Annotated in this window: 49 protein-coding genes and 2 tRNA genes (1 of these 51 running past the window's edge); 30 read left to right on the top strand and 21 right to left on the bottom strand. The window is 49.7% G+C overall.

Annotated features, from left to right (window positions below; translation table 11 throughout):
* The 7 genes in view from fliI to ACVA53_RS12155 are tightly spaced (at most 17 nt apart) and all read right to left on the bottom strand, a layout consistent with a single transcriptional unit that may run on beyond the window.
* Window positions 1-221 carry the 5' end (the start) of a flagellar protein export ATPase FliI gene (gene fliI / locus ACVA53_RS12185; RefSeq protein WP_446505243.1) on the bottom strand. The gene continues 1,120 nt to the left of window position 1, outside the view, so the window shows 221 of its 1,341 coding nt (coding positions 1-221); it begins with the start codon at window positions 219-221; the stop codon falls past the left edge of the window.
* Window positions 218-1,198, bottom strand: a complete 981-nt coding sequence (fliH, locus tag ACVA53_RS12180; RefSeq protein WP_446505242.1) for a flagellar assembly protein FliH — start codon at window positions 1,196-1,198, stop codon at window positions 218-220. Before fliH ends, fliI begins: the two co-directional genes overlap by 4 nt.
* A 2-nt stretch (window positions 1,199-1,200) precedes the next feature.
* Window positions 1,201-2,232 carry a FliG C-terminal domain-containing protein gene (locus ACVA53_RS12175; protein ID WP_446505241.1) on the bottom strand — a complete coding sequence of 344 codons (1,032 nt, stop codon included), beginning with the start codon at window positions 2,230-2,232 and terminating at the stop codon, window positions 1,201-1,203.
* Window positions 2,219-3,973, bottom strand: a complete 1,755-nt coding sequence (gene fliF, locus ACVA53_RS12170; protein ID WP_446505240.1) for a flagellar basal-body MS-ring/collar protein FliF — start codon at window positions 3,971-3,973, stop codon at window positions 2,219-2,221. Before fliF ends, ACVA53_RS12175 begins: the two co-directional genes overlap by 14 nt.
* A 10-nt stretch (window positions 3,974-3,983) precedes the next feature.
* Window positions 3,984-4,316, bottom strand: a complete 333-nt coding sequence (gene fliE / locus ACVA53_RS12165) for a flagellar hook-basal body complex protein FliE (protein WP_255041017.1) — start codon at window positions 4,314-4,316, stop codon at window positions 3,984-3,986.
* Window positions 4,317-4,333: 17 nt separating this feature from the next.
* Entirely contained in the window at window positions 4,334-5,701 is a 1,368-nt protein-coding gene (locus ACVA53_RS12160; protein WP_446505239.1) for a sigma-54-dependent transcriptional regulator, read from the bottom strand.
* Complete coding sequence (locus ACVA53_RS12155) at window positions 5,698-6,564, bottom strand: OmpA family protein (protein WP_446505238.1); 867 nt, start codon at window positions 6,562-6,564, stop codon at window positions 5,698-5,700. Before ACVA53_RS12155 ends, ACVA53_RS12160 begins: the two co-directional genes overlap by 4 nt.
* A 591-nt stretch (window positions 6,565-7,155) precedes the next feature.
* Here ACVA53_RS12155 and ACVA53_RS12150 point away from each other — a divergent pair.
* The 8 genes from ACVA53_RS12150 (at window position 7,156) to ACVA53_RS12115 (ending at window position 15,731) form a co-directional block, all read left to right on the top strand.
* A complete protein-coding gene (locus ACVA53_RS12150) occupies window positions 7,156-8,109 on the top strand; it encodes a FliM/FliN family flagellar motor switch protein (RefSeq protein WP_446505237.1) in 954 nt (317 codons plus the stop codon).
* A 2-nt stretch (window positions 8,110-8,111) separates the two neighbouring features.
* Window positions 8,112-8,495 carry a flagellar motor switch protein FliN gene (fliN, locus tag ACVA53_RS12145; protein ID WP_255041013.1) on the top strand — a complete coding sequence of 128 codons (384 nt, stop codon included), beginning with the start codon at window positions 8,112-8,114 and terminating at the stop codon, window positions 8,493-8,495.
* Window positions 8,496-8,541: 46 nt separating this feature from the next.
* Window positions 8,542-9,252: a flagellar type III secretion system pore protein FliP gene (fliP, locus tag ACVA53_RS12140; protein WP_446505279.1), complete on the top strand. Its 711-nt coding sequence runs from the start codon at window positions 8,542-8,544 to the stop codon at window positions 9,250-9,252.
* The gene (gene fliQ, locus ACVA53_RS12135) at window positions 9,252-9,521 is read left to right on the top strand and encodes a flagellar biosynthesis protein FliQ (protein WP_255041012.1); all 270 of its coding nucleotides are present in this window, start codon (window positions 9,252-9,254) and stop codon (window positions 9,519-9,521) included. The genes fliP and fliQ overlap by 1 nt, the downstream gene beginning before the upstream one ends.
* The gene (fliR, locus tag ACVA53_RS12130; protein ID WP_255041011.1) at window positions 9,508-10,299 is read left to right on the top strand and encodes a flagellar biosynthetic protein FliR; all 792 of its coding nucleotides are present in this window, start codon (window positions 9,508-9,510) and stop codon (window positions 10,297-10,299) included. The genes fliQ and fliR overlap by 14 nt, the downstream gene beginning before the upstream one ends.
* A 1-nt stretch (window position 10,300) precedes the next feature.
* Window positions 10,301-11,437 (top strand): flagellar biosynthesis protein FlhB, encoded by a 1,137-nt coding sequence (gene flhB, locus ACVA53_RS12125; RefSeq protein ID WP_446505236.1) that lies wholly within the window; start codon window positions 10,301-10,303, stop codon window positions 11,435-11,437.
* An 83-nt stretch (window positions 11,438-11,520) separates the two neighbouring features.
* The gene (gene flhA, locus ACVA53_RS12120) at window positions 11,521-13,617 is read left to right on the top strand and encodes a flagellar biosynthesis protein FlhA (RefSeq protein WP_446505235.1); all 2,097 of its coding nucleotides are present in this window, start codon (window positions 11,521-11,523) and stop codon (window positions 13,615-13,617) included.
* A gap of 359 nt (window positions 13,618-13,976) precedes the next feature.
* On the top strand, window positions 13,977-15,731 hold the full coding sequence (locus ACVA53_RS12115; RefSeq protein WP_446505234.1) for a formate--tetrahydrofolate ligase: 1,755 nt from the start codon (window positions 13,977-13,979) through the stop codon (window positions 15,729-15,731).
* A gap of 47 nt (window positions 15,732-15,778) precedes the next feature.
* On the opposite strand, the gene ACVA53_RS12110 is transcribed toward ACVA53_RS12115, so the two are convergent.
* Window positions 15,779-16,432, bottom strand: coding sequence for a hypothetical protein (locus tag ACVA53_RS12110; RefSeq protein ID WP_255041007.1), 654 nt, complete (start codon window positions 16,430-16,432; stop codon window positions 15,779-15,781).
* A gap of 308 nt (window positions 16,433-16,740) precedes the next feature.
* Between ACVA53_RS12110 and ACVA53_RS12105 the strand changes: the two genes are divergently transcribed.
* The 4 genes from ACVA53_RS12105 to ACVA53_RS12090 all read left to right on the top strand — a co-directional run bounded on the left by ACVA53_RS12105 (window position 16,741) and on the right by ACVA53_RS12090 (window position 22,385).
* Entirely contained in the window at window positions 16,741-17,241 is a 501-nt protein-coding gene (locus ACVA53_RS12105; RefSeq protein ID WP_255041006.1) for a YfbU family protein, read from the top strand.
* A 257-nt stretch (window positions 17,242-17,498) separates the two neighbouring features.
* Window positions 17,499-18,767, top strand: coding sequence for an ABC transporter substrate-binding protein (locus ACVA53_RS12100; RefSeq protein ID WP_446505233.1), 1,269 nt, complete (start codon window positions 17,499-17,501; stop codon window positions 18,765-18,767).
* Entirely contained in the window at window positions 18,764-21,127 is a 2,364-nt protein-coding gene (locus ACVA53_RS12095; protein ID WP_446505232.1) for an ATP-binding protein, read from the top strand. The genes ACVA53_RS12100 and ACVA53_RS12095 overlap by 4 nt, the downstream gene beginning before the upstream one ends.
* Window positions 21,114-22,385 carry a sigma-54-dependent transcriptional regulator gene (locus ACVA53_RS12090; protein WP_446505231.1) on the top strand — a complete coding sequence of 424 codons (1,272 nt, stop codon included), beginning with the start codon at window positions 21,114-21,116 and terminating at the stop codon, window positions 22,383-22,385. Before ACVA53_RS12095 ends, ACVA53_RS12090 begins: the two co-directional genes overlap by 14 nt.
* A gap of 140 nt (window positions 22,386-22,525) precedes the next feature.
* Here ACVA53_RS12090 and ACVA53_RS12085 read toward each other — a convergent pair whose 3' ends face one another.
* Window positions 22,526-23,542 carry a porin gene (locus ACVA53_RS12085; RefSeq protein ID WP_446505230.1) on the bottom strand — a complete coding sequence of 339 codons (1,017 nt, stop codon included), beginning with the start codon at window positions 23,540-23,542 and terminating at the stop codon, window positions 22,526-22,528.
* A 323-nt stretch (window positions 23,543-23,865) separates the two neighbouring features.
* On the opposite strand from ACVA53_RS12085, the gene rlmA reads away from it, so the two are divergent.
* From rlmA to ACVA53_RS12040, 9 genes are all read left to right on the top strand, one after another.
* Window positions 23,866-24,684 carry a 23S rRNA (guanine(745)-N(1))-methyltransferase gene (gene rlmA / locus ACVA53_RS12080; RefSeq protein WP_446505229.1) on the top strand — a complete coding sequence of 273 codons (819 nt, stop codon included), beginning with the start codon at window positions 23,866-23,868 and terminating at the stop codon, window positions 24,682-24,684.
* A gap of 165 nt (window positions 24,685-24,849) precedes the next feature.
* Complete coding sequence (locus tag ACVA53_RS12075; RefSeq protein ID WP_255040999.1) at window positions 24,850-25,812, top strand: ChaN family lipoprotein; 963 nt, start codon at window positions 24,850-24,852, stop codon at window positions 25,810-25,812.
* Between the two features lie 453 nt (window positions 25,813-26,265).
* On the top strand, window positions 26,266-27,234 hold the full coding sequence (locus ACVA53_RS12070; RefSeq protein ID WP_255041070.1) for an ABC transporter substrate-binding protein: 969 nt from the start codon (window positions 26,266-26,268) through the stop codon (window positions 27,232-27,234).
* A gap of 49 nt (window positions 27,235-27,283) precedes the next feature.
* Window positions 27,284-28,213, top strand: coding sequence for an ABC transporter permease (locus ACVA53_RS12065; protein WP_255040998.1), 930 nt, complete (start codon window positions 27,284-27,286; stop codon window positions 28,211-28,213).
* Between the two features lie 15 nt (window positions 28,214-28,228).
* Complete coding sequence (locus tag ACVA53_RS12060; protein WP_255040997.1) at window positions 28,229-29,023, top strand: ABC transporter ATP-binding protein; 795 nt, start codon at window positions 28,229-28,231, stop codon at window positions 29,021-29,023.
* Between the two features lie 94 nt (window positions 29,024-29,117).
* Window positions 29,118-29,420: a DUF6172 family protein gene (locus ACVA53_RS12055; RefSeq protein WP_255040996.1), complete on the top strand. Its 303-nt coding sequence runs from the start codon at window positions 29,118-29,120 to the stop codon at window positions 29,418-29,420.
* Between the two features lie 233 nt (window positions 29,421-29,653).
* Window positions 29,654-30,955: an efflux RND transporter periplasmic adaptor subunit gene (locus ACVA53_RS12050; RefSeq protein WP_255040995.1), complete on the top strand. Its 1,302-nt coding sequence runs from the start codon at window positions 29,654-29,656 to the stop codon at window positions 30,953-30,955.
* A complete protein-coding gene (locus tag ACVA53_RS12045) occupies window positions 30,952-34,107 on the top strand; it encodes an efflux RND transporter permease subunit (RefSeq protein WP_446505228.1) in 3,156 nt (1,051 codons plus the stop codon). Before ACVA53_RS12050 ends, ACVA53_RS12045 begins: the two co-directional genes overlap by 4 nt.
* A gap of 47 nt (window positions 34,108-34,154) precedes the next feature.
* Window positions 34,155-34,760 (top strand): TetR family transcriptional regulator, encoded by a 606-nt coding sequence (locus ACVA53_RS12040; protein WP_255040993.1) that lies wholly within the window; start codon window positions 34,155-34,157, stop codon window positions 34,758-34,760.
* A gap of 41 nt (window positions 34,761-34,801) precedes the next feature.
* Here ACVA53_RS12040 and yfbV read toward each other — a convergent pair whose 3' ends face one another.
* The gene (yfbV, locus tag ACVA53_RS12035; protein WP_255040992.1) at window positions 34,802-35,254 is read right to left on the bottom strand and encodes a terminus macrodomain insulation protein YfbV; all 453 of its coding nucleotides are present in this window, start codon (window positions 35,252-35,254) and stop codon (window positions 34,802-34,804) included.
* 333 nt (window positions 35,255-35,587) lie between these two features.
* Here yfbV and ACVA53_RS12030 point away from each other — a divergent pair, with 333 nt between their 5' ends.
* The 3 genes from ACVA53_RS12030 (at window position 35,588) to ACVA53_RS12020 (ending at window position 40,731) form a co-directional block, all read left to right on the top strand.
* Window positions 35,588-36,784 (top strand): acetate kinase, encoded by a 1,197-nt coding sequence (locus ACVA53_RS12030; RefSeq protein ID WP_255040991.1) that lies wholly within the window; start codon window positions 35,588-35,590, stop codon window positions 36,782-36,784.
* Between the two features lie 168 nt (window positions 36,785-36,952).
* Window positions 36,953-39,091: a phosphate acetyltransferase gene (gene pta, locus ACVA53_RS12025; RefSeq protein ID WP_255041069.1), complete on the top strand. Its 2,139-nt coding sequence runs from the start codon at window positions 36,953-36,955 to the stop codon at window positions 39,089-39,091.
* Between the two features lie 317 nt (window positions 39,092-39,408).
* Window positions 39,409-40,731 (top strand): anaerobic C4-dicarboxylate transporter, encoded by a 1,323-nt coding sequence (locus tag ACVA53_RS12020; protein ID WP_255040990.1) that lies wholly within the window; start codon window positions 39,409-39,411, stop codon window positions 40,729-40,731.
* Window positions 40,732-40,904: 173 nt separating this feature from the next.
* On the opposite strand, the gene focA is transcribed toward ACVA53_RS12020, so the two are convergent.
* From focA to ACVA53_RS11990, 6 genes are all read right to left on the bottom strand, one after another.
* Window positions 40,905-41,750, bottom strand: a complete 846-nt coding sequence (focA, locus tag ACVA53_RS12015; RefSeq protein WP_446505227.1) for a formate transporter FocA — start codon at window positions 41,748-41,750, stop codon at window positions 40,905-40,907.
* Window positions 41,751-42,161: 411 nt separating this feature from the next.
* On the bottom strand, window positions 42,162-42,710 hold the full coding sequence (yfcE, locus tag ACVA53_RS12010; protein WP_255040988.1) for a phosphodiesterase: 549 nt from the start codon (window positions 42,708-42,710) through the stop codon (window positions 42,162-42,164).
* A 78-nt stretch (window positions 42,711-42,788) separates the two neighbouring features.
* On the bottom strand, window positions 42,789-43,193 hold the full coding sequence (locus ACVA53_RS12005) for a CBS domain-containing protein (RefSeq protein WP_255040987.1): 405 nt from the start codon (window positions 43,191-43,193) through the stop codon (window positions 42,789-42,791).
* Window positions 43,190-43,540 carry a P-II family nitrogen regulator gene (locus tag ACVA53_RS12000; RefSeq protein ID WP_255040986.1) on the bottom strand — a complete coding sequence of 117 codons (351 nt, stop codon included), beginning with the start codon at window positions 43,538-43,540 and terminating at the stop codon, window positions 43,190-43,192. Before ACVA53_RS12000 ends, ACVA53_RS12005 begins: the two co-directional genes overlap by 4 nt.
* Window positions 43,530-44,324 (bottom strand): DUF1538 domain-containing protein, encoded by a 795-nt coding sequence (locus tag ACVA53_RS11995; protein ID WP_255040985.1) that lies wholly within the window; start codon window positions 44,322-44,324, stop codon window positions 43,530-43,532. Before ACVA53_RS11995 ends, ACVA53_RS12000 begins: the two co-directional genes overlap by 11 nt.
* Before the next feature lie 9 nt (window positions 44,325-44,333).
* Window positions 44,334-45,068 carry a DUF1538 family protein gene (locus ACVA53_RS11990; protein WP_446505226.1) on the bottom strand — a complete coding sequence of 245 codons (735 nt, stop codon included), beginning with the start codon at window positions 45,066-45,068 and terminating at the stop codon, window positions 44,334-44,336.
* A 214-nt stretch (window positions 45,069-45,282) separates the two neighbouring features.
* On the opposite strand from ACVA53_RS11990, the gene ACVA53_RS11985 reads away from it, so the two are divergent.
* Window positions 45,283-46,191: a TIGR01777 family oxidoreductase gene (locus tag ACVA53_RS11985; protein WP_446505225.1), complete on the top strand. Its 909-nt coding sequence runs from the start codon at window positions 45,283-45,285 to the stop codon at window positions 46,189-46,191.
* A 78-nt stretch (window positions 46,192-46,269) separates the two neighbouring features.
* Here ACVA53_RS11985 and ACVA53_RS11980 read toward each other — a convergent pair whose 3' ends face one another.
* Together ACVA53_RS11980 and ACVA53_RS11975 are read right to left on the bottom strand one after the other, a co-directional pair.
* Entirely contained in the window at window positions 46,270-48,726 is a 2,457-nt protein-coding gene (locus tag ACVA53_RS11980) for an ABC transporter permease (RefSeq protein WP_446505224.1), read from the bottom strand.
* Entirely contained in the window at window positions 48,723-49,397 is a 675-nt protein-coding gene (locus ACVA53_RS11975) for an ABC transporter ATP-binding protein (protein ID WP_255040981.1), read from the bottom strand. The genes ACVA53_RS11980 and ACVA53_RS11975 overlap by 4 nt, the downstream gene beginning before the upstream one ends.
* Here ACVA53_RS11975 and tesA point away from each other — a divergent pair.
* The 3 genes from tesA to ACVA53_RS11960 all read left to right on the top strand — a co-directional run bounded on the left by tesA (window position 49,396) and on the right by ACVA53_RS11960 (window position 52,327).
* On the top strand, window positions 49,396-49,995 hold the full coding sequence (gene tesA, locus ACVA53_RS11970; protein WP_446505223.1) for a multifunctional acyl-CoA thioesterase I/protease I/lysophospholipase L1: 600 nt from the start codon (window positions 49,396-49,398) through the stop codon (window positions 49,993-49,995). The genes ACVA53_RS11975 and tesA overlap by 2 nt on opposite strands.
* Before the next feature lie 47 nt (window positions 49,996-50,042).
* A complete protein-coding gene (locus tag ACVA53_RS11965; protein WP_446505222.1) occupies window positions 50,043-50,879 on the top strand; it encodes an SDR family oxidoreductase in 837 nt (278 codons plus the stop codon).
* 593 nt (window positions 50,880-51,472) lie between these two features.
* Window positions 51,473-52,327 carry a co-chaperone YbbN gene (locus ACVA53_RS11960; protein ID WP_255040978.1) on the top strand — a complete coding sequence of 285 codons (855 nt, stop codon included), beginning with the start codon at window positions 51,473-51,475 and terminating at the stop codon, window positions 52,325-52,327.
* 78 nt (window positions 52,328-52,405) lie between these two features.
* Here the strand turns inward: ACVA53_RS11960 and cueR are convergent, their stop codons facing one another.
* Window positions 52,406-52,798, bottom strand: coding sequence for a Cu(I)-responsive transcriptional regulator (gene cueR, locus ACVA53_RS11955; RefSeq protein ID WP_446505221.1), 393 nt, complete (start codon window positions 52,796-52,798; stop codon window positions 52,406-52,408).
* A gap of 175 nt (window positions 52,799-52,973) precedes the next feature.
* On the opposite strand from cueR, the gene ACVA53_RS11950 reads away from it, so the two are divergent.
* A complete protein-coding gene (locus tag ACVA53_RS11950) occupies window positions 52,974-55,958 on the top strand; it encodes a heavy metal translocating P-type ATPase (RefSeq protein WP_446505220.1) in 2,985 nt (994 codons plus the stop codon).
* A gap of 139 nt (window positions 55,959-56,097) precedes the next feature.
* The gene (locus ACVA53_RS11945; protein WP_255040975.1) at window positions 56,098-56,961 is read left to right on the top strand and encodes a TraB/GumN family protein; all 864 of its coding nucleotides are present in this window, start codon (window positions 56,098-56,100) and stop codon (window positions 56,959-56,961) included.
* 90 nt (window positions 56,962-57,051) lie between these two features.
* Here the strand turns inward: ACVA53_RS11945 and ACVA53_RS11940 are convergent.
* Together ACVA53_RS11940 and ACVA53_RS11935 are read right to left on the bottom strand one after the other, a co-directional pair.
* A tRNA-OTHER gene (locus ACVA53_RS11940) sits at window positions 57,052-57,156 on the bottom strand.
* Window positions 57,157-57,350: 194 nt separating this feature from the next.
* Window positions 57,351-57,455: transfer RNA gene (locus ACVA53_RS11935), tRNA-OTHER, on the bottom strand.
* Between the last annotated feature and the right edge of the window lie 216 nt (window positions 57,456-57,671).

Here is a 57,671-nt window from a genome sequence, read left to right as displayed (position 1 = left end):
ATCAAATAAGCAACCTCACGATTAAAGCCCACGGTCTGTGCTTCAATCTTGGTGCCATTCCCCGTTTCAACCAGACATCGCTGTCCAGTAAGCAGCCTGCAACCGACAGCTTCTAACATCAATCCAGTGACTTTCACCAACCGCCCGGTGACTTTCGCCACCGGGACTGAGTCGAGAGAGGCCAATGCTTGCTCTAGCCGGTAATCAATTACGTTATTCATGATGCCTGCTTGATCGCCCCATCATGCTCTTCAGCATTAACTTCTAGTACGACTTGCTCATCAAGCAGGTGACCTTTCACCGCAGACATACAAGTATCAAGGCGCTGTTCGCAGCCAGCATCCGCTTCGGCATTTTTAGTTACAACCCGACATTCGCCTTGACGCAGGGTGTCGTCACAAACAATGTTCCATTCATCAATTTTATCGCTGGCCACTTTCTCGAGGTGAGTAAATTCCTCACTGGCCATTTTGACTTTTAGGCCAACAGGCTCACCGGGCAGGTTATCAAGTGTTTCTTCAACCAAAGCCAGGATTTGCTGAGGCTGGAGAGCCAGCTCACAACGGATCACCTGCTGAGCGACTTTCTGCACCAGTTCGCACACCTGCTCTCGCTGGCGACGCTCGTGTTCAGAAAACAACTCAGCCATCTGCTGGTGCATTTGGGCAAAGGGCTGGGTTGCTTTAACAAACTGTGCCTTGCCCTCTTCGATCCCCTGTGCGATCCCTTGATCCCGGCCTTGCTGCACACCTTGATCGAAGCCTTGCTGCTGGCCCTGTTCAATCCCCTGCTGCAATCCTTCCTCGTGGCCACGGGTCATACCCTGTTGAAAGCCTTGGTTAAACTGAGCTTGAACGTCTTCTTGCTGAGCTGATTCGGCAGAGGCATCGAGTATTGCATCTCCTTCAATACCGGTCATCAGGCGGGCATCCTCATTCAGCTCATCGAGCCCGAAGTCATCCAGCGCCAAATTATCGAAACCGAATTCATCCCCTCCAAGCTCATCACCCATCAAAAGTCCGTCATCCAGACTGTTGTCGAACCCATCACCAAACGCCGTGCCTGCATGGTTACGGGCTGATGCTGCAGAGTGCGCTTTCGTCGACGGGGCTAAGCTTGATGGGTCAACCAACGGCGGAAAACGATGGCTGCGAAACTGGCTTGCTTGCAAGCGCATGATTTTATTTCGTCTAAACATCTCTATTCCACCGTGGTCTCTTGATATAGCTGCAGGCTAATCACTTTGGATTCATTCAGATCACGAACATAGTCCATGATTTCCGAGCGAGCTTCTTGTACCTGACGTAATGACACTTTACCCAACTGGGATATTTCACTTTCCATCGATTGCTGCATACGGCGTGGCAAGACAGTTAGCAATGCCTTGCGCATTGCCGGTTCGGCCCCTTTCAATGCCATTGCCAGCAAATCGGTTGGGATTTCTTCCAGAATACGCAAACGCACCGCTTCTGGCTGACGAGTAAGGATAGAAAACTCGTACATCTTGTTCTTAAGGCGCTCGGCCAGTTCTGTATCGTGCTCTTCAAGGGCGGTCATCAGGCTCAATTGATCACCGTTGAAACGGTTGATGATGTCAGCAACCTGCTTCTCACCTTCAATCACCGCTCCCGAATTTTCAGCCAGGAATTCAATACAACGGTCAACCAAATCTTGCAGTTCCAGCGCTACGTCACGGCTGACTTCTGTTAACACCGCAATTCGGCGCAAAACATCTTTCTGCTCATCCTGCGATAGCTCGGCCAACACCTGAGAGGCAATATCCGGCGGTAGAAAAGCAATAAAGACGGCCTGCATCTGAATGTGTTCATTCATCAAGAATTTGGCAAGTTGCTTGGGCTCAATCCACTGCAGCCGCTGCATCGTGGTGCGGATCTCATCACCATAGATTGTATCCAGCAGGTTACGGGCCAAGCGTCCCCCCAATGCTTTATCCAAAGTACGCTGCAAAAACGGGCGCGATGCCCCGCTGATCCCCGATTGGGCACGGAACTCTTCAAAGAACCCTTGCAATACAAAACGCGCTTCAATACTGCGGATCGCCGGTTGCTGGGCCATCGCGTGGCTGACTTTAAGCAGTTCATCCCGCGACATATGCCGCATCACCTGTGAGGCAGATTCTTCGCCCATGCTGAGCAGCAAAATCGCGGTTTGCTCCATCGGTTCCAGCAGCACTTCACCGTCTGCCAAATGGCTAAAATTATTTAGACTCATTGCTATTCACCCACTTCTTGATTACTTCTGCGACGCGTTCTGGCTCAACTTCGGTGAGCTTTTGCAAGTGCTTCACCTGTACCTCCAACTCCGATCCCGGTGGTGGCAGTGTCGATAAATCAAATTCGCTCTCTCCAGCAGACTGCGGAGCACTGTCCTCATCCACCATACCGCCTTGGGCAATGGAGTCGAGTAATGCATCGGCTAGGTCCTGCTCACTACCGATAGGGGTATTCGTGCTTGCAGACTTGAATTCACGGGCTGAATCGACAGCAGGCATCTCATCGCTAGGCATCATTGCAGCCCCGGCAGGTGCGGTTGCCAATGCCGTCGTCACTGGTGCAGGACGCTGCAACGCCTTAACCAATGGGCGTAAAACAAAGATAATGAATGACAAACCCAGCAGGGTGTAAACACCGTATTTTGCCAGCAACAACAGTTGCTGATCGTGCCACCACGGGGTATCAACCGGCGCAGCGTCTATCGCACGGGCAAAATTAAATGCATGCAGGCTGAACTGATCTCCTCGCTCAGCGACATATCCAACAGAATCTTTAACCATTTGAGCTACTTGCTCCAATTGTGCTTGTTGCCAACCTTGTTCATGAACATCATCGTTAAGCAACACTGAGACAGATAACATTTCGATCCCACCTTGGGCGTGGCGGGTATGGCGAACCTTACGACCCACATCATATTGGCGGCTAAGCTCAGCGCGCTCATTGCGGGTTTCATTGTTGGTGGTCCCTTCTTCCCCAGTCGGCTGGTTGCTCAGTGCACCCGGGATCCCCATCGCCAACTGACCTTGGGTGTTATCCTGCTTAGTAAACTCAGTACGCAACACAGGATCACTGTCGACAGATTCATGGGTCTCTTCGATTTGGTCGAAGTTCAGCGTCGCCGCGACTTGAACCCGGAAGTTTCCAACCCCCAACAATGGTGCCAGCATATCGCCAGCACGGCGTACGATGTCACGTTCCACCCGCTGTTGCAGCTCATGGAAACGCACATTGACCTGAGATTGCTGCCCCATGGCCAAGTCAGCGCTAAGCAGATTACCGTACTGATCGACCACCGATATCGCATCGACCGCCATACCGGTAATACTGCCACTGACCAAATTAACAATGGCTTCCACCTGAGACTGGTCGAGCTGCATGCCCGGCTCCAACTCCAGCATCACAGCTGCCGATGGTTTTTCTTCGTTAATACCAACAAACAAAGTACGGTTAGGAATAGCCAGGTGAACCCGAGCATGGTTCACCGAACGGATAGCCAGAATGGTTCGAGCCAACTCCCCTTCCAGCCCCTGACGGTAACGGGCATTTTCAATAAACTGGCTGGTGCCAAGGCCCGTACTACGGTCAAGGATTTCTAGCCCTTCAGGCAGTTTCGCCTTCACTCCACGGGCAGCAAGGACGATCCTTGCATCCGCCAAACGGTTGGCGGGAACGAGGATCTGACCTGACTGGCTATCGAGCTGAAACTGGATTTTTTCCTGCTCTAATACCGATAAAATCTCACTGTTATCGTAACGTTCCTGGGTACCATAAAGAGGCTTGTACGGGCTCGTCTGGGTCCACATCACCACCACGATAAATAGCGACACCAGCAGAGCAAGCGCCGTTATCAGTGCTACGTTCTTATACTTGCCATCTAATCGCGTTTGGATTTTGTTTTTGTATGACAGCCATTTGCTTGATGCTGTCTGTTCTGGGTTTTCAGCTACTGTTGTACTCATTTTCTTCTCACTACAGAGGCATCTTCAGTACATCGTCATAGGCGGCCAAGAGCTTGTTCCTTACCTGTGTCAATGCTGAAAAAGAAATACTGGCTTTCTGGCTGGCGACCATCGCGCCAACCAAATCATCGGAACGACCGGCATCCACATCAGCCGTCAGTTGGTGGGCTGTGTGCTGCTGGTTATCAATCCGACGCACGGCTTGTTGCATGGCAGTCTGAAAGTTACCGGTTGAGGGATGCGAGAGGTTAACCGCGACTTGAGTGCCACTCTGCGCCTGTTCGCGCATCACGGCCATACGCTGTAACATCTCGTTTTGCATCATTGAGGTTTGATTCGACATAACGTCCGTCCTTTTCCTTATGCCGCAGTGCCAGATTGGTGAATATAAGAGTCGATGTTGATCCCCTGCTCACGCATGGCGGCAATCTTGTAGCGCAATGCGCGAGTCGACATCCCCAAGGCTTCTGCTGTGTGATTACGTTTGCCATTGAAGCGAGCTAACGTGTCGAGAATAAATTGGTGCTCGGCATTCTTACGGCTTTGCTTAAGGGCTTGCTTGGCATCTTCAACCACCTCGGTGATTGCCCCTTCCACCATGGTACTCAACATATCGTTGAGCATGAGATCCTGGACCGTGATCCAATGGCCATGGCGCATCACTAACGCCCGCTGGATTGTGTTTTCCAACTCACGGATATTACCCGGCCAGCTGTAGTGCAGCAGCACCTGTTGCGCTTCTTCCGATAGGCTGCAAGAGTCAGTGCAACCGGCATTGAGTTTGCGAATAAAGTGATTTGCAAGAGGCAAAATGTCTTCTTTGCGATCACGCAGCGGTGGCCACTGTAGTGGCAAAACATCCAAGCGGTAATAAAGATCTTGGCGGAAACGCCGTTCCGCAACAGCCTGCTGCAAATCAACATTGGTCGCAGCAATAATACGAATATCCAAGGCAATCGAACGATGACTACCTAGGCGTTCAACCTGACGCTCCTGCAACACGCGCAACAATTTAGCCTGCAGAGCCGGCGGCATCTCACCAATTTCATCGAGCAACAGGGTGCCACCGTTAGCTTCTTCGAACTTACCGGCTTGACTTTGGGTTGCGCCGGTAAATGCCCCTTTGTTGTGACCAAACAACACAGCTTCTAACATGCTTTCAGGGATCGCGGCACAGTTAATCGCGACAAATGGCCCTTCACTGCGTGGCGAGTTATCGTGAACATATCGCGCTAGAACTTCCTTGCCAGTACCAGACTCACCAGTGATCAGTACGGTTGCATCCGTCTGAGCAGCACGGTGGGCCATTTGCAGCACTTGCAGGCTACGACGGCTGGAAGCCACGACTTCACGTTTTGGCGATTGTACGGTCTGGTTACGCTGCATTAGCGCAGTAATTTGTTCTGGCTGATAGGGCTGTAATAAATAGTCATCAGCGCCAGCTTGCATGGCATCGCTGGCCAGTTTGCTTTGCTGATAATCAACAATTGCGACCACCGTCCCCTTTATGGCTATCTGCTTGGCCCGACGAATAGTCGACAGCATGTCCATATCTGTCAGGTTGTCAGCCACAAACAATAAGCTATCCGGCTGCTGACGCAATTTCATCAAGGCATCTGCAGCGGTGGAGGCATTACGAACCGTGTATCCCTCTGCACTCAAGGTTTTGATAGCTGCCGCTGCTTGGATAAGGCAACGGTGAGCAAAAATCACATCGCTGGATGTCATGCTCCCTCCCTGACCAAACGTAGCTGTACCCGGCGGTTTTGCTGGTTGGCATCTATGCTCGTACCCTGGTGGATGGGATAACGCTGACCATGAGCGCGAAGTTGAATGAGATCACGACGAATGCCCAAAGCGACCAGTTCATCAGCAACGGCTTGAGCACGCTGGCGCGAAAGCCATAGATTATCTAACGATGTCCCGGTGAGATCGGTATGACCATCAATGAGTAGTGCACTGATCCCTTGGTCGTAGCGGATATAACGGGCAATATCACTGAGCATTTGGCTTTGTTCAGCGCTCATCCGGCTATCACTGCTGGCAAACAGGAAGGTATTGTCTTTCGCTTGCTCATACCCGACTGGCAGCATTTGCGCCAAACATGATTTGAACGCCTGATAAGACGGAGCAAAACTAACCGCAGGAATATCCCAGCTTTTTATTTCTTGATGCTGGTTATAGCTGACCGAGATTTGTCCCCATGCCCCTTTTTCCATTTCATTAAGTAGATAATGGAGCGATTCCGTTCCTTCAAAAATCAGCCCATGTTGACCATTCCCTCGGCCTTGCAACAGTTTGCGCATGGGCTTATCTTGCTCCCACGGCGAATAATTGACGCTCAACGATATATTATCGACAAAATATGGTCGTTGGCTGCTAGTAAAGGAAAACAAATATGGCTGAGCCGAGTTTGCAATAAACGCAACACTGCCATCGAACTTAAGATCCTTTGTTAATTTACAAGAAAAGCGATCTCCTGAGAATTGCCAATCTACTTTATCTAAAGGCGCTAAGATAGGTTTTGCTTGTGCGCTCGTTGATAAAAAAACTAACAAAGAAAGCACTGCGGTTGATTTGATTGCTTTCATATTAAACAAATTGCCTAACTGGTAATAATTATTTTCACTCTCGTACAAATAAACAACGAGAATAACAACATCTGCAAGCACATCTTTGTTAGCGATAAATATTTTTATATGCAACAAGACACAACTATTATTATATTTGTCAATAAAGCAAGACATTGCGGCTGGATATTAGGCAGCATTTAATTGATTTACTAGACAGTAATTTACGACATTTAATTTAATTGGCTTAAGATCACATTTTTATATTTAGTTACAAACAGGCGGAATTAACACAAATAAAACACCCCAAGCAAGCCCACCCCCAAATAGAAACAAAAACAACACAAATCAGTAGAAAAAACATGCACTCACGCACACTTTCAAGACAAGGGGAAATTCGCTCGCATTAACTTCTTGAATGATTTTGTGATCTTGATTCACCAAATAACTGGATTTTCATTTAAAAAATTTAATTTGCAGAAATATGACATCTATTTATATGCATTTGAACTATTCGACTAATACTGTTAGAAATAGTCGCCGTAAAGATACAAGCAAATAATTGAGCTTATTCAGCAATTCAGTTTAACTTTTATATCTTCGGGATTAATAATGAAACCGAGCATTAGCAAAAATAAAATCAAACCGAGGAATATACATAGTTCAAAAAATGTATTTCCTATCGACATTCGTTCATTAGGAAGACCATTGAATGCTGCTCAGCAGTCTTTATCCTCCTATATTTATCAAGCGGTGAAAGCACTAGAAAAAATGCTGAACAATATGACTCGCCGCGCAGATTGCCATGTGAAACTGCTCAGTTATGGCTTAGAAGTCAGTTACCAAGAAATTAAAGATAGAGAGCCTATTTGCTTTACCCACAATCAATATGATGGTCAATGCCTAGTGAGTATTTCACAACCATTAACCCACCTTATTGCCGAAGCTTTCTATGGCGGTACACCGAACTTTTCTCACCAGAACGCAGCCGTGCCAGCAAACATTACAGGTGTTGTTACTGGAGAAGAGAGCCCGGATAAGGCGACCGATGCTACCTCTGCCCCAGAAAATAAGATTCCGCTGATGAACGCCAGTGAAAAGCGCGTTCAAGCCAGACTTGCCGCTACCTTGCTGAATCAAATCAGCCACCAATGGCAAGTTTCAACCGAACACCCAGCATTTAACAATGGCGTACTGCATGCCAAATTCGCGATCCAAATCGAAGATAGCCATGGCGAAATCCACCTCCATCTCGATGATGACCTGTTGCTACAGCTGACCGCGCAGGACGTTGTCACCCAGATTGATCCTGCGAAAGTCGATAGCTTGAGGGATATGCACCTCAAACAGGTTCCACTTAGCCTCAATGCGGTGTTGAGCCGCCAAACCCTGACCTTAGACCAAGTTATCAACTTAAACGTTGGTGACATCATTTCTACCGAAATCCAAGAAGTTGTCGATGTAAATGCAGGCACGCTACCGCTGTATCAGGCCCATGTTGTAGAGCGTAACGGTCACCTTGTATTGCAAGTTATCGATAACATTACTCCTCAGGAGCGACACTGATTATGAACGAACAAAACATCCAACACCTTCTTGATGGCGATCTGAATATCGACGCCGATGTCGCAGATATTTTCGATACCCCTACGGCATCGGACACATTGGACAACGCGACAAACACAGCACAAAAATCACGAGACCTTGGCTTTTTCCGCCAAATTCCAGTGACCGTTACCTTAGAAGTAGCCAGCACGGATATTGCTTTGGGTGAGCTGTTAACTATTGGCCCTAATTCAGTGATTGAACTGGACAAGCTCAATGGCGAACCGCTGGATGTAAAAGTCAACGGTCGCCTGCTTGGCCATGCTGAAGTCGTGGTAATCAACGACAAGTATGGTCTGCGCCTTACTGACATTGCCGAAGATGCATTGCATGACGTTACCGCATAAAAAAACGATGCCTAGCTGGCTGAAGTTCCTTCCTCTCGTGGCATTAATGCTTGGCTTTTCCGGCCAAGCATTAGCGGATCAGGGGATCGCATTTATGTCGGTCTTTGACGGTGATAGTAACCAGGAATATTCGGTTAAAGTTCAGATTTTGCTGCTGATGACGGCGCTGAGCTTTTTACCGTCGATGCTGTTGATGATGACCAGCTTCACCCGGATCATCGTGGTGCTGGCAATTCTCCGTCAAGCTATGGGCTTACAGCAAAGTCCACCTAACCGGATTCTGATCGGTATTGGCCTTACCTTGACCATGCTACTAATGAAGCCGGTCTGGGATCCTATCTATACCGATGCCTACGTGCCTTATGAGACAGGGGAGATCACTCTACAGCAGGCAGTCGCCACTGCGGAGAAACCAATACGAGCCTTCATGCTGACGCAAACCTATGAAAACTCCCTCGAGCAGATGTTGCGCATTGCTGGCGATCCGCTCGATCTCGAACCCGAAGAAATAAGCTTTGCTGTGCTGATGCCTGCATTTGTCCTCAGTGAGCTCAGGACCGCTTTTCAAATCGGCTTCATGCTATTCATTCCGTTTCTGATCATCGATATCGTGGTCGCCAGTGTATTGATGGCCATGGGTATGATGATGCTGTCACCGCTGATCATCTCGTTACCGTTTAAGCTGATGGTCTTTGTGATGGTCGATGGCTGGACCATGACGGTCGGTAGCCTAACCGCCAGCTTTGGAGGCTTGTGATGGGCATTGAAGCGACGGCGAGTCTTTATGCTGATGCGATCTATATGATTATCTCCATGGTCGTCATCTTGATTGGTCCAAGTCTGCTGGTCGGCCTGTTGGTAGCGATATTCCAGGCCACCACCCAAATCAATGAACAAACGATGAGTTTTCTACCCCGACTACTCACAACTCTGTTGATGTTGATTTTTGCCGGTCCTTGGTTGCTGCGTAACATTAGCGATTTTTTCACCACACTGTTCCATACGATTGCCAATGTCGTTAGCTGATAGCCTGGTCAACCTCACCTTTGCCGAGATCACGGCGATGGCCGGCCAGTTATGGTGGCCATTTTTTCGTATCTCGGCAGCCTTCATGACCATGCCCTTTTTGGGCAACGCGCATATCAACAATCGCACCCGGCTGCTGTTAGCATTATCCATCTCACTGGTTTGCGCCCCGTTACTGCCGCCAATGCCAGCGGTTGATCCCGTCTCTCTCAAAGCGTTGGTACTGGCCGGAGAGCAAATCATTATCGGTGCCCTGCTCGGTATGTGTTTGCAGTTCCTGTTCGCGGCCATGGCCATGGTCGGCCAAATCATGTCGATGCAAATGGGTTTGGGGATGGCGATGATGAACGATCCCGCCAACGGGGTAACCGTTGCCCTGCTGGGTAACTACTTTCTGATGTTCACCACCTTGCTGTTCCTTGCCTTGGATGGTCACCTTGTGGCTGTCGATATTGTGATCCAGAGCTTTGGTCGCTACCCCGTCGGCGGTGGCTTCGACGAAGTCTCTTTTGCCCGCTTGATTGACTTGTTTAGCTGGATGATGACCGCAGCAGTCACTATCGCTCTGCCAACCATTGCCGCTATGCTCACCGTCAACCTGACTTTCGGGGTAATGAACCGTGCAGCTCCTTCATTGAACGTGTTTGCCTTGGGCTTTCCGATGTCGATGATGCTCGGGCTATGTGCCGTCTTATTATCAACCTCTGGCTTGCCAGGGATCTATGCCGAGCTTTGCCACCAAATTTTGACCGAGATGCGACTGATGGGAGGATACTGACATGTCTCAGCAGCAAAGCAGCCAAGATAAAAGCGAAAAGCCCAGTCCCCAGAAACTGCGCAAAGCCAAACGTGAAGGCCAAGTCGCCCGCTCCAAGGAATTCGTGGTCGGCGTACTGTTTATCACTATTGCAATGTTCCTTTGGGCCTATGGCCACTTCCTCGGCGAGCAAGCCGAGAAGCTGTTTACCATAAACTACCAGCTCAGTGCCGCCGAGCTCAAAGAGCCCGATATCATGGCCCGCAAGCTCGCTGAGAGTGTACGCTTGCTGGCCGGCATTTTTGTCCCGATGGCCATGGTGTTGATCATCATGACCATCCTAGCTTCAATGGTTCCAGGCGGTTGGGTTATGTCGCTCAAACCTATCCAGCCAAAACTCAGTAAAATCAGCCCGCTCGCTGGCCTAAAACGGCTTTTTTCCATCAAGTCACTGGTTGAACTGCTCAAGTCCATCCTTAAGATAGCTCTGCTTTCATCCGTATTGTATGTACTGCTCGATAATAATCTCACCACCTTGATTGCCGCCCAGCGAGCACCTTTCGAGCAAGGTATGGGGATCACCCTTAGCCATATCATCAAAGCGCTGATCTATTTCGGTGTCGTTGTCCTGCTGATCGGTTTGATTGATATGCCCTACCAGCTATGGAACCACACCAAAGAGCTGAAGATGACCAAGCAGGAAGTGAAGGACGAGCACAAGAACAGCGAAGGTCGTCCAGAGGTCAAGCAGCGGGTCAGGCAAATTCAGCAACAGATGTCTCGCCGCCGAATTGATAATTCAGTTCCGACCGCTGATGTCATTCTGACCAACCCGACTCACTATGCTGTCGCGCTCAAGTATGATCTGAGCCGAGCCGGCGCTCCTTTCGTCGTTGCTAAAGGGGAAGACGAAATGGCTTTCCACATCAAGGCGATTGCCAAAAAACACAACATTGAGGTGATGAACCTGCCGCCACTGGCGCGTGCGATTTATTTCAATACCCGTGTCGATCAGGAAATACCGGGACCGCTGTTTGTCGCCGTGGCCCACGTATTAACATACGTAATGCAGCTCAAGGCCTATAAAGAGGGCAATAAAGAGAAACCTCAGCCTTTGCCAAGCTTTGCGATCCCCAAGCATTTATTAACTAAAAAATAGCTAACCGATACCAGCAACACCACTGATTACTCTCAACCAACAATGATTACAACAAGCACCGTCAACTTTGAGCTAGAAGTCCTATGAAAGCGAAACTGCAACAACTGTTTCCGAACCTGACCACCAGCTATTTTGGGATTCCCATTATGCTGTTGGCAATCCTTGCCATGGTCATCTTACCCTTGCCGCCGTGGCTGCTCGATGGCCTGTTCATTTTCAATATCGTACTGGCCGTCATTGTGCTGCTGGTTGCGGTATCGAGCAAACGACCACTAGATTTTTCGGTCTTTCCAACTATCTTGCTAGTCGCTACCTTGATGCGACTGACCCTCAATGTCGCCTCTACCCGGGTGGTATTGCTCAATGGTCACCTCGGTGGTGACTCTGCCGGTAAGGTAATCCAGGCCTTTGGTGATGTGGTTGTCGGTGGTAACTACTTCGTCGGTATTGTCGTTTTCGTCATTCTGATGATCATCAACTTTGTGGTGATCACCAAAGGTGGCGAACGTATCTCGGAAGTATCGGCTCGTTTTACCCTTGATGCCCTGCCTGGTAAACAGATGGCAATTGATGCCGACTTGAATGCCGGCCTGATAGACCAAAACCAAGCCCGAACCCGCCGTGATGACGTAGCCCGAGAAGCGGATTTCTACGGCTCGATGGACGGTGCCTCAAAATTCGTCCGGGGTGATGCCATTGCCGGTTTGATGATCTTGGTCATCAATATCTTGGGCGGTATTACCATTGGTATGGTGCAACATGACTTAGCCGCCAGCGAGGCATTCCAGCGCTTCGCCCTGCTCACCATTGGTGATGGCTTGGTTGCCCAGATCCCATCCTTGCTACTGGCAACCGCTGCCGCCATTATTGTTACCCGGGTCAACGACAGCGGCGATATCTCTGTTGATGTCCACCGCCAGATGCTGGCTTCCACGACAACCTTGTTTACCGCCTCGGCCATCATGTTGATCATTGGCTTGGTGCCGGGTATGCCGCACCTTGCGTTCTTCATCTTTGCCGCCGTCTTAGCCTATGCCGGCTGGAAACAAAGACGGATTGAAAACGATCCCGAACCGCTCGAACAGGCTGAAGCTGTTGCCGAAGCGATTGCCCAAGACAACGCCCCAACCCTTGGCTGGAATGACGTTCCGGTGGTTAACCCTATTGCCCTCGAGCTGGGTTATCGATTAGTGAACTTGGTCGATAAAAACCAAGGGGAACCACTCGCGCAGCGGATCCGCGGGGTAAGGAAAACGATAACCGAACAGGTGGGCTTTTTGATCCCAGAAATCGCTATTCGCGATAATCTCAAGCTCAAACCAACTCAATATTCATTACTGCTCCATGGTGAGGTTATCTCACAAGGCGATATTGACCCTGAGCGCCTAATGGCCCTTGCCGTCGGTGAAGTGTATGGCCAACTCGATGGCGTACTCGGTAAAGATCCGGCCTACAACCTCGATGCGGTATGGATTGAACCAGCCAATAAACCCCAAGCACTTAATCAGGGCTACTCCGTGGTTGATGGCGCGACGGTGGTGGCGACTCATCTGAGCAAAATCATCAAGGAGCATCTCGCTGAGCTCTTCTGCCACGATGATGTCGAACGTTTGATGGAACGCTTAGGCGACTCGGCTCCAAAACTCATGGAAGCCCTCACCAACCAGCTAAACCACCAGCAGCAAATGCGCGTTTTCCGCCAACTTCTTATCGATCAGATGCCTATCAAAGACATCGCAAATATCGCTTCCATCATGGTTGAAAGTAGCGAAATCACCAAAGACCCGATCCTGATCGCTGCCGATGTGCGCTGTGGACTCAAGCGTTCGCTGACCAATAGCCTGGTTGGTTCAAGCAAAGATTTCAATATCTATACCCTGAGTGATAACCTCGAGAAAATGCTACTGACATCGTTGAGCAAAGCCCAACAAAGTGGCGGCCAAACAGCACTTGATAGCTTCCCTGTCGAGCCAACTCTGCTAGCCCAGCTGCAACAGAATATGCCCGCAGTCAAAGAGCAATTGAAGCAAAATGGCTTCAAACCCATCTTGCTGGTCACGCCGCAGCTAAGACCACTTCTGGCCCGTTACGCCCGCACCTTCGCCAAAGGACTGTTCGTGCTTTCGTACAACGAGATCCCTGAAGATAAAAATATCAATGTGCTTGGTCACTTGGGCTAAAAACTGCCATGCTCTCTGGACCGGATACATTGTGTATCCGGTCTTTCATTCGCTCCCCCCAAAGCGTAATTACGCAAGCTGACACTAAATTAAGTCAATAAAAATCCGACGAAACCACGATCTTGACACAAAAAGATAACACCGACTTTTTTCTTATCCATCAAACACTTCAACATAACAACACATTCTGTGTGCAACATCCCTATAAAGAACAACCATTCTCATGACATAACTATCCGCATTTATCACTTTACCCATGATAAAATTATGGTATAAATCCAACGCAAACGATTGCGCAACTCATATAAACTGATTGTGCGATATATATAAAGTTACCGAATGCGAGGTTATGGTCGCCCATGAAAAGTGATATTGAAATTTGCCGTGATACAACGCTTACGCCGATTGATCACATCGCTCAGCGGGCTGGCCTGCTACCTGAAGATCTGACTCCGCAGGGCTCATTGAAAGCCAAAGTAAAGCCTTCAATCCTAAAACGTCTGGCCGATCACGAAGAAGGTAAACTGGTTGTGGTCACCGCTATCACGCCAACCCCATTGGGTGAAGGTAAGACCGTTACCACAATCGGTCTAGCCCAAGGTCTGGCTAAAATCAACCAGTCGGTAATGGCATGTATCCGCCAGCCTTCCATGGGCCCAGTGTTTGGTGTTAAAGGTGGCGCTGCCGGCGGTGGTTTCAGCCAAGTCGCCCCGATGGAAAAACTGAACCTTCACCTGACCGGTGATATCCACGCCGTAACAGCAGCCCATAACCTTGCTGCCGCTGCTATTGATGCCCGCGTCTATCACGAAGAGCGCCACGGTTACGAAGGCTTTAGCGAAAAAACCGGAATGCCAGCCCTTCGCATTGATAGGGAACGCATCGTCTGGAGGCGGGTGATGGATCACAATGACCGTGCTCTTCGCATGATCACTGTAGGTAAGAACCAACCGGGTAAAACCATCAACGGTATTGAACGTGAAGATGGCTTTGATATCTCGGCGGCTTCTGAACTTATGGCTATCCTTGCCCTGTCAAAAGATTTGGCTGACATGCGTCAGCGTATCGGCCGTGTCGTATTGGCTTATGATCTTGATGGCAAGCCTGTAACGGCAGAAGATCTTCAGGTTGCCGGGGCCATGGCAGTGACCATGATTGAAGCCATTGAGCCAACCATGATGCAAACCCTAGAAGGGGTACCGACACTGATCCACGCCGGTCCTTTTGCCAACATCGCTCACGGCAACTCGTCTATCATTGCTGACCGTATCGCGCTTAAACTTGCTGATTACACCATTACCGAAGGCGGTTTCGGCTCGGACATGGGCTTTGAGAAAGCCTGTAACATCAAGGCACAACAAGCAGGCCGTGGGCCAGACTGTGCTGTGGTAGTGGCGACCCTGCGCGGTCTTAAAGCTAACTCAGGCCTATATGACCTACGTCCGGGCCAAGCCCTGCCGCAAGCCATCTTCGAACAAGACGAAAAAGCACTGATTGCCGGGTTCGACAACCTGAAATGGCACATCAACAATGCAGCCAAGTACGGTGTACCTGTCGTGGTAGCCATCAACCGCTTCCCGCAAGACACGGATGCTGAATTGGCACAACTAAAAGAAATGGTTGAAGCCGAGCAATTTACAACCCACGTTGATGTCGCGATCAGCGAAGCCTTTGGCAAAGGGGGGGAAGGTGCGGTTGAACTGGCTAACGCCGTGACCCGTGCCTGTGAAACACCCGCTAACTTCAAGCCGCTCTACGACTTATCACAGTCTTTGGAAGAGAAGCTGATGACGGTTGCTGAAGTCGGCTACGGCTGCCGCGGTGTCGAACTGTCTGATTTGGCCAAAGAGCAACTTGCCCAGTTCAAAGCCCAGGGTTACGACAACCTTGCACTATGCATGGCGAAAACACCACTGTCTATCAGCCATGACCCAAGCCTGAAAGGCGCACCAAGCGACTTTTTGGTACCGATCCGTGAGCTAAAATTATGCGCTGGTGCCGGTTTCGTTTATGCCCTGTGTGGTAACGTAATGACCATGCCAGGCCTATCAGAGAAGCCAGCCTACCTGGGACTGGATATTGATAATGACGGCAATATCGTCGGCTTGAGCTAACGCTCGTTACCTACTAAGAACGCCAGCTTTCGCTGGCGTTCTTGTTTTTACCTGCCTAGGTAATCATTGTCGTGGAACGTTCTGACCCATTGCGGTTGGTAAACCACCAGCAAAGTGATCGCCATTCCGTTAAGCAATGCCTCGGGAAACAATAACAGTGGCGTCAGCACCAGATAATTATCGACAATGTAGTACCAACTATAGAGACCACTGAGCCACATCACCGTACCATTAAGCAATTGATGGGCCGCAATGGTTAACGCACCGTTAAGAAAAGCAGCAACAAAAATATAAACAAATAAGTGCCGTGCCAGATAACAATACGCCAAACGAAACAGGTAAAAACTCAGCCAAGCAGGGAAAATGACTGAAACCAGCAAGTAATTCCCTATTTCGACTATCGGCAACAAGCCAAATAGCGCCAACAACAGAGTCGGAATAACCCCTATCAGCACAGCGATCCTCCAGCCATGGCACAATGCCACTGTGGTCATCGCCAAAAAATGTACTTGTAGCCCATCGGACAGCCCGGCCTTGAGGCTCCAAAGTAAAAAAAGCACCACCATACTGGCCAAGACCCAGTGCTGGTAGTCTTTCTCTGCACGAAACTTAGGCCAGAAATCCCTTGGAAAGCCCAGCACGAGTATTACGGCCGTCGCTACAAAACCCGCTAATTGGAACCCACTCAACGCACCTGACATCCTTTCCCCCACTCTTTGCCTATCCTTTACATCTGACCTTTAAGTAGACTGACCCACTCCACCACCAGAATAAAACACAAACAACGTGCTTCAGAACAATCATCTCAATCCAACAAACCCTAAAATCCATGTAATAATTAAGGACATAGTTTAATTTTATCGCCTAATCATAGTGGCTTTGGATAGACTTTATGCGATTAGTAATTTTTAACAAAAAAAAGTTAGCAAGACGTAACTAGATCAATTTATTTTCGTTTTATCCTGTTAACCTCAATGCCAGCTCAATAAAAAAATTAAGGCCTATCATTATGGAAATGACCAACGCGCAACGCCTGATCCTATCTAACCAGTATTACTTGATGTCTAAACTCACGCCTGAGAACGAAACTAAGTACCGCCGTCTGCAGACTATCGTAGAACGCGGTTACGGCCTACAAATGCGTGAGCTGGATAAAGAGTTCGGTGACCTGCCTGAAGATAACTGCCGTGAAATCATCGATTTTATGGAAATGCACCACGCAATGCAGGAATCTTACAAAATGCTGTCTGACGACAACCAGAGCCAGGTTGATCAGCGCCGCCTTCAATTCCTAGGCTTTGATGCCGCCTCAGAAGCACAGCATGTCCACTATGTGCGCTTCCTAACAGAGGAAGAGGGTCTGTACCCACAATTCGACAAGGCAGAGCACATGTTCAACAGTCAGGTGCCGATGTTGGAAAAATACCAACGTATGCTTCGCACCTGGCGCAACTGCCCGCGTCAGTACCACTTGTCTACCGCTGAAATCCAGCAGATTCTAAACGCCTAACCTGACGACGCTATCCCCCAAGCCGGAGCCTTTGCTCCGGCTTGTTACTTCTGCCACTTGACATCCTCTCCCCCTTAGTAAAAATGTGAGCCCAGCCATTAAATACTCGCAACTTGTGTCAACTTTGACCCTTAGCCAGTATTAAACGTGGTAAAAGCGATAAACCACAAATAATTCAAATTATTAGCCCGTGATTGCACTACTCTTGGTGCCGTTTTCCCTGTATACAAAGAAACATTCTGGTTGGTTGATCTCCGATGATGAAACTTATCTATGCCGTCATACTCCTTTTTTCGTTCTCAAGTTGGGCCAAGCCAACTGATCAACTGATCATCCTAACCACGTTTACTGTTGAGTCGCTACACCCCATATTGAAGCAGTTTCAACAACAATACCCCGAAGTCCACTTCACTATACTCCACCGACGGGAAACTTCTGGCCTACGTCTGCTCAGCCACGAAGACCATGACATCGACATCGTAATTTCCTCTTCGCGGTCACTGTTTACACCGTTGGTCGACGAGGATCGCTTATTGCCGCTCAACGCTTTGAATTTCGATTCGACGTTTCAGCAACAACGTTTTATGCAAGACTCCATCGCCAATGTCGCTATCTTCGGCTATTCCGGTTACGGGCTAATGTGGAACAAGGACTACATCAAAAAACATCAACTCCCTGTACCTAACAAGTGGGAAAGCCTTGCCGACCCGCGCTACTCCCGTCATCTGGTTATGAGCAGTCCGGCTCGTTCCGGTACAACGCATATCATGGTCGAAAACATCCTCCAGCAGTATGGTTGGAAGAACGGGTGGCAGTTGTTGTTGCAAATCGGTGGCAACCTATCATCGATTTCGGCCCGTAGCTATGGCACCAAGAACAGTATTGCCCGCGGATTGGCCGGTATAGGGCCGATCATTGACAGTTATGCCCATGAAAGCCAAAAGCTGTTCCCCTTTATCAATTTTTCCTACCAGCCTAAAAGCCCGCTGTTACCCAGCTATGTTGCAGCGGTGAAAAATATCAACCAAGCAAAGCGAAGCATTGAATTTATTGAATTCTTACTCTCGGACGAGATCCAGCAAACCTTGTCGACCAGCTCACTCAACAAATATGCCCTACATCAAACCATGGCCCAGCCATTTGAAGTCGCCTCGATTGACCACCAACTAATGGAAGAGCGCTCACTCCTGGTCAAGCAGCTGTTTGAGCAAAGCATCAACCACCAGCTTATTCGGCTTAACCAGGCTTGGCAGCTGATCCACAAGGTCAAGCAACTGACCCCGCTGACAGCGGAAGAGCAGCGTCAGTACAACTTGGCGATCAAGTTGGCCTCTACACCACCGATATCCGAAGCCCAGTCACGAAATCCTCAGTTACGAAAAGCGGTTACCATGTCGAAAACCGACATGCACACGACGCACCTCATCAAGGAATGGCGTACTTTGATGACCAATCAGCTCAATCAGGCCATTAGTATCTGCGAGCAGTTGCTCGATAACCACAAGCAGAAAGGTGCCGGCGAATGAGGTTCGGCAACACCATTGGCAACCGCCTTATTGCGTCGATTGCCGTAATGGCTTTACTCACCATCAGTGTCAGCCTGATCGCCATCTATAACTGGGAAAGCCTGGACGATCAAATCCAGACCATGGTCGATAAGAATATGCCGACCCTGCGAGCTAGCTACCAACTGGAGCGCAATACTGCCGGCCTGCAAGCCGCTCTGAACTTGCTCAGCAACAATACCGATCCAATCCTTCATGCGGATCTGAAGCAAAATATCAACAACAAGCTGACCAAGATCAACGAGGCAATCGTGCAGACCGCCAGCCTAAAATACCACTCAGCCATCAAGAGTGAACACGACACCCTGTTCAATGACATCAACGCCTATGCTGATCTGCTGTACCAGCGCAATACCCATCTTTATGTGCTGGCACAAACCGAAAGCAACATCAAATGGCTTCACCATGACATGGTTGACGAGCTTACCCCCATCCGCCAAGAGGTAGAATGGCAGCTGACACGGATGCTGCCCAATGCCTTGGTATCGAGCACCATCAATGAAGTCATGACCGAGTTCTCTCTGCTGCAGGCCATCACCGTCAAGGAAAATGAACTGCACCAGCTGGTGCAAGAAATCATTTTGCAGCGGCAGGAAAGGGATATTGTCAACGCCTTCTATTTCATTGGTTACAAAACCAAAGAAATCAGCCAAATGAGCCAAAGCTTGAGCCACTACACCTCGACTGTCTCATACCGTCAGCTGCTCAACGAACTAATTGCCTTGGTCGAGCCCGGCGGGATCCTAGAAAAGCAACTACTGCAGGACTACAAAATCTATCAGCAGATCACAAGCTACCAAGACAAGATCCAAGCCCAACTGGCTTATCAGGAAGCGCTTATCCTGACGATGGTGGAACAAGAAGATGCCTCGCTCAACGTACTGAATGAGAAAACCCGTCAGGCGATTTCCATCAGTAGTCTGATCTTGTTCGGCACCATGGTGGTCACCTTGTTCCTATCGGTAATGTTGTCGATTTACTTGGTCGGTCAGGGCATAGTCAAACGTTTGAACCTCCTATCCCAGGATCTCATGGCGGTTGCCAACAACCAACTCGACGCACAAATTCAAGTGTCCGGTAATGACGAAATCGGCCAATTAGGCGATAACCTGCGCCACTTCTGCCGCCAAATGCAGGAAATGCAGCAGAGCAATGCCCTGAACCTGATCAACAACACTCAAGCCAGTATCATTACCTGCAACCTTGACGGTATTATCGAGTCGGTCAACCCCAGTGCCCTGAACCTTTTCGACAATATTGAAATGCCAAAGAACCGGTCAATTTGGGAGCTTTTCAGTCCGACCATGTATGCCCGGTTGCAGTCATTATTTACCGAAACCAGTCCGCTATTTAGTTTAGGTGGATGCAACCTGACCTTGAAGCAAAAGAAGCTCGACCAAGAAAACCTCTATTTGCGTTTGGACTTCCGCCTGTTTCAGCAAGGCCAGAATGAAAAGGTGATCATCACTATGACTGATATCACCGAGCAGGAAAAAGCCGCCCGCTGGCTGGAAAAAATGGTGAGGGAAAAAACCCACTCGCTCACCAGTCGCAACCGCCAGTTAAAGCTGGAAATCGAAGATCGCAAACGGGTGGAAGATGACTTGCGCGCAACCCAGGACGAATTGATCCAAGCGGCGAAAATGGCAGTGGTAGGCCAGACTATGACCTCGCTGGCCCATGAGCTGAACCAACCACTCTCGGCTATTTCAACCCATATATTCACGGCCAAGCTGGCATTGGACAAACAACGGCTGGAGCAGCTATCGGCTTCGCTGGAGAAAGTGGAAAGCCTTGCCGCCCGGATGGGGCGGATCATCGCGAGTCTGAAGAGTTTCTCCAAGAAACAATCATCTGACAATCCAATGAAGCCGGTAGAGCTCAACGCTTCGATCAAACAAGCGATGATGATTGTAGAAAGCCGGGCCAAGGTACAACAAACGGAAATCCGTAACCAGCTTACCACTTCATGCTACTGCTACGCCGATCAGATCCAGCTCGAGCAGGTCTTGGTCAACCTACTGGTGAATAGCTGTGATGCCGTCGCTGGTTGCGAACAGCGCATCATTACCCTCGAATCCCTTGGTTGCCAGGCAGGTCGATGTTGCCTGGCAGTCAGCGATAGCGGCAATGGATTTTCCGTCGAAATAATCGAAAAACTCTTTATACCATTTACAACAACAAAAGAGGTGGGACTGGGCCTTGGCTTAAGTATCTGCCGTTCAATCATGAACCGCCTTGATGGTGATATTTTCCTCGCCTCGAACCTACAAGGTGGTGCCATGGTCGTGTTGGAGCTTAAAAATTATGATAATGAATAATGATATCGAAGTACTAATCATTGATGATGACCAAGACGTGTTGGATTCATACCAGCAACTTCTTGAAATGTCAGGTTTTAAAGTCAAAGCCATTACAGACCCAACACTGGCGACTACCTTGTTGCACAAAAACTGGCCCGGTGTTGTAGTGACCGACATGTATATGCCAGGGCTCAGCGGGATGGATTTACTGGAATATATCAAAGACCTTGATCCCGAACTGCCGGTCATTATGATCACGGGACACGGTGACATCCCAATGGCCGTCGATGCCGTCAAGCGCGGCGCACTCGACTTCCTGCAAAAACCGCTACAGCCCGCCGAATTATTAGAGTTACTCGGCAAGCACCTTCCGACCAGAAAGGCCGTGATTGAACAGCGTGAGGCCATCGGTCAGTCCACCCACGATGTGTTACTGGGTGAAAGCCCACTGATAGTTAAAATCCGTGAAAAAGTCACCCAGATAGCCCTGACGTCGAAGGATGTCCTGGTTGAAGGTGAAAACGGTACCGGTCGCCATACCGTGACCAAACTGCTGCACCAACACAGCCAGATGAACAAAGGGCCGTTCGTTGCCACCCTGGGCAGTAACATTACCTGCACCGCCGATCTGCAACGAGCGATGATTTCCGCCCGCAGCGGTAGCATCAGCCTCAACGAACCACAAAACATGCCATTAGAAGCCCAACAATGGCTGTGCCGATTCTTGCTCGAACAAGAACGCCAAAATAAGAAAGAGGTCCGGGTATTGGCAATCACAGGAGCCAACCCTGAGGCTTTGGTTGAGCAGGAAGTCTTGCTGCCCGAGCTGTTTTATTTCCTGAGCCAAGTTCGCTTCCAGCTGCCACCTCTTCGTCAACGAGTCAGCGATATCGCCCCGCTGTTCAAGTACTTCCTAAAGCAAAGCTGCCAGAAGCTCCACAAGGCCGTTCCTGGGATCGACAAAGCCTATATCAACACGCTAAACCGCCACGAGTGGAGTGGGAATGTCCTTGAGCTGAAAAACGTAGCCGAGCTGTACGCGATAGGCATCGTTAAACTGGCCGGACAGGACCGTACCAAACCGCTGGAGCATATGAGCAGCCCGCTGGATGATCTGGTCGACAGCTACGAGAAGCAAGTGATTGAAGATGCGCTGTATCTGTTTGCTGGCCGGATCAACGATGTCTCCAACTACCTCCAGATCCCGCGCAAGAAGTTGTACCTTCGGATGAAAAAACACAATTTGGATAAAGCCGAGTACAAAGCGAGAAGCTAAATAATACCAATTGGGATAAGTCGTTGATCAAGTATTTATGTAGGTTGGTATAACGGCATAACATAGCAAAAAGCTCAGGAGCGAGCTCCTGAGCTTAAGATCTAAAAGAGTGTAATAAGGCACTCGCTTAGAGATAGGGCTTAAAAAGCGTAACGCATACCTAACATTAATTCGTCTTCGTCGTTATCGCCGACACCCCCTTCGCCTTCATCGAGCAGGTTGAACTTATAGCTGCCAAATAAAGTGACACCGCCAATATAGCGAGCATATTCAACACCAATAAAATTGATGTCCAAATCCGCTATATCATCGGCCGAAAAGTAACTGTATGTCAGGTTAACGTTGTTATCATCAAAGGAGTAACCCAAATAGACATCAGCAGAACTGTAGTCAGAACCTTTAATGCCGAGGGATGAAATACTGCCTCCTTGATATAAAGCGGCTAGCCATAAGCCGATATCATTGGTGTATTTTGCCGCAGCGAAAAACGCATCGGAGGTATCGGTGTCAGAGCCATTGCCATAAGTCTCATCACTCGCAGCGTAACCGATCCCGAGATCTAACCCCATCGGGATACTGTAGGCCAATGCGGCACCGTAACCATCACTTTTCGCACTTTCGCTGTCTGAATTGAAGTTGCCATCAACTTGAAACGTCAACCCATAGTCGGTGGTGAATTCGTAGCGTAGGACATTTTTGGCCCTATCCGCTGTTGCTACCGTGTATTCATTAATATAGCCACTAAATGTTTCGGCCATATCAGTCCAATCGGTCAAATAAGTAACGGCATTCGTTTGGTGGCCGTAATAGAGGTTACCGTGACTTGTCTCAATCCCTGCATATAAGTAGCGGGTATTCATTTTGACATCATCACTCGAGCCATCTTCCGCCTCTGTGATCTCAAACTCATACTTACCGAAAAATGACACGTTGCTTGATACCACCTGCGTACCATCAACACTCAATCGCACCCTAGATCGATCAGCGTAACTACTGCTGTTTCCGGGTTCTTTGTTGGCGTCAGAAAAGTTAGCCCTGACTTCCGCTCGTCCACCTATGTTAAAGGTGGTGTCATCATCCTGATAAACCGTTGCGGCAGAAACGAATGTGGTTGAAAATGCGCTTGCCACTGCTATGGCGAGAATTTTTTTATTCATTTATTAGATATCCTATCTTCGTTAATCAGATAAAAATCTGTTATTGAATTAACTCCTACTAGCAATAAAAACTTGCCATTATTAACTTAGGTGACAGGAAAAAAATTACAAAATAATAACTTTTTATTCATCCTGACTTCTACTTTCTGCATTCACCCTGCCCCCTTTATCCTCAGTAATGACAAGATAATCATAATAAGAGGGCGGCTTTGGCCTAGTAGAAGGCTATTTCATCAGCAAAAGAGGGGCACTTATACAGTTTGCTTGCAGCTTGCCTAAACAGACGTTTACAATGCTCGCAACTCCACTGACCGGTGATCCCTATGCCATACCAATGCCCTCTCTGCCACCAGCCGCTGACCCAACAAGATAAAACGTGGAAATGCGCCAGTAACCACCAGTTTGATCAGGCCAAAGAAGGGTATGTCAACTTGATGCCGGCACACCACAAAGGGTCAAAAAACCCTGGTGATAACAAAGAGATGATGCAGGCCAGACGTCTATTTCTCGACGCCGGCCACTATGATCCAATGCGCCAGATGGTCATTGATAAGCTAGAAAAACATCTTCCGGAAGAGGCTGAACAGTTGTTAGATATCGGATGTGGCGAGGGATATTACACATCCGGTTTTGCCGCAGCACTGCCAGCTCACCCAGCGTTGGAAGTGCATGGTTTAGACATTTCGAAAGTGGCGATTCGCTACGCGGCCAAACGCTACCCGACCAGCCATTTTTGTGTCGCTTCTAGCCACCGTCTGCCTTTTTCCGATCATTCTCTCGATGGCATGGTACGCATTTATGCACCATGCAAAGACAAAGAGCTAAAGCGTACGATTAAAACGGGCGGTATTATTGTTACCGTGACGCCGGCAGCCCGCCATTTATACCAGCTAAAAGAGCTTATTTACGACGGTGTGCGGTTGCATGATATGGCAGCCGAAAGTATCGAAGGCTTTGAGCTTATCGACCAGACCCAACTCCACTACGACATGACACTTAACGGCGAAGAGGCAACAGCGCTGATGCAGATGACGCCGTTTGCGTGGAAAACCAGTGATAATGTCTGGCAGCAACTGGCAGCAAGCAAACAATTCCGTTGCGAAGCCGATTTCGCGATTAGGGTTTATCAGCGACAAGCTTAACGGCCAGCAACAGCAATCACATCGCAATCATCAAATAATAGTAGTTATCAATTGCATTTGATAACTACTATCAACTCATTTATCATCACAGCTTCTATACTTAATGATTTGTTTGTCGTGTATTTTTTACTCGACGTTCCCCCAACTCACTGTGATTTGATGCCCATGAAGAAATGGCTTTCCCTCGGCCTTGCTAGCTTAATGTTCGGCTGCACCTCCCATATTGACGTTACTGATATGAACGACAGCATGCCCCAACCGCTGCCAACCATGTACGACTCGACAATCCTTTCACCACAAGGGCAATCTATGACCCTTACCCAGCTCGCCGATGCACTTAAAGATGCTGATATTGTGCTGGTTGGTGAATGGCACGGCCACCCGGGAGCGCATCTGATGCAGGCCCGCCTTTTTGCTGCCCTTTACCAACAGAGCCCTAATATGGCCCTATCAATGGAGCAGTTCACCCGGGATAAGCAGCATGTCGTTAATCAATATTTAAATGGTGAAATCGGCGAGAAAACGCTGATCAAGGATGGAAATGCTTGGCCTAACTACAGTAGCGACTACCGCCCCCTGGTTGAATTCGCCAAAATAAACCAGCTGGATGTTATTGCTGCCAATGCCCCGAAACCCATTGTTCGCTGCATTGGCCAGCAAGGCGAAAGCTACTTGGATCGGCTACCAACCACTGAGCGCAAATGGGTAGCCAAACAACTCACATTGGGCGACGATGCCTACCATGAAAAATTCAACGCGTCGATGCACCATGGCGACGAAGAAAAAACCAAACGCCAGTTTGCCGCCCAAACGACTTGGGATGACACAATGGCTGAAAGTATGGTGGATTACCTTGCTCTTCACCCCGGCAAACAAATTATTCATGTTGCTGGACGCTTCCATGTAGCCGAAGGTTTAGGTACCGCTTCACGGATCACGGCACGCAACCCGGCTCTAAACGTCATGATGGTGACCCCAGTTACCGAAAAGGCCAATGTGGCAGAAGGATCACCTGATTTTACTTTTCAGGTCATGCAACTACCGACAGCCTATGTCGATAAAGACAAAATGCATGCTGCGATGAAAGAAATATACGGCAGGAATAAAACGTTGAAGTGCTATGAGTAACTGCGAGAAAAACCAATAGCCAAGAAAAGAACAGACCCCATCGGCGGCCAAGCTTATGGGGTCATTGGGAGAGATACAGCTAATATCTCATAGCAATTATTATCTCTTACCAGACCTGACCCTTCACTGAACACCGGCCTCTCTGCAGTTTGATCTGTGGCACAGATTTTCATCGCGTCCTTACCGTAAATAAGAAAATATTTCTCTAAAACCATAAATATATCAATAAAGCACAATTATCCTCATACTGACCCAAATACCAGTCAGCGATATAAATTCATCTCAACAAGCAATCACTCTCACTATTCAATGATTGTGTTGCAGCATTATTGACCACCACCGCGTTGCGTAAATGTTAAATGCGTTATGTCATTTTACGCCCTGATACGATAAAACATTATGCTAAGCAACAATTTGAACAGCGTGAAACCAACAAGGAGTGTGAGAATGGATATGAGAAACAATAAACTGCTAACAGCCATCTGGGTCGCCGCCTCATTGAGTATGGCATCTACAGCCGCTGTGGCTGATGTGGCAAAAGTGGCGGTCTCACAAATCGTTGAGCACCCGGCATTGGATGCTGCGCGCAATGGCTTGCTCGATGGCTTGAAACAAAAAGGATATGTAGAGGGCGAGAATCTAGAGTTCAGCTACCAAACTGCACAAGGTAACCCGGCGATTGCAGTGCAAATTGCCAAACAGTTCGTGGGCGAACGTCCCGATGTTCTGGTGGGCATTGCCACCCCTACCGCCCAAGCACTGGCGGCTTCCACCCGATCTATCCCGGTTGTTTTCACGGCTGTGACCGATCCAGTCGGTGCCAAACTGGTCAAAGATATGCAAAAGCCAACGCGCAATGTTACAGGTCTATCTGATCTCTCACCGGTTGCCCAGCACGTTGCACTGATGCAGGAATTATTGCCTGAGATGAAGACCATCGGGGTGGTCTTCAACCCGGGTGAAGCCAACGCCGTTGCCCTTGTTCAGCTACTCCGTGCTGCTGCCGAAGACAAAGGCCTGACAGTGGTAGAAGGCACAGCGTTGAAAAGTGCCGATGTCCAATCTGCCGCCCAGATTGTCGCTTCCAAAGCTGACGTTATTTACGCCCCAACCGATAACACCGTGGCGAGTGCGATTGACGGCCTGGTCAATGCTGGCAACCAAGCCAACACCCCAATTGTCGGCGCCTCAACAACCTATATTGAGAACGGTGCCCTAGCGGCCCTTGGGTTCGACTATTACCAAGTCGGTGTCCAGACGGCTGAGTATGTCGATGCTTTGCTTAAAGGGAAAAAAATCTCTGAGCTTCCTGTCAAAGTGGCGAAAGGTTCCGATCTGGCCCTTAACCAAAAAGCCGCCGATAAACTGGGCTTCACCTTCCCTGCCGCGGTACTTGAGCGAGCATCGTCGATAGAGAAGTAAGAGAGCAGGATGCTCGGTAACAACACTCATAAAGACAAGGAGAATAAGGATGTCTTTCTTTGCCTTTCTCGGAACACTCGAGATCGGACTGGTCTACGGGCTAGTTGCCCTAGGGGTCTACCTGACCTTCCGTATTTTAGACTTTCCCGATCTTTCAGTTGATGGCAGCTTTCCTATGGGTGCCGCAGTTGCGGCAACCGCGATTATTGCGGGGTTCAACCCTTGGGTCGCCACCTCACTGGCTATTGCCGCTGGCGGGTTATGTGGATTGGTAACCGCCTTCTTGGCGGTTCGCTGCGGGATACTCCACCTCCTAGCCAGTATCCTGACCATGATTGCCGCCTTCTCGATTAATATCCGGATCATGGGCAGTCCTAATCTCTCCCTGTTGGGTGAAGATACCTTGTTCACCCCATTTGAAATGCTCGCTTTTGATTACGGATTGGACGAAGGCATTATCCGCCTGGTGATAGTGCTTGCTCTGGTGGTCGCCAGCGCTTGGTTTATCACACGATTGCTCGCCAGCGACTTCGGCCTTGGCCTGCGTGCAACTGGGGTGAACAGCCGGATGGTCAATGCCCAAGGGGGCAATACCGCCCTGTATACCTACTTCGGTTTGGCCTTATCCAACGGGCTGGTCGGCTTTTCCGGTGCCCTTTTTGCCCAAACCAATAGTTTTGCCGATGTCACCTCGGGCGTCGGCACTATAGTGGTTGGTCTTGCTGCGGTGATCCTCGGCCAAACCTTGCTTCCCGGCCGGAAAATCTGGGTCGCTGTCGTTGCGGTGATCCTCGGCTCCATTCTTTATCGCTTGGCTGTCGCCTTTGCCCTCAGCAGCGGGATGTTTGGCCTGCAAGCCTCAGATCTCAACCTGATCACTGCCCTGTTGGTTGCCGTTGCCTTGATCGCCCCGCGCATGAAAGGGAAATGGATTCGTAACAAGAAAAAGCCATCCGCAGCCACCAAAAAGTTAGCCTAGAACGTTGAGGTAAGCATGATTGAACTAAACGATATCCGTGTAACCTTCAACGAAGGCACCATTTTGGAAAACCAAGCGCTCAAGAGTGTTTCTCTCACAGTGCCGGAAAAACAGTTTGTCACTGTGATTGGCTCTAACGGGGCCGGTAAGTCCACGCTATTAGGTGCGGTTAGCGGCGAGACTCCAATGGTCGGGGGGCAAGTGTTGATTGACAATATCGATGTCACCCAAAAAAGTGTCCATCAGCGTGCCGAATATGCGGCAAGGGTGTTCCAAGACCCGCTGGCTGGCACCTGTGGCTCGCTCACCATCGAGGAGAACATGGCGCTGGCCTACAAACGCGGCAGTCAGCGTAGTTGGAAGCTGGCTCTGTCGTCCAAGCGCCGCAAACTGTTTCAGGAGCGGATCAGTATCTTAGGTCTCGGCCTTGAGGATCGCTTGGGTGATAGCATCGGACTGTTGTCCGGCGGGCAGCGCCAGGCAGTCAGCCTAGTGATGGCCACACTGGCAAACAGCAAGCTACTACTGCTCGATGAGCATACCGCCGCCTTGGATCCACGAATGGCCGCCTTTGTGTTGGCACTGACCAATAAAGTGGTTGAGGAATTTGACCTCACGGTAATGATGGTCACCCACTCGATGAAGGATGCGCTGGCCTACGGCGAGCGCACCGTAATGCTGCATCAGGGAGAAGTGGTTCTTGATGTGGCTGGAGAGACTCGCAGTCAGATGGGCGTGAAAGATCTGCTAGAGATGTTCAGCAAGGTCCGAGGGGAGGAATTGGCAGATGATAGTCTGCTATTAAACTAGCAATAAAATTGCTATTCGCGACCAGCGCCAAATTAAAGTAAAATACACATCGTGCCCAGCATGTTCTGGGCCCTTTTTGATTTTTAGGAAAACGATGAAAAAAACATTTGCCTTAACTCACCCAAAAAAAGCGGTTCCACGCGTTGTAGAAGCCATCAAGTACGAAGTAAAAAAGTACCTCAAGCGTGAACGTAACAAATCCCTTCCAGCTGGTGCTGATTACTGGGATTTCGACTGTAAGTTTGGTCATACCGAGCAGGAAGCAAAGGTTATCCACGTTAAAGAAATCAATAAGTGCATTGACGAAGCTGAAACACTAGCGCTAGAGTCATTCTACTTGGAAATCCTGGCTAAGCCGGGTGTTCGCACCAAGCGAGAAGTTGAAGACGAAGAGTAATCGCCGTTTTCAAGACAAAGCCACAATCGCTGTGGCTTTGTCTGCATCACTTCCCTTTTCTGCTTTTTTACCACCTCTTCAGCCATTTTCCTCTTACAAATAAACTCGCTTATTGGCTAGCTAAAAGTCAGTGAGAAGAAGTCGTCGTTGATATTAGAAGTAAAATTCCCCCACTTACATACATTCATGGGTGTATGTAAAATAAAGCTAATGCCCTTACCCAGAGAATACCCATGAAACTTCGTTCGCTAACTGCCAAGGTATGGCTCATATTTCCTATCGGCTTGCTATTGCTGACTGGCTATCGGTTCTCGCAACTGGAAGACACCAATCAGATCCTTCCCCCCCCTCAACCGGTAAAAGTTCAAACGGAGAAAATCACGCCAGAACTGCTAACGGGTTGGTCCTTCTCCGAGGGGACAGTGCAAGCCTACCGCAAGGCATTCCTCGATTTCGAAATGCCGGGCAAAGTCGTTACCATCGGTGAACTGGAAAACGGCACCCAACTTCGGGAAGGAGCACGCGTCTTCGGTCCTGACAAAGCGATCAGGCGCGGCCAACTCTTGGCACAAATTGACAGCCGCCAAAACTCGGCATCAGTAAAAGCACTCGAAGCCCGTCTGCAAGCAGTACGCGCCCAGAAACAAGAGGCCCAAGCTCGCCTGCAACAGGCAGAGAATGATCTCGCTCTTTCCCAGCAAAACTTTGCCAGGATGGAGGAGGTCTATGAGCGCGGCGTGATTTCTCTGGATGAATTCGAACGCAACAAAACCGCTCTACTTAATGCCCATTCAGCCGTTACCATGAACATTAGCGCACTGGAGGCCATTGATTCAGACATTCTGAGTGTGTCCGCAGATATTAACCGTGAAACGGTTAGCCTTGAGAAAACCAGCTTATTTGCCCCATTCGACGGTTATATTGCCGCGATGAATATCCGCGAGGATAACCACTACTACCCACCCGCAGGGATCACTTCAAACCGCGATCGCGAAGCCAGCAGTGCCATTGTGGTGGTTGATGACAGCCTATTGGAAATCCAGCTCGAGTTACCGGTTGAAGATGCCCGCCAACTAAAAGAAGGCCAGACTGTTTATCTCGCAAGCGATAACGCCATCCTGTACCGAGCAGAAGAAAACCAATTCCAAGGTAACGAAGTCGTAACGGGAACTATCTGGTCGGTAAGCCCAACGATCAACCTTCAACGCCGCTCACAAAGTGTCAAAGTACGTGTACTGAACGAGGATCAGAAACTCATCGACGGTGAATTCGTTCGGGCCTGGATCGCCTCGACAGTCGTCGAAGACGCAGTATCTCTGCCGATCTACGCGATATCGTTCCGTGGTGGCAACGCCTTTGCGTTTGTCGTCAATCACGATAACCACGTCGAAGAGCGCCAGCTTTCCCTCGGCCTGCAAGGACTGCGTCGCATTGAAGTACTAAGTGGCCTCAAGGCCGATGATCACGTCGTCACCCGAGGCCAACACCTACTGGTAAACGGTAGCGCTGTTGAGGTAGTAGGAGCGACCCGATGAGGCCGATTGCACGAAAACTCTTTGTCCAAACCTTGGTTGCCCGCCTGTTATTGGGGATGGTGGTGCTCGCAGGGTTGTTGTCGTACAACAATATGGTACGCGAGAACTACCCCGATCTCGAAATCCCCCAAGCCATTGTGATGACCTTCTGGCCAGGGGCTGCGCCAGAGCAAATCGAGAAAGAAATCACCAAACACCTTGAGGATGAGATCCGTAGCTTAAAAGGGCTTAAGTCATTCTCCAGTGGATCATACAACTCTTACTCGATTGTCGCCGTCGAGTTTGATGCCGACATGCCAATGACCGAATCGATGCAATTGCTGCGTGCCGCCGTCGATAAGGCCGAAGCCGAATTTCCGGCCGATGGCAGTATCGAAAAACCCGATATTGAAGAAATGTCAGTCTCCAATATGCCGGTAATAAGCTGGGTGCTAAGTGGTGACGTCGACGATATCTTACTGTCGGATACCGCCAAACGGCTGGAAACCCAGTTTGAAAATCTGCCATTGGTTAAAAAGGTTAACCTCAATGGCATGCGCGAGAAAAGCCTACATGTTCGCCTGAGAATGGACAGGTTGCGTGATCTTGGGATCTCCCCCCTGTTGGTTCGCGATCGATTACAAAATGCCAACCACGATATGGCTTGGGGGGAGTTTGAGTCTGACGAAAATACCTTTAATCTCTACTTATCTGGCCGTTTCGTTACCGTCGATCAGGTGCGCCAACTACCGATCACCCGCCTGAGTGATAACCGTCCGGTACGGTTGGGTGAAGTCGCCGAAGTTAGCCATCGCCTTGATCGCGAAGTCAGCCGAACTTTCTTTAGCGTTAACAACCAAGCTTACGAGCCGGGGATAACCCTCGATGTGCTAAAACATCCTGGAGCCGATACCTTTGCCGTCATCGTGTCTACCCAGAAAATGGTCGATCAACTCACCAACCGCTCTGATTGGCCCCAAGGGCTATCCTTGTCTCGGGTCAGCGACGACGGCGAGTTAATTGAGCTGGCATTCAATGATATCTCCAGCTCCATGCAGCAAGCCGTTGTGATCGTGTTTATCGTGTTGATGCTGCTACTCAGCTGGCGCGAAGCCTTGGTTGCCGGCATCGCCCTGCCTGTCACCCTGCTGGCAACGCTGGCCGTGATGGCAAGCTTTGGCTACTCCTTCAACTCCATGATCATGATCGGTATGGTACTGGCACTCGGCCTGATGGTGGATGTCTATATCTTGGTGATGGAAGGAATGCATGAGGGGTTATATGTCAAAAAGCTCTCGTTTGCCGACGCGGCAATGGAAACGGTTCGTCAGTTCATCTTGCCAGCAACCGCGGGTCAGCTCACCACCATTCTGGCTATGGTACCAATGATGATGGTGGGGGGGATTGACGGTAAGTTTATTCGTATTCTGCCAATCACTATCACCGTCACCCTGCTGCTCAGCCTGTTTATCGCCTTTCTGATCTGTATCCCGCTGTCACGGTACATGCTCGAAAAAGCTGCCGACAACAACAAAGAGCTGCTAATCGATAGGCTTTCAAGCCGCTATCGCCACCATTTACGTCGTTGGCTGAACACCTATGTGCTCAAGAGTAAGCGCCGGGCCGGAGTATGGGTTGGCGGTACACTGGTTCTCTTCATTGCCAGTATCATGTTGGTTGGTTTGATGCCTTCGGAAATGTACCCAGAATCCGATGATCGCAAGATTGGCGTATCACTGGTACTTGCCCCCGACTCGACCTTGGAGCAATCACAACGGGCTGCGGATAAAGCCGGTGAATTCCTGCGCCAACAACCTTGGATCGAAAAAGTCATTACCTACGTCGGAGCCAAAAGCCCAATGACAACGGCTTCGCTCAATGATGCCCTGCTGCCGTCCCAAGAATGGAACCAAGTGGGCTTCAGCCTGACTCTCTATCCGAAAGATCAGCGCGATAAGTTGTCATTCGAATACTTGGAGGAAATCCGTGATGGCATCCAACAAGCATTACACGATGAGCCCGGGATCGAAGTGTCTTTAGTCCACATTGGTGGCAACCCAGATACCTCTGCACCGATCCAAATTGACTTAATTGGCCCAGATTATACCCAACTGATTGCCAACGCCGCAGCAGTCAAAACCGCACTAGCGCGGGTACCTGGTAGCAGCGATATCAATGACAACCTAGGCCCTGCCCGCTATGAGGTGCGCTTTCACTTCAAGCATGAAATGCTAAGCTTCCACCAACTGTCTGAATCCGAAGTCTCACAGCAAATTCGAGTGGCGATGGAGCAAGACGAAATCGGTCACTTCAAGATTGAAGGTATCGATGACGATGCCAAGATGCGTCTTAGCGTATTGTGGCCAAGCCGCGGTGACAACCTAGGCGGTCCTCGACATTTATCGGAAATGCAGTTACTTCACATCATCAGTCAGGATGGCCGAGCCGTGCCACTGACCGATCTGGTTGATTACCAGATTGTCGAAACACCGCGGGTCTTCGTTCACAAGGAGGGACAGCGTGCTGTTACCGTTGCCTCGCGAACGGAAGGGCGCACAGCAAGCGAGGTACTCACGATTTTGATCCCGCAGTTGGAACAGCTGCAAGCCCAGTGGCCGAACGGTTATTACTATCAGCTTGGTGGTGAAATGGCCAAAGCCGACGAAAGCTACAGCGCGATGGGAACGGCTTTTGTACTGGCCATGTGCTCAATCTTCGTATTGCTGGCAGTGATGTTCAACTCGTTTGCCCAACCGGCGATTATCTTGTTGATTGTGCCACTCGCCTTGATGGGGACCTTCTTCGGTTATTTCCTCTCAGGCACCGCGATATCGTTCTCGGGGCTGATCGGTGTCGTATCGCTAGCAGGAATAGCGGTGAATAACGGTATCGTGTTGGTTGACACCATGAACCGCCATCTAAAGCGAGGCGAGTCTGTCGCGCAAGCAGCAGCCTATGGCGCCGCTGAGCGCCTAAGACCTATCCTAAGTACCAGCTTGACGACTATCCTGAGTCTATTGCCTCTGGCATACAGCGATCCACAGTGGTACCCGCTTTGTATGGCGATTATCTATGGCTTGGTTGCATCGACGATCATTGCCATTGTAATAATCCCCGCGTTGTATATTCTTTTGACCAAACCATTAGGTAGCCCAGTGACACAAAGCGCCTAATTGATTATCGGGAGTGCTGTGGCACTCCCGAATTTCGGGTAACGTAAATGGCAAGAAAACGTAAAGAAGAAGCAGAACAGACCCGGCTTTTGTTGCTTGATACCGCAATGAAAGTATTCAGTCAAAAAGGCCTGAACAAAGCGACCCTCGCCGGTATCGCCTCAGAGGCGGGACTCACCCGAGGAGCAATTTACTGGCATTTCAAAGACAAAGCCGATTTGCTTGATGCACTATGGCAAGAGCAGTCGACCGCTGTTCAGCATGCGGCAGAAGCCGTCGCAGAACAAACTGGCCCTGTATTGCGAGAAGGTGTACTCAATATCGCCCGGGTGCTTCTGACAGAGATGCGTGACACCCCTAAAATGGCCATGATTATTCAGCTATCACTGCAGGGGTTTACCGATGAAGATCTACGTCTACGCAGTATCGAGAAGGGGCAAGAGGACAATGCAAAAGTAGAAGGGGCAATGTCGCAACTGCAGCAAGATGGCCTGCTATTGCCCCACCTTACCGCTGACATAGCTGCCGTTATCTACAGTGGCCTGCTGACAGGGATCTGTGAACAATGGACAATGTACGATCGCATTGCTACAACCGACGAACAGATAGAGCAGTACGTCCACTCCCTGTCACTGGCACTATTTATCCAGTAATTATTGATCCAACAGACAAACCGAAGATGGCCGACAAATCGCTAGAACCAGCGCTCCAATGAGCTTTTATCCAGCTGCTTGAAAGCACGATTTAGCACCTGCGCCAGCTCCTTGTACCGCGGCCGGCTTTTCAACGGCTGCAGGGCATGCCCTTCACTGGCAATCTTGTCATGGATCTCACGGTACCAACTTGCCAGTGACGGCGGTAAGTCAGTCCGGCTTCGCTTGCCCAGCCACCATAACCCCTGCAACGGCATACTCAAGGCAAACAATGCAACCGTAATCGCCTGCGGTAAGGCATTGTAATTATCGAACGCCATCTGGCTCAGCACACTCATGACAGCAACAGCTGGCATCACACGCATCGCAAACCGCGTGGCCTTGATATAACGCTGCTCGGGAAACAGAATGGCCAACTCTTTGCGCATTGGCCACGTGGCCATGTAATCCTGACCATAACGGAAAGCTTGCCAAATCGAATGTTGTTGACTCATAAACCACCAAATTTCAAAAAAAAGAGTAAACATTAAAAACTAGCGATAAGAAACTTGATTCAAATTAATTTTTTCTAAAAATACTTTTGTTATATTGCGTCACAATCGCTATCCTAAGCACGCCTACATTTATTGTTGCCCGTAATCATCGTTATGGCAACTGAAGGCGCTTCCAAGGATGGCCCAGAATCTGGGTTTCACGATTCTATCTTGATACGGATGTAGCACGATTTTGACCCTGATTAGACCGGCTTATCGAAAAGTCGTCTATCCTATGGGTAATTTTTATATCAGTTGAATATCAACTTTCAGACAGATTATAGGTAGTCACTCATGTCTAAGCTGGTTTTAGTTCTTAACTGCGGTAGTTCTTCTCTTAAGTTCGCTGTTGTTGACGCAGTATCAGGTGAAGAGCACCTGACAGGTCTTGCAGAATGTCTGCACCTTCCAGAAGCACGTATCAAGTGGAAACTTGACGGTAAGCACGAAGCACAACTAGGCGAAGGCGCTGCTCACGAAGAAGCGCTAGCGTTCATGGTAGACACTATTCTTGCTTCTAAGCCAGAACTAGCAGAAAACCTACAAGCTATCGGTCACCGTGTTGTACACGGCGGCGAGAAGTTCACTAAGTCTGCACTTATCTGCGGCGATGTACTAAAAGGTATCGAAGACTGTGCAACACTAGCACCGCTTCACAACCCAGCACACATCATCGGTATCAAGGCAGCTCAGAAGTCTTTCCCTGCACTTAAGAACGTAGCGGTATTTGACACAGCTTTCCACCAGACAATGCCTGAAGAAGCATACCTATATGCGCTTCCGTACAACCTATACAAAGAGCACGGTATCCGTCGCTACGGTATGCACGGTACTTCTCACCTATTCATCACTCGCGAAACAGCGAAGCTGCTAGGTAAGAAAGAAGAAGAGCTAAACATCATCAACTGCCACCTAGGTAACGGTGCGTCAGTTTGTGCAATCAAGAACGGTCAGTCTGTAGATACGTCTATGGGTCTAACTCCTCTTGAAGGTCTAGTGATGGGTACACGTTGTGGTGATATCGACCCAGCTATCATCTTCCACCTGCACGACAACCTAGGTTACTCTGTTGAGAAAATCAACACGATGCTAACTAAAGAGTCTGGCCTACAAGGTCTAACTGAAGTGACTTCTGACTGTCGTTTCGTTGAAGACAACTACGGCGAGAAAGAAGAAGCGACTCGTGCAATGGACGTGTTCTGTCACCGTCTAGCTAAGTACGTTGCTGGTTACACAGCTTCTCTAGAAGGTCGTCTAGACGCAATCACTTTCACTGGCGGTATCGGTGAAAACTCTGCACCAATCCGTGAGATGGTTCTAAACCGCCTTGCTATCCTAGGTGTTGAAGTTGACGGTGAAGCGAACCTGAAAGCACGCTTCGGCGGCGAAGGCGTTATCACTACAGCAAACAGCCGTGTTCCTGCAATGGTTGTTTCAACTAACGAAGAACTCGTTATCGCTGAAGATACAGCTCGTCTAGCTGAAATCTAATCGCTCGATACTGATTGCTACGGCTGGCCTAGGCCGGCCGTTTTTTCATGACTTATGACCTTTAGGTCATGCTTTTGTGTGGTGCTGTCCAATACCGGTTCACCCATCGTTATTGCATAGCACTGTCGTGTTTCAATAGTTGAGGAATCCATAGTGTCCCGTACTATTATGCTTGTTCCGGTTGGTGCCGGTGTTGGTCTTACTAGCGTAAGCCTTGGTGTGCTTCGTGCAATGGAGCGCAAAGGTGTTCGCGTTTCTTTCTTCAAGCCTATCGCCCAGCCGCGCCACGGCGGTGATCAGCCAGATCTAACAACTAACATCATCACTGCTAACAGTGATATGAAAGTGGCTGAACCTTTCTCAATGGCTAGCGCCCAAGAGCTTATCAGTAACGATAAGAGCGATGTGCTGCTAGAAGACATCGTTGCACGCTTCAAAGAATCAACAGCTGATGCTGAAGTTGCGCTAATTGAAGGTCTTGTGCCAACGCGCAAGCATCCGTTTGCTAACCAAATCAACTACGAGATTGCTAAAACTCTGGGTGCGGAAATCGTATTCGTTGTTGCTTCTGGTACTGATAACCCAGCTCAACTTAAAGAGCGTATCGAAGTAGCATGTTCTAACTTCGGCGGTATCAAGAACAAGCAAATTGCTGGTGTTATCGTTAACAAGCTAAACGCACCTGTTGACGCAGAAGGCCGTACTCGCCCAGATCTGTCTGAAATCTTCGACGACGCTGAAGCCACTGTACCTTCAAATGTTGAAGTTATGCAGGTATTCAACTCAAGCCCTATCCGTGTACTTGGTTGTGCACCTTGGAGCGCAGAGCTGATCGCGACTCGTTCAACTGACATCGCTAAGCACCTGAACGCTGAAATCATCAACAAAGGTGATATCGCGACTCGCCGTATCAAGAGCATCACTTTCTGTGCACGTTCTATCCCGCACATGGTTGAGCACTTCCGTCCTGGCTCTCTGCTAGTGACTTCTGCAGACCGTCCTGATGTAATCGTTGCTGCATGTCTTGCTGCAATGAACGGCGTTGAAATCGGTGCCCTACTGCTTACTGGCGGCTACGAGCTACCTAAGCCAGTGATGGACCTATGTGAGCGCGCATTCAAAACAGGCCTACCTGTTATGACTGCACTGGGTAACACTTGGCAGACATCTCTGAACCTTCAGAGCTTCAGCCTAGAAGTACCTGCAGACGATAAAGAGCGTGTTGAACTGGTTAACGAATACATGGCTAGCCATATCGACGGCCAGTGGATTGAATCGCTAACAGAAGGTTCAGCGAAAGAACGTCGCCTAAGCCCACCTGCATTCCGTTACGAACTAACGGAACTTGCACGTAAAGCAGCTAAGCGTGTTGTCCTGCCTGAAGGTGACGAACCACGTACCGTTAAAGCAGCAGCTATCTGTGCTGAGCGCGGTATTGCTGAATGTGTGCTTCTTGGTAACCCAGAAGAGATTAAGCGTGTTGCTGAGCAACAAGGCGTAACACTCGGTGCTGGCGTAACCATCATCGATTCAGAAGCTGTTCGTGAAAACTATGTTGCTCGCCTTGTTGAGCTTCGTGGCGCGAAGGGCATGACGGATGTTGTTGCCCGTGAAAAACTTCAAGATTCTGTTTTCCTTGGCACAATGATGCTAGAAAACAATGAAGTTGACGGCCTGGTTTCTGGTGCTGTTCACACAACGGCGAACACTATCGTTCCTCCGTTCCAGATCATTAAGACTGCACCGGATGCGTCTATCGTATCTTCAGTATTCTTCATGCTACTGCCTGATCAGGTACTGGTATACGGTGACTGTGCAATCAACCCGGATCCAAACGCTGAGCAGCTAGCAGAAATTGCTATCCAGTCTGCAGACTCTGCAAAAGCATTTGGCATCGAGCCTCGCGTTGCAATGATCTCATACTCTACCGGTACTTCTGGTAAAGGTGCAGACGTTGATAAAGTACGTGAAGCAACTCGCATTGCTCAAGAGAAGCGTCCAGATCTAATCATCGATGGCCCTCTTCAGTACGATGCTGCGATCATGGAAAACGTTGCTGCTTCTAAAGCGCCTAACTCGCCTGTAGCGGGTAAAGCAACGGTATTCGTATTCCCTGACCTAAACACAGGTAACACGACTTACAAAGCAGTACAACGTTCAGCTGACCTAGTCTCTATCGGTCCAATGCTTCAGGGCATGCGTAAGCCAGTTAACGACCTTTCGCGTGGCGCACTAGTAGACGATATCGTATACACAGTGGCACTAACGGCGATTCAGGCAAAACAAGCTGAAGAAGCAAACTCGTAAGACTTTCTTGCTTGAATGCACTCTTGTGTAAATAATTTTTCAATGCCCCGCAGTGCGGGGCATTTTTTTATCCTTACAAAACCAATTGCTCATCATTTCAGCTGAATATTTATTCTCTCTTTTTTCACGCAACCAACAGCATATATTGACAGGTGTCACAATCTCTACCTAAATAGCAGAATTATTCGTTAACAGTATGTTTTTTCGGAACCTGTATACCACTTTTTGTGTAGTTGTTGGTTTATAAACCCACCTTGTGAACTTAGTGCAGAAGTTCGAGCGGCTTTTAACTTATATGAAACAAGGATAATGGAATAATGTTCTGGATACACCTGTTACTACTGCTAGCTGTTATTTTGATCGGTATACGCCATGGTGGTATAGCCTTCGGTCTACTCGGGGGCCTCGGCGTCTCGGTAATGACATTTGTTTTTGGTATCGCCCCGGGCCAACCACCCGTCGGCGTTATGCTTATCATCCTCGCGGTGGTTGCCGCCTCGGCGACCCTAGAGGCCACTGGCGGCTTGAAGCTACTGGTAAAATTTGCCGAACGCCTGCTTCGTAAACACCCTGAGCATATTGTCTTCTTGGGGCCGATTTGTACCTACTCCCTGACGGTGCTGGTTGGTACGGGTCACTCAGTGTATCCACTACTGCCTGTTATTTATGACGTTGCCTACAAAAAAGGCATCCGTCCTGAGCGCCCGATGGCAATGGCAAGTGTTGCTTCACAAATGGGTATCACAGCCAGCCCAATTGCTGCTGCTGCTGCTGTTGTTATGGCAACAGCCATGGACAACAACCTAGATATCAACCTGGTCAATGTGTTGATGGTGACGATTCCAGCCACCTTCGGCGGCCTACTTATTGGTTGTTTGTGGAGTTTGAAACGCGGTAAAGACTTGGATGCAGATCCTGAATTCCAAGCGCGTATTCAAGATGAAGAATTCCGCAATAGCTTGGTCGATCCCGAGCAGGAAGGCTCAGCGGAAGAAGAAGCGGAACATCAGCGTACGGCGAAAAAAGGCCTGACTGTGTTCCTACTGGGTATTCTATCGGTGATCGGTATTGCTTTATTCAGCAAGCAGCTACTGCCTCAAGGCGTTGGTATGTCGGTAGCCATTCAGTTCCTGATGCTATCAGTCGGTGCGATTATCCTACTGACCACCAATATTTCACCTAAGCGTATCGTTAACAGCAATGTGTTCATTGCCGGTATGAGCGCGGTAATTACTATCTTCGGTATCGCCTGGTTCAGTGACACTATCATCGGTCACCACAAAGAATACCTGGTTGATCTAGTTAGCGGCATGGTCAATATCTATCCGTGGTCATTCGCTTTTGCCATGTTCTTCGTGTCTGCCTTCCTGAAAAGTCAGGCTGCAGTATTAACTATCATGCTACCACTTGGTTTTGCATTGGGTATCGACCCAGCGGTACTGATTGGTGTGCTGCCGGCATGTTACGCTTACTTCTTCTTCCCGTTCTACCCAAGTGATCTGGCGGCTATCAGCTTTGACCGCTCAGGCACTACGGCGATCGGCAAATACGTTCTAAACCACAGCTTCATGCTCCCTGGCTTCATCGGTGTCGGCTCAGCAACGATTATTGGTTACTTCATCTCAATGATGGTTAACTAAGACAGCTCCCTATTACCAAGATATCGAGAATAAAAAAGGCCGCTACATCCGTAGCGGCCAACATGTCAGACTCGAATCAACACAAGAAATCAAATACCAAGCAGACACCTCAACTTGGTATAACGACTAACTCAATACCAAGCTAGTAAAACGTAGAACACCGTACTCCCCACTTACTTGCTGCGTAAGTAGATAATCCAATACCCCATCCCCACAAACACACCACCACCAATGATGTTACCCAGGGTCACCGGGATCAGGTTATTGATAACAAAATTACTCAAGGTCAAATCGGCAAAGTCCGCTGGATTCATCCCCGTCATTTGCCAGAACTCAGGTGTTGCAAGATACTTGATACCAATTGCCATAGGTACCTGAAACATATTGGCAATGCAGTGCTCGAAGCCCGATGAAACAAACATCGCGACGGGCAGGATCATGACCAAAATTTTATCGGTCAAGGTACGGCCACTGAAAGTCATCCATACCGCGACACACACCAGGACATTACACATCACGCCAAGGGCAACCGCCTGGGTAAAGTCGTGATGCAACTTGTGCTGGGCGATTTGCATCGCATTGATACCAACAGCACCACTTCCGGACATGTACTGCTTGGTCATTAGCATGATACCGACTAGCAACAGGGCACCGATCAGGTTACCGATATAGACAACCCCCCAGTTCAGCCACAGGCTCTTCCAGCTGATCTTTCCACTAGCACGGGCAACCAAGGTCAGTACCGAGCTGGTAAATAGCTCGCCACCAGTGATCACAACCAAGATCAAACCTAGGCTAAATGCCAAACCACCAACAAAGCGCGACATTCCCCACGCCATATCACCGGTACCGGTTGTCACTGTGGTATAGAAGACAAACGCGATACCAATATGCATCCCTGCAGTGATCGCCAGCAGCAACGACTTCATTGGATCTTTGGTCGCCTTGCTTACACCTACCTCGGCCGCTTTCTCCGCCATTTGCGGCGGTAATAGCGAATCAAACTGATTCTGACACATATTGTTTGGCACCTGACACATCTTGAAACACACAAAATTAAGGAGGCGAGATAGTGGCTTTTATCACACAAATATTCAAGCCATTGCCAAAACAATAATTCGATATATGCGAACGAATAACTCGGATTTACCGATCTAATGAGTTGTGTAAACATTGAGTAGCATATCCATACGCCAAAGGTTTACATATCACCAACATATTGTCACATTGTCGCTGTTTTCTGTGTTAGATATTTTGTAATTAGAACCCTAGTTACTGCAATATCTGCCTTGATAACAACGATTTTTCCAGTGCCAATACTTGATCAACTACTTATCCAGATTGGTATAAACACATTTCAGGGCGGGTCACCAAGATCAAAAAAGGCGACCTTGCTGGTCGCCTTTTGTTCATGGTGAGTAATTTATCAACTACACCAGTTCAACCTGACAAATGACCTCATCATCAAACGACAACACTTTAAGCGTGTCATTTTCCAACAGGCCATAGCTTGCTTGGTATTCGCCACGCGGAATCGTTACCGATCCCGGATTATAGAGGTATAGCGCTTCTTTCTTATCGGCAACCGGTAAGTGAGTATGACCTGACACCACGACATCACCATCACGTAAGCGTGGGTGCTTGTCACCGTTATACAGGTGGCCGTGGGTTAGAAAGAGGCGGCGGCCATTTGGCAGCAGTACAAGGTTGTAGTCCGCCATCATCGGGAAATCCAACAGCATCTGGTCAACATCGCTGTCGCAGTTACCCCTGACCGCGGTGATCTTTTCTGCATGCTGATTGAGCTGCTCAGCCACGTCAATCGGTGCGTACCCTGCCGGCAACGCATTACGTGGACCGTGGTTTAGTACATCCCCCAGCAGAATTAAGTGTTCAGCACCACTTTGCTCAAACTTGGCAAGGGTACGACGGGTGCTTTCGGCACAGCCGTGGATATCAGAAGCAAAAAACAATTTCATGTCTGGTGATCTTTCTTCGAAACAGGATGCAGAGATCCTACACCGAACCCCATGACAATGCCATTACGTGAAATATGACTACTCGTCCCGCAGCATACCGTTCAGAACGATATTATTGTAGCTCACCATGCCAATGATCCTACCGCTTTCAATGACCGGTGCCCGGCTGATGCCAAAGCGCTCGAACAAGCGGGCACAATAGCGGACATCCATGGTGGCGCTGACGGATAAGGCCGGTTTGGTCATGATCTCATAGATATTGGTCCGCTCCGGCGATCGGTCCAGCGCCAATACATTCTTGGCAATATCGTTCATCAAGACGATACCGTATTCATCATCATCGTTACGCTTATTGACGATCAGCGCCTTGATTTGCTTTCTCTTGGCTATGCGGATTGCCTCGGCAACCGTAGTTAGCCCTTCGACAATCGCGTAGGTGTCCATCATTACATCCCGTACCCGGACCAAGGTGTCATTATTCATAGCTTTGCCTCAACGACTTTGGTTAATGTTTCTACCTGATGGGCTACGCCCACCGCATCCTCGACATCGAGCTGTACCGCGATCCCTTGCCCCGACGATGAATCAAAGTCTCCGACATGCTCTATCGTTTCCAGAATGGTCCGCGCTAAATGTTCCTCTACAACAAACAAGATCACATCACGCTGAACATCAAGCCCGAGGCCGAAAAACGTTTTCTTTTGGTACAACCCTTCCCCACGGGCATTGTTGATCACCGTCGCCCCAGTCGCCCCGGCTTTGCGGGCTGCATCCAAGACAGCATCGGTTTTCGAATCTTCAACAAAAGCCAATAACAGCTTAAAGCGCATTTTCATCTCTCCTCTTTGCCTGCCTTGCCGACAACTGGGCATAACCCATTACCGTGATCATCGGAAACAAACTGGCGAATGCAATTAACCCGAATCCATCGAGCATCGGGTTTCGGCCCGGCACTGTGGAAGCAAGTCCTAGGCCTAGGGCCGTTACTATCGGCACCGTTACCGTCGATGTTGTCACACCGCCGGAGTCATAGGCCAAGGGTACAATCATTTTCGGTGCAAAATAGGTCTGCACCACAACCACGCAGTAACCCGCCAAAATGTAATAATGCAGCGGATCACCAGCCACAATGCGATAACTGCCAAGAGCAATACCTACCGCTACCCCCAACGCAACCGCCACACGCAAACCGTTGACACTGATTGTATCGCCTGAAACTTGATTGGCCTTTATCGCAACGGCTATCAGGGACGGTTCGGCGATGGTGGTACTGAAACCGATAGCTGCAGCAAAAATATACACCCAGTAATACTGGGTCCAAGGGATTTGCTCTGGGATCCCCTCTCCACTGTCAAACAAGAAATCCATGGCGGTTAACTGGGCTGCCATTGACTCACCCAGTGGGAACAAAGCCAGCTCAAGCCCCAGCAGAAAAAATGATAACCCGACAATGACGTAGACAAAGCCCAGTGCGACTCTGGGCCAATTGGTCACAGGTCGGCGTAACACCGCGAGTTGAAAGCCAAATATAATGATGGCGATCGGCAGGACATCACGTACCGTCATCAGCAAGGTCGTGAAAAAGTGAGGAATAATTCCGTTGAGATCTGTCATTCCAGCCTCCTAATGCACCAACATGCCGTAGGCCATGACAAATATCATGGGCGATAGCGAGGCAAAAGCAATTAAGCCAAAACCGTCAACGATCGGATTACGGCCCTTGATCGATGATGCCAACCCCACGCCTAGCGCAGTCACTAGAGGCACGGTTATGGTTGATGTCGTCACCCCGCCAGAATCGTAGGCAATTCCGACAATGGCCGCTGGCGCAAACCACGTCATAATCATCACCAACAGATAACCACCAATAATCATCCATTGGATAGGCCAGCCCTTTAGTATCCGTATCACCCCAAGCATAATCGCAATCCCTACCGATAAAGCAACGGTTAGGCGCAAACCGGTCGCATAATCCAACTGGCTCATTGCATCCGGGGCGATCAGGCCCCCCTCGGCAGCGACTTTAGCCGCTTCAGCCGCAACGGCAGTAAGCGCAGGCTCTGCTATCGTTGTTCCAAACCCGAGGCAGAAGGCAAACAATAGCAGCCACCAAACACTGCCCTTGCTGGCAAAGGATCGGGCCATCGACTCGCCGATAGGAAACAGTCCCATCTCCAGCCCAAATACAAACAGCGTTAACCCGACCACGACAAACGCCAAGCCGACCAGGATCGGGCCAAGGTGTGGCAGCGGTTGCTGAAGAACAACCAATTGGAAGAAGCTGATCACCAAGATGATCGGCAATAAGTCACGCAGGCTAGACAACAAAGATTTCAGCAGGGCGAGCAAAAAAGTCATTCCACCTCCTGACTGTATCCCGGCATTAGAAAAAGGGTATACCTTCAAGGTACTCCCCATTAACAATTAGACACAGCTTTTATGTACCAACACGAGAGCTAGCACACATAACCTTATGTCATAAGGAGGGGATAACAAGCTCTTGGTTTAGCTATACTTATATCTTTGGGGTAAACACCATTGAGTTTGGCAGGCACAGCCATAAAGGAGCAGCATGAAAATATTAGTGACTGGCGGGACCGGGTTCATCGGCTCGGCATTAATCAATGCGCTAAAAGAGCATGACATCACCGTATTGAGCCGCAACCCGACCAAAGCCAGCCAAAACCTCGGCAGCAGGATCAACGCCGTTGCCTCTCTGGACCAATTCGAAAACCTTGATAATTTTGAAGCCGTCATTAATCTCGCTGGCGAGCCCATAATCAACAAACGCTGGAGCCCGCAGCAAAAAAAGAAAATTTGCCACAGCCGTTGGGACCTGACAGAGCAATTGGTCAAGAAGATACAAGCCGGCAACCAACCACCCCATACCTTTATCAGCGGTTCGGCTGTGGGGATATATGGCGACCAGCAAAACACGGTCATCGACGAGTCATTTACCATCAGCGATCATGTTAACCACGATGACTTCGCCCACCATGTATGCCAACAGTGGGAAGATATTGCCAATGAAGCCTGCAGTGATCAGACCCGGGTCTGCCTGCTGCGTACCGGTATTGTGCTAGGTAAACATGGCGGCGCATTGGTAAAAATGCTGCCACCTTACCAGCTGGGACTTGGCGGACCGATCGGCAATGGTTCGCAGTACACGCCCTGGATCCACTTGCAGGATATGGTGGACGCGATTGTCTTTTTGCTGCACAACACCTCTGCCACTGGCGCATTCAACCTAACGGCCCCCGAACCAGTGACCAACAAGGTATTCAGCCAATCTCTGGCCAAGGCCCTGCGTCGTCCGCATATTCTGTTCACGCCTGCTTTTGTACTTAAATTGGCACTTGGCGAAGCATCCTCCCTACTTTTGGAAGGGCAACGTGCCATCCCGCAAAAACTACAGGCACTCGGCTTTGATTTCAGCTATCGAGATATTGATTCGGCCCTCAAGAACATTGTTGCGGCTTAATCTTTTCGCCTCCACCTGATAAGAGGCTCTCTTTACATAAACAGTAAGGAGAGCCTGAGGGATATTACCGCGAGTCGCTCAACCACGCACAGGTAACAGCAGGCTATTGATCATCGAGCGGATGATCAGCACCACCAAAAGAAGAGACAGCAAAGGCACAACCAACCACACCCCCGGGTGCCAGCTAACAGGGAGCTCAAAGCCCCACTTCACCAAAGCGGCAACCACCGATTCAGCACCAGCCGCTGCCATTACGCCAGCCAGTAAAGCCATAATGCCATACTCCCCCCATACCGTGGCCGATACCCTTTTACGGCTGGCCCCCAAGGTGCGGTACAAACGTATTTCATCCCGCCGCTGGGCCAAACTCAAGCGCAGCAAGGTCATTACCAATAGCAGCCCGCTGACCACACCCAACCCCGCCAATACCGACAGCGACAACGACACCTGCTGCATGATGCCCTGGATACGGGTGGCCATGGTACGCAAATCAAGCAAGGTTACCGTGGGATAATCCCGGCCAAGCTGGTTAACCACGGTCTCCTGATCAGCCTCGACACGGAAACTGACCAACCAAGTGGCTGGCAATTCGGCCATCACATCGGGTGTGAAAATAAAATAGAAATTGGGTCGCATGTTACGCCATTCAACATCGCGGATACTGGTCACTTTGGCACTGAAAGGCTGGCTGTTAACGTTAAACGCCAGCTCATCGCCAACGGTGATCCCCAGTCGCTCGGCAATCCCAGACTCAACCGAAACCCCGCTTTCCTTGTTCCATTCTCCGGCTGTCAATTCGTTATGAACCGGCATGGACTCACGCCAAGTAAAATTGAGCTCGCGGCGCAGCGACTCGTCACGCTCTTGACTGCCTTGCTGGGCCCTTTCCAACAAATCCTGTTGATTGATATGGGTTATCCGGCCACGGATCACCGGATAACTATCGGAGCGCATCACCTGCTGCTGATCCAGAACGTTCAAGTACTGCTGTTGCTGCTCCGGGCTGATATTGAGAGCAAACACATTGGGCGCATCGGCAGGCAAAGTCTGCTGCCAGTCCGCCAGTAAATCGGAACGAAGCAACCAGATCACCGACAACAGCATCAACGAACTAGTCAAGGCAGCCAACTGCGCCCCTGTCGCCATCGGACTACGGTTTATTCGGCTTAGCGCCAAGGTAATTGCTGGTCCCCAGCGCCCCCGCTTTAGCCCCCGTACAATGGCGACGCCAAACACGGCGAGAATGACAAGGATCGCTGCCAGCCCCAATAGGGTTAGCCACATCAATCCGTTGCTTCCTAACCAAAACAGACCAGCGACCAGCGGCAACAGTGCCAGCAGATAAGCTTTATTATTTCTCGGCCAATTCTCCTGCCGCTGGATCACCGAAATAGCGGGCGCATCGACCAATCGCAACAGCGGGATCCCCATCCCGGGTATCGCGACCAGCAAAGCAACCAATACACTCACTGCCAGCGGCGTAAAACCGATCCCTGGCAGAGGTTCTGGCAACACATCCACCAATGGGACCCGCAGCAAATATTCCAATAAAGCCCCGATGGCTATTCCGGCAACCAGAGCCAGGGCAAACAGCATGGTCAACTGGCGCGCAAGCCACTGCCATAGCCACTTGCGGCTCGCACCGAGGCTTTTCATCATCGCCACTACCTCGGTTCGAGTTGAGGCATAATGCATACAAGTCAGCACCAAGGTCGCTGTCGCCATCAATATCACCAATATCAGGGTGAGCGACAGGTACTGGCGGGCTTTTTCAATCACATCACCGGTACGTCCCTGCGAGGTTTCGCTCAACCAGCGCTGTCCGGGCTCAAGCTCTATCTGCTGCTGCAACGCTTTGAGCTGGCTATCTGCGCCGGTGAAGTAGGCCCGGTACTGCACTCGGCTTCCCGGCTGGATCGCGCCGGTGCTTTCCAAATCGTCGGCGTGGATCAGTACCGCAGGCATCTGGCTAAAGGGGTTAAACGATAACTCTGGCTCTTGTACTATCGTCCCGCTAACCGTTAGCTCGGCATCACCAATCGCCAATACATCTCCGGGCTTGACCTTCAATAAATCAAACAACCGTTCAGCCAACCACAGCTCGCCGGGCTGGACTTGATGATGAGTGTCAACTGGGCTTTGCAATTCAAGCTCACCCCGAAGCGGAAAGTCACTTTCAACACTTTTGACACTGACCAACTGCATCGCTTCATCGCTGAAGGCCATGGTGCCAAAACGAACCTGCTGGGATACAGTCAGCCCAAGTTGCTCAGCCTTTTCCAAGGTTGGTGTCTCAACAGGGTTGGCCGAGCGGAACACCAAATCAGCAGCAATCATGGATCGCCCCTGATCAACCATGATCTTCTCAACCCTAACGACCAATGCAGCTAGAGCAAACACGCAGGCAATAATCAAAGTCAGGGCAACGGCCACTGGCCATAATTGGCCATGCCAAAGCTCGCGCCAACTCCATTTGAGTAGCATCGAGCGATTCGTTACTGAAGACTCAGATTGAATATCAGTCATTTCTGTCATGCGGCTACCAAGCTCCCACTTTCCAGCGTCAAGGTCCGATCACAGCGTTGTGCCAATTGCGGATCATGGGTCACCAACACCAGAGTTGTACCGTGATCGCGGTTAAGGGCAAACAGTAGCTCAATAATCGTAGCGGCAGTATGTTGGTCGAGATTACCGGTTGGCTCATCGGCAAACAGAACTCGGGGACGGGTCATAAATGCTCTTGCCAACGCAACCCGCTGTTGTTCACCACCGGATAACTGTGCTGGTAAATGCACTTCCCGCCCAGCTAGCCCAACTTTATCAAGCAGCTCACGCGCCCGCCCTTCATCGGCTTCTTCGCCTTTGATGATGGCTGGCAACATCACATTTTCCAGTGCCGATAACGAAGGGATCAACAAGAAGCTCTGGAACACAAAACCTATACTGTCACTACGCAGTGCTGCTCGCGCTTCATCATCCATCTCTGCCAGAGGCTTGCCTAATAATTCAATACTCCCTTGGCTCGGAATATCAAGACCGGCTAACAAGGTCATCAAGGTTGACTTACCTGCCCCTGACACACCGACCAAAGCAATTGCCTCGCCTTGCTCGACCTCGAGCGAAACATCCTGCAAAATGGTGAGTGACGATGATGCTGTCGTCACCTGCTTGGACACTGATTCAGCTTTAATCACGGATGTAGACATGATGCGATTCCTTTCATTCATTTTTGTTCTTGTTTTTACTCAGCAGACCTTTGCTGCAACCCTTGTCGTGCTGGGTGACAGCCTCAGTGCCGGATACCAAATGCAGGCTGAGCAGAGCTGGCCAAGCCTGTTAGATACTGAGCTTGAAAAATATGGCCACGACGTCACCATCATCAATGCCAGTATTTCCGGTGACACCACTGGCAATGGGATGGCTCGACTTCCCCTTCTGCTAGAGCAGCACCAACCAGACTTTGTCTTGATTGAGCTCGGTGCCAATGACGGGCTTAGAGGATTTCCTCCTACAACTATACGCAATAATCTGGGTGAAATGATCACCCAGATTGAACAAGCTGGGGCTTATCCACTGTTGATGCAAATATTTGTACCGCCTAATTATGGCAAGCGCTATAGCGATCAGTTCGCAAAAGTGTATCAAGATATCAGCAACCAACTGGAGATCCCACTGCTGCCTTTTTTCCTCGAACACATTATTCTCAAGCAGGAGTGGATGATGGATGACGGCTTACACCCCAAACCCGACGCTCAACCTTGGATAGCCGAGTTCATGGCCAAAGAAATTGTCCCACACCTTTAACAAACACAATTCACCAAAGATCCGTTTGACAAGGAATGCTCCCGACGATGCCTAATAACACACTCCGTATTCTGATCACCGGCTGCAGCAGCGGCATTGGCTACCATTGCGCAAAATCACTCCATCAACAAGGCCATCACGTTGTTGCCAGCTGCCGTCGGCAAAGCGATGTCGATAGATTAAAAGAGGAAGGCTTGCACTGTGTGCTGATGGACATGGATGACGAAGCCTCCATTGAGCAAGGATTTAGCGATATGCTTGCCATCACTGGTGGCACATTGGATGTGTTGTTCAACAACGCCGCCTACGGTCAGCCCGGCGCCCTTGAAGATCTGCCAACCCACGCCCTGCGTCAGCAGTTCGAAAGCAACCTCTTCGGTTGGCATCACCTGACGAAACAGGCTATCCCTGTAATGCTGCAACAAGGCAGCGGAAAAATCGTCCAGAACAGTTCTGTACTCGGGCTCGTGGCGATGAAATACCGCGGCGCTTACAATGCCAGTAAATTCGCCCTCGAGGGATATACCGATACCTTGCGCTTAGAATTGGCCAATACACCGATCAAAGTCAGTTTGATTGAACCCGGACCGATTGATAGCCAGTTTAGGGCCAACGCCAAGGTAAAGTTCGAGCAATACATCGATATGCCTAACTCCCGCCACTTGGCCAACTATCAGAACACCCTAGGCCGACTGGGCAAAAAGTCACCATCAGGCAAATTCACCCTTGGCCCCGAGGCCGTTTTGAAACCATTACAAGCCATCATGGAAACCACTGAGCCAAAAGCCCGATACTATGTTACTCAGCCAACATACATTTTCGGCTTCCTACGCCGTATTTTGCCAACTCGGCTGCTCGACGCCCTGTTAATCAAAAGTGATTAACACACTGAACACCTTAGCCCAATGATAGCCAAGGTTAATGGTGCTCAATAAACCCTCATAAAAAATAGCTAGTTATAAGTAACTGGGTTCAAAAAAGCACCATCGGGGAAGAACAAACCTTTAAAAACACGGAATTGCCGGGCGGAAACAATGCTTCCGCCAAAAAAAACAAGAAATGTAATATTTATGTCACACGGCACGGTTAAGCTTGTAGTGTAAATTAAAGGTTACTCCCTACAGACCTTCATTTTCATCCATAACCGTTCCGAAACAAAAAAAGAAGAAAGGTGTGACAATGACATTACGCCAAATAAATATGCTTTGTGTGTGTGTGACACTCGCATTGCTGTTAACGTTTCAATAAAACTGGAGAGCCGGGCTCTCCATTTTTATTCGCTCCGGTTTCACCAGCCTCTGCTGTATTGACTCAAGACCCGCCATTGACTCACTCCTACCCAGATTAATTTTATCCCTGCCAGTACCATCTCACTGCCCCACCTTGAAAATTCACACCTTCCCCCCCATAACTAATTCAACAAAGATATTTATGGCCTACGCGCTTTTTCAGAAGTCCAGGGAGTGAAGATAAACCCATGTATGACCAACTAGCCATTGAACTGAATGAACAGAATCTTCAGCAGGTGATCGAGCAATCGATGCAGACCCCTGTCGTGATCAGTTTTTGGGCCCCATCAATGCCTGAAACTGCTGAAGTTAATCAAATTTTGGAAAAGCTGGCAGCGTCTTATCAAGGCCAGGTCACTCTTGCGACCCTTAACTGCGAAACTCAACCAATGGTTGCAGGACAGTTTGGTGTACGTAGCCTACCGACAGTCGCCGTGTTTAAAGACGGCCAACCCGTTGATGGCGCTGCCGGGCCGCAAACCGAACAAAGCCTTGCCGAGATGCTGGCTAAACACCTTCCAAGCCCTGAAGAACTCGCCTTAAAAGCGGCTTTGGAGCAAGTCGACAACCAGCAGTACAACGAAGCCTTGCCAGTACTGCGTGAACTGGCAACTAAGTTTGCTCAGAACAGCGTGATCAACTTGGCAATTGCCGAATGCCTCCTGGGGACTTCACAGTTTGACGAGGCAGAAACCTTACTTGCCACTATCCCAATGCAAGATCAAGATGCCAAGTACAAGGGCCTGATGGCGAAACTGGAATTGCACCAGCAAGCCAGCGACTCTCCGGAAATCCGCCTGCTGGAAGAAAAACTGTCGGCTGAACCTGACAATCGTGATATTACCTTTGAACTGGCAGTGCAATATAGCCAAGTTGAGCGTGCAGAAGAGGCGCTGGAACTATTGATCAAGCTACTTCGTCAAGACATGAACTTTGCCGATGGTGCCGCGAAAAAGAGCATGATGGACATTCTAGCAGCCCTTGGCCAAGGCAATGCTGTGGCGAGCAAATACCGCCGCCAACTTTACTCACTGCTTTACTGAGTACATACAGCCACTCGAAGCCAGTGATGACAATGCAGAAATAACAAGGCAGGGATATACCCCTGCCTTATCTTTTTCTCAGCCGTTGCGGCATAGACCTTCAATAATTGGACAACTCGCCCCCTCATCACCCGGACACTGCTTGGTCAGGCTCTCCAAAGTCTGCTTCATCTCCAGCAGCTCTTTGATCTTTTCGTCAATCTCGACCAGCTTTTGTTCGGCCTTGGCTTTGACGTCGGCACTGCGCCGCTGTGGATCGCGGGAAAAAGCCAGTAGCTCGCGGCCTTCATCCAAAGTAAAGCCCACCAAACGTGAGCGCCGGATCAAATGCAGCTCATCGATATGCTTGGCACTGTACTGGCGATAGCCATTTGCCGCCCGGCCCGGGGGGGAAATAATGCCTTTATCCTCGTAAAAGCGGATAGTCTTGGCTGTCAGTCCGGTTTGTTGGGCGACATCACTGATATTCATACTCATCCTTACAGCTAATGGAAGGTTATACTTATTAGTATTCGCTGTCTTAGAGCCAGTGACAAGCCCATTTTCGCTTTTCTTGATAAACCTCAAAATGATTTGACCTTCCAGTTGATGGAAGCTTTAAGATAGATTTAAGTGAATCAAACTGTATCACCAGTAAGGCTTTAATATGGTCGACTTAACCCTATCGCTAAGCAAAGTGCGCTGCATGAATTGCGCCAATAAAATCAAAGCGGCCCTCACTGAAATTCCGGGCATCGAGTCCGTTGATGTCAATACCGAGCGGGCTAACCTACGGGGCGACTTTGCTCCACAGGCGGCAGTCGATGCCATCACCCAGCTTGGATACGAAGCAGGCTACCACTACCAGCTACCACTCGCTGGCCTGTCATGCGGCAAATGTGTACGCAAGGTCAAGGATGCACTGGACAGCCTCCCAGAGATCTTTTCAGCAGACGTCAGCAAGACCGAGCTTAGCGCTACCGGTTGTTTACCTGAACCGAAGTTAATTGCGCTGATAGAATCACTCGGCTTCAGCGTGCCCTTTTATGAGACAAAACAATCTGAGCTTACGTCTCGCACTTACGAGCTCTCCCTGTCGGGCCTGAGCTGTGGTAAATGTGTCGCCAAAGTCGAAACCTTGCTCAAAGAGCACGCCGATATTGAAAGCTTCTCCGTGACCAAAACCCATGCCAGCATACAAACCTCACGGGGACAGGCTGAGGTTATCAGTTTGATTGAAGCGGCTGGGTTTAGCGCCTCGCCAGCAAGCGAAAGTGTTGCTAACAAAATCAGTGTTAATCCTGAAGCGGTATTAAACGACATACCTACCAGCAACCCACAGCAAACCAGCCAGTCACAGAATGACAATGCAACAAAGAATGACGAGGTGACCTCTCAACAATTTATCTTGTCGGGTATGACCTGTGCCAGCTGCGTCAGCTCTGTCGAGAAAGCTATTCTCAGCGTATCCGGCGTCTCATCCACTAGTGTCAATCTCGCCGAAAGAACCGCGCTGGTAAGCGGTAGCGCATCAAGTAATCTGATCATTCAAGCTATTGAAGATGCTGGCTATCAAGCTGAACTATCAGAAGATGAACTCACACGTCGTCAACGCCAGCAGGCCCAGAACGAACAGGTTTACCGCCAGCATATCAAGAATGCCTATATTGCACTGACCGTCGGTGGCCCGCTCATGGCGTGGGGAGTATTTGGCGGCAGCATGATGATCACCTCTAGAGCAGACCAGCTAGGCTGGGGAGCCATTGGTCTTATCACTTTATTACTGCTTGCCACTGTCGGTAGGCATTTCTTCGTCAATGCCTGGAAAGCCTTCAAGCACCATCGTGCTTCAATGGACACTCTGGTTGCATTGGGAACCGGTGCGGCTTGGCTGTATTCGATGTTGGTGGTACTGGTGCCGGACTGGTTGCCGATGCAGGCCCGACATGTGTATTTCGAAGCCTCGGCAATGATTTTAGGTTTGATCACCCTAGGCCATGCCTTGGAAGCTCGTGCCCGCAGCCGGACCTCCAAAGCACTTGAGCAGCTAATGGATTTGCAGCCGCAAACCGCCATCATCATGGACAATGGCAAAGAGCGGGAAGTCCCCCTTGCCGATGTCCGTACCGGCATGGTCTTGCGTCTTCATCCCGGAGCCAAGGTCCCAGTCGATGGCACTATCCTTGACGGACAAAGCTATATTGATGAGTCAATGCTGACCGGTGAACCGATCCCGGCCAATAAAAAAGCAGGCGATCCCCTCCATGCAGGTACTATCAACCAGCACGGTAGCCTACTGTTTACCGCAGAAAAAATTGGCCGCGACACTATGCTGGCAAGGATCATTGAGTTGGTCCGCCAAGCGCAAAGCAGTAAGCCGGCACTAGCACGATTAGCAGACTCTATTTCAGCTATTTTCGTACCAGCCGTCATGATCATTGCTATCATCACGGCCATGATCTGGTACTACTTCGGACCTGAACCCTCATCAGTCTATATGTTGGTAACAGCCACTACCGTGCTGATCATCGCCTGCCCTTGTGCTCTGGGTCTTGCGACCCCGATGTCGGTCACAGTGGGCGTTGGCCGCGCCGCTGAATACGGGGTATTGATCCGTAACGCTGAAGCGCTGCAAATCGCATCTGATATCAATACTGTAGTGCTGGACAAAACCGGTACCTTGACAGAAGGTAAGCCTGCGCTTGTCGACAGTAACTGTTATAACGGCTTCAACAAGGGGCAACTGCTGACACTGGCAGCCAGTCTTGAGCAAGGTTCCGAGCACCCCCTCGCAACCGCTATTGTTAACGCTGCCAAAGCAGAAGCACTCAGCCTAGAGCCGCAGCAACATTTTCTGGCCCTGCCCGGCTTTGGCATCAGCGGCGAAGTGTCAGGCCACAGCGTGTTACTGGGCAACCAGAAATTAATGGCCCAGCACCAGATCGCTCTCGTACTCGCAAATTCAGCCGCCGAAAGTGCCAGCGAACAAGGGGCTACGCCAATATATGTTGCCGTCGATGGCCAACTGGCAGGCTTACTGGCCGTCAGTGATCCGATCCGTCATGATTCGGTGGCAGCGATAAAACGGATGAAGAAGATGGGCCTTGAGGTCATCATGCTCACGGGTGATATTCCAACAACCGCCAATGCCATCGCCAGACAGGCTGGTATCGACCATGTCATCGCCGGTGTACTGCCTGACGGTAAAGCCAGCGAAGTGGCAAAGATCCAGCAACAAGGTAAACGGATTGCCATGGTCGGTGACGGCATCAATGATGCCCCAGCCTTAGCCCAAGCCGATATCGGTATCGCAATGGGCAGTGGCAGTGATGTCGCCATTGAGAGTGCCCAGCTGACTCTGGTGCGTCACTCCCTCCATGGTGTACCCGATGCATTGCAACTCTCTAAGGCAACGCTCCGAAATATGAAGCAAAATCTGTTCGGCGCCTTTGTGTATAACACGCTGGGTATTCCGATTGCAGCAGGGATCCTATTCCCGTTCACCGGCGCGCTGCTCAGCCCTGTCGTGGCAGGTGCCGCCATGGCACTGTCTTCCATTACCGTTGTCAGCAATGCCAACCGGTTAAGGCTATTCAAACCTGATGGCGAAGACCGACCAGGTACCCGACTACAACCTAAGATGGAGAGTTAACATGGTCGCTATTATCGGCACCCTTGCCATTGCCTTTATTGTCTGGTGGTTCTGGCTCCAGCCAAAATAGGCCTACCCGACCCTGTCATGAGCTGATATAACAAACAGATCACTGGTTATATCAGCTCACAGGATCACTATGCTGAAATCACTCTTCACCCATACAGCGTTACTTCTGCCTTTCATCGCAACCAGCGTTGTTGCCGAGCCTCTAGTTTGGCAAGCTGAAAATGCCAATCGACAATTTATCATCCTGGGCTCAATCCATGCCGGTGACGATAACTTCTACCCCCTGCCGACAGCGTTTACCACCCATTGGGACAGTGCCGATGCCCTCGTCGTTGAGGCCAATATCCTCAGACCTAGCTCGGCACAACTCAACCCAGCAATCGCAACAACGGCCCAGATGCTGACAGACAGTGAGAAACAGTCGCTTGCTGCCACTGCCAAACAAGCTGGGATATCGTCTTCACCACTGCTTAGCTCGCCACCTTGGTTGGCAGCCATCAGCCTACAGATGAAGATGGCCGAGCAAGCTGGGCTGAGTCCAGATAGAGGCATTGATATCACCTTGCTCAAACGCGCCCAGGCCAAACAGATGCCTATCCTCGAGCTGGAAAGCATCGAACAGCAACTACGTTTGATGGAGCAACTCGATGATCACGGTAAAGATCTTCTGATGACGACGGTCAATGAGTGGGAAGAGATGACCAATCAGCTCTCTTGTCTGATCAGTGCCTGGCAGGCCGGAGATCAACAACAGCTCGCAACCCTGTTTGATGACAGCCAGTACACCGACGAAACCGACGCTGCCCTTATCAACGACCGCAACCACGACTGGGCAAAACAACTAACAAACGATCCGACGTATCAGCGGGGCAAGTTCTTGATCGTGGTCGGTGCGATGCATCTATTAGGAGAGGAAGGGCTTCCCGAGCTGCTCAAGCAACAGGGCTTTTCAATCAAGCAGCTGAGCCAAAGCGAGCAGGGTTCTTGCGGTTAAAAAAGGGCCAGAGATGCGCGACCAAACGGCGCTACTCAACAGCTACAGAAATGAAAAAAGCCCCAGTCTTTCGACTGAGGCTTTATATAGTGGTCGGTGAAGAGGGATTCGATGCGACTGGGCTTCCAGACCTCGACCCTCTGGTCCGCTATTCTCAAAATCCTGAGATGCGCTACCAAGCTGCACTATTCACCGACGATAAATAATGGCTGTATGAGCTTGCCACTATTTTTTAATAGTGGTCGGTGAAGAGGCCAAGATAAGGAATCAGGGAACCCCCGACCCTCTGGTCCACCATACCTAAGAGCAGAGATGCGCGACCAAACGGCGCTATTCAACAGCTACAGAAATGAAAAAAGCCCCAGTCTTTCGACTGAGGCTTTATATAGTGGTCGGTGAAGAGGGATTCGATGCGACTGGGCTTCCAGACCTCGACCCTCTGGTCCGCTATTCTCAAAATCCTGAGATGCGCTACCAAGCTGCGCTATTCACCGACGATAAATAATGGCTGTATGAACTTGCCACTATTTTTAAATAGTGGTCGGTGAAGAGGCCAAGATAAGGAATCAGGGAACCCCCGACCCTCTGGTCCACCATACCTAAGAGCAGAGATGCGCGACCAAACGGCGCTATTCAACAGCTACAGAAATGAAAAAAGCCCCAGTCTTTCGACTGAGGCTTTATATAGTGGTCGGTGAAGAGGGATTCGA

It is taken from the genome of Photobacterium sp. DNB23_23_1 (assembly GCF_052873815.1).
Note: the sequence above shows the minus strand (reverse complement) of the source record. Positions and strands in the feature narration are given on the sequence as shown.

Excerpts from the sequence above, each read along its gene's own strand:
- ACVA53_RS11990 (WP_446505226.1), bottom strand. The coding sequence starts at position 45,068 with ATGACTTTTTTGCTCGCCCTGCTGAAATCTTTGTTGTCTAGCCTGCGT.
- ACVA53_RS12090 (WP_446505231.1), top strand. The coding sequence starts at position 21,114 with ATGATAATGAATAATGATATCGAAGTACTAATCATTGATGATGACCAA.
- ACVA53_RS12040 (WP_255040993.1), top strand. The coding sequence starts at position 34,155 with ATGGCAAGAAAACGTAAAGAAGAAGCAGAACAGACCCGGCTTTTGTTG.
- fliR (WP_255041011.1), top strand. The coding sequence starts at position 9,508 with ATGTCGTTAGCTGATAGCCTGGTCAACCTCACCTTTGCCGAGATCACG.
- ACVA53_RS12060 (WP_255040997.1), top strand. The coding sequence starts at position 28,229 with ATGATTGAACTAAACGATATCCGTGTAACCTTCAACGAAGGCACCATT.
- ACVA53_RS12105 (WP_255041006.1), top strand. The coding sequence starts at position 16,741 with ATGGAAATGACCAACGCGCAACGCCTGATCCTATCTAACCAGTATTAC.
- ACVA53_RS11945 (WP_255040975.1), top strand. The coding sequence starts at position 56,098 with ATGCTGAAATCACTCTTCACCCATACAGCGTTACTTCTGCCTTTCATC.
- ACVA53_RS11995 (WP_255040985.1), bottom strand. The coding sequence starts at position 44,324 with ATGACAGATCTCAACGGAATTATTCCTCACTTTTTCACGACCTTGCTG.
- ACVA53_RS11985 (WP_446505225.1), top strand. The coding sequence starts at position 45,283 with ATGAAAATATTAGTGACTGGCGGGACCGGGTTCATCGGCTCGGCATTA.
- ACVA53_RS12070 (WP_255041070.1), top strand. The coding sequence starts at position 26,266 with ATGAGAAACAATAAACTGCTAACAGCCATCTGGGTCGCCGCCTCATTG.
- ACVA53_RS12000 (WP_255040986.1), bottom strand. The coding sequence starts at position 43,540 with ATGCGCTTTAAGCTGTTATTGGCTTTTGTTGAAGATTCGAAAACCGAT.
- yfcE (WP_255040988.1), bottom strand. The coding sequence starts at position 42,710 with ATGAAATTGTTTTTTGCTTCTGATATCCACGGCTGTGCCGAAAGCACC.
- ACVA53_RS12030 (WP_255040991.1), top strand. The coding sequence starts at position 35,588 with ATGTCTAAGCTGGTTTTAGTTCTTAACTGCGGTAGTTCTTCTCTTAAG.
- pta (WP_255041069.1), top strand. The coding sequence starts at position 36,953 with ATGCTTGTTCCGGTTGGTGCCGGTGTTGGTCTTACTAGCGTAAGCCTT.
- ACVA53_RS11965 (WP_446505222.1), top strand. The coding sequence starts at position 50,043 with ATGCCTAATAACACACTCCGTATTCTGATCACCGGCTGCAGCAGCGGC.
- ACVA53_RS11975 (WP_255040981.1), bottom strand. The coding sequence starts at position 49,397 with ATGTCTACATCCGTGATTAAAGCTGAATCAGTGTCCAAGCAGGTGACG.
- ACVA53_RS12065 (WP_255040998.1), top strand. The coding sequence starts at position 27,284 with ATGTCTTTCTTTGCCTTTCTCGGAACACTCGAGATCGGACTGGTCTAC.
- rlmA (WP_446505229.1), top strand. The coding sequence starts at position 23,866 with ATGCCATACCAATGCCCTCTCTGCCACCAGCCGCTGACCCAACAAGAT.
- ACVA53_RS12095 (WP_446505232.1), top strand. The coding sequence starts at position 18,764 with ATGAGGTTCGGCAACACCATTGGCAACCGCCTTATTGCGTCGATTGCC.
- cueR (WP_446505221.1), bottom strand. The coding sequence starts at position 52,798 with ATGAATATCAGTGATGTCGCCCAACAAACCGGACTGACAGCCAAGACT.
- ACVA53_RS11950 (WP_446505220.1), top strand. The coding sequence starts at position 52,974 with ATGGTCGACTTAACCCTATCGCTAAGCAAAGTGCGCTGCATGAATTGC.
- ACVA53_RS12160 (WP_446505239.1), bottom strand. The coding sequence starts at position 5,701 with ATGACATCCAGCGATGTGATTTTTGCTCACCGTTGCCTTATCCAAGCA.
- flhB (WP_446505236.1), top strand. The coding sequence starts at position 10,301 with ATGTCTCAGCAGCAAAGCAGCCAAGATAAAAGCGAAAAGCCCAGTCCC.
- fliF (WP_446505240.1), bottom strand. The coding sequence starts at position 3,973 with ATGAGTACAACAGTAGCTGAAAACCCAGAACAGACAGCATCAAGCAAA.
- ACVA53_RS12150 (WP_446505237.1), top strand. The coding sequence starts at position 7,156 with ATGAAACCGAGCATTAGCAAAAATAAAATCAAACCGAGGAATATACAT.
- ACVA53_RS12085 (WP_446505230.1), bottom strand. The coding sequence starts at position 23,542 with ATGAATAAAAAAATTCTCGCCATAGCAGTGGCAAGCGCATTTTCAACC.
- ACVA53_RS12100 (WP_446505233.1), top strand. The coding sequence starts at position 17,499 with ATGATGAAACTTATCTATGCCGTCATACTCCTTTTTTCGTTCTCAAGT.
- ACVA53_RS11980 (WP_446505224.1), bottom strand. The coding sequence starts at position 48,726 with ATGACAGAAATGACTGATATTCAATCTGAGTCTTCAGTAACGAATCGC.
- ACVA53_RS12175 (WP_446505241.1), bottom strand. The coding sequence starts at position 2,232 with ATGAGTCTAAATAATTTTAGCCATTTGGCAGACGGTGAAGTGCTGCTG.
- ACVA53_RS12045 (WP_446505228.1), top strand. The coding sequence starts at position 30,952 with ATGAGGCCGATTGCACGAAAACTCTTTGTCCAAACCTTGGTTGCCCGC.
- yfbV (WP_255040992.1), bottom strand. The coding sequence starts at position 35,254 with ATGAGTCAACAACATTCGATTTGGCAAGCTTTCCGTTATGGTCAGGAT.
- fliH (WP_446505242.1), bottom strand. The coding sequence starts at position 1,198 with ATGTTTAGACGAAATAAAATCATGCGCTTGCAAGCAAGCCAGTTTCGC.
- ACVA53_RS12020 (WP_255040990.1), top strand. The coding sequence starts at position 39,409 with ATGTTCTGGATACACCTGTTACTACTGCTAGCTGTTATTTTGATCGGT.
- ACVA53_RS11960 (WP_255040978.1), top strand. The coding sequence starts at position 51,473 with ATGTATGACCAACTAGCCATTGAACTGAATGAACAGAATCTTCAGCAG.
- ACVA53_RS12055 (WP_255040996.1), top strand. The coding sequence starts at position 29,118 with ATGAAAAAAACATTTGCCTTAACTCACCCAAAAAAAGCGGTTCCACGC.
- fliN (WP_255041013.1), top strand. The coding sequence starts at position 8,112 with ATGAACGAACAAAACATCCAACACCTTCTTGATGGCGATCTGAATATC.
- focA (WP_446505227.1), bottom strand. The coding sequence starts at position 41,750 with ATGTGTCAGAATCAGTTTGATTCGCTATTACCGCCGCAAATGGCGGAG.
- flhA (WP_446505235.1), top strand. The coding sequence starts at position 11,521 with ATGAAAGCGAAACTGCAACAACTGTTTCCGAACCTGACCACCAGCTAT.
- ACVA53_RS12155 (WP_446505238.1), bottom strand. The coding sequence starts at position 6,564 with ATGAAAGCAATCAAATCAACCGCAGTGCTTTCTTTGTTAGTTTTTTTA.
- ACVA53_RS12115 (WP_446505234.1), top strand. The coding sequence starts at position 13,977 with ATGAAAAGTGATATTGAAATTTGCCGTGATACAACGCTTACGCCGATT.
- ACVA53_RS12005 (WP_255040987.1), bottom strand. The coding sequence starts at position 43,193 with ATGAATAATGACACCTTGGTCCGGGTACGGGATGTAATGATGGACACC.
- tesA (WP_446505223.1), top strand. The coding sequence starts at position 49,396 with ATGATGCGATTCCTTTCATTCATTTTTGTTCTTGTTTTTACTCAGCAG.
- ACVA53_RS12075 (WP_255040999.1), top strand. The coding sequence starts at position 24,850 with ATGAAGAAATGGCTTTCCCTCGGCCTTGCTAGCTTAATGTTCGGCTGC.
- fliE (WP_255041017.1), bottom strand. The coding sequence starts at position 4,316 with ATGTCGAATCAAACCTCAATGATGCAAAACGAGATGTTACAGCGTATG.
- ACVA53_RS12050 (WP_255040995.1), top strand. The coding sequence starts at position 29,654 with ATGAAACTTCGTTCGCTAACTGCCAAGGTATGGCTCATATTTCCTATC.
- ACVA53_RS12110 (WP_255041007.1), bottom strand. The coding sequence starts at position 16,432 with ATGTCAGGTGCGTTGAGTGGGTTCCAATTAGCGGGTTTTGTAGCGACG.
- fliP (WP_446505279.1), top strand. The coding sequence starts at position 8,542 with ATGCTTGGCTTTTCCGGCCAAGCATTAGCGGATCAGGGGATCGCATTT.
- fliQ (WP_255041012.1), top strand. The coding sequence starts at position 9,252 with ATGGGCATTGAAGCGACGGCGAGTCTTTATGCTGATGCGATCTATATG.